The 55923-nt window shown below is 59.9% G+C and carries 58 protein-coding genes and 2 tRNA genes (2 of these 60 cut by a window edge); 26 read left to right on the top strand and 34 right to left on the bottom strand.

Going from position 1 to position 55923, the window contains the following annotated elements; all coding sequences use genetic code 11:
* From ASG19_RS12120 to ASG19_RS12085, 8 genes are all read right to left on the bottom strand, one after another.
* Positions 1-3: the start of a DUF1345 domain-containing protein gene (locus tag ASG19_RS12120; protein ID WP_062457039.1), read on the bottom strand. The gene continues 669 nt to the left of window position 1, outside the view; only the first 3 of its 672 coding nucleotides appear in the window; the start codon lies at positions 1-3; its stop codon lies beyond the left edge, outside the window.
* A 31-nt stretch (positions 4-34) separates the two neighbouring features.
* Positions 35-481 carry a YaiI/YqxD family protein gene (locus tag ASG19_RS12115; protein WP_062457036.1) on the bottom strand — a complete coding sequence of 149 codons (447 nt, stop codon included), beginning with the start codon at positions 479-481 and terminating at the stop codon, positions 35-37.
* The gene (locus ASG19_RS12110; RefSeq protein ID WP_062457032.1) at positions 478-939 is read right to left on the bottom strand and encodes a GNAT family N-acetyltransferase; all 462 of its coding nucleotides are present in this window, start codon (positions 937-939) and stop codon (positions 478-480) included. Before ASG19_RS12110 ends, ASG19_RS12115 begins: the two co-directional genes overlap by 4 nt.
* Positions 936-2063 (bottom strand): S-(hydroxymethyl)glutathione dehydrogenase/class III alcohol dehydrogenase, encoded by a 1128-nt coding sequence (locus ASG19_RS12105; protein ID WP_062457029.1) that lies wholly within the window; start codon positions 2061-2063, stop codon positions 936-938. The genes ASG19_RS12110 and ASG19_RS12105 overlap by 4 nt, the downstream gene beginning before the upstream one ends.
* Before the next feature lie 105 nt (positions 2064-2168).
* The gene (locus ASG19_RS12100; RefSeq protein ID WP_244476149.1) at positions 2169-2798 is read right to left on the bottom strand and encodes a GNAT family N-acetyltransferase; all 630 of its coding nucleotides are present in this window, start codon (positions 2796-2798) and stop codon (positions 2169-2171) included.
* Positions 2799-2839: 41 nt separating this feature from the next.
* Positions 2840-3760, bottom strand: coding sequence for a DMT family transporter (locus ASG19_RS12095; RefSeq protein WP_062457023.1), 921 nt, complete (start codon positions 3758-3760; stop codon positions 2840-2842).
* A 141-nt stretch (positions 3761-3901) separates the two neighbouring features.
* Positions 3902-4138: a hypothetical protein gene (locus tag ASG19_RS12090; protein ID WP_062457020.1), complete on the bottom strand. Its 237-nt coding sequence runs from the start codon at positions 4136-4138 to the stop codon at positions 3902-3904.
* A gap of 146 nt (positions 4139-4284) precedes the next feature.
* Positions 4285-4369: transfer RNA gene (locus tag ASG19_RS12085), tRNA-Leu, on the bottom strand.
* 176 nt (positions 4370-4545) lie between these two features.
* Between ASG19_RS12085 and lipB the strand changes: the two genes are divergently transcribed.
* Positions 4546-5283 carry a lipoyl(octanoyl) transferase LipB gene (gene lipB, locus ASG19_RS12080; protein ID WP_062458060.1) on the top strand — a complete coding sequence of 246 codons (738 nt, stop codon included), beginning with the start codon at positions 4546-4548 and terminating at the stop codon, positions 5281-5283.
* Between the two features lie 56 nt (positions 5284-5339).
* Here lipB and ASG19_RS12075 read toward each other — a convergent pair whose 3' ends face one another.
* On the bottom strand, positions 5340-5837 hold the full coding sequence (locus ASG19_RS12075) for a BON domain-containing protein (RefSeq protein ID WP_062457017.1): 498 nt from the start codon (positions 5835-5837) through the stop codon (positions 5340-5342).
* Positions 5838-5911: 74 nt separating this feature from the next.
* Positions 5912-6403 carry a peptide deformylase gene (locus ASG19_RS12070; RefSeq protein ID WP_062457013.1) on the bottom strand — a complete coding sequence of 164 codons (492 nt, stop codon included), beginning with the start codon at positions 6401-6403 and terminating at the stop codon, positions 5912-5914.
* 214 nt (positions 6404-6617) lie between these two features.
* Here ASG19_RS12070 and mgtE point away from each other — a divergent pair, with 214 nt between their 5' ends.
* Together mgtE and ASG19_RS12060 are read left to right on the top strand one after the other, a co-directional pair.
* Positions 6618-8036: a magnesium transporter gene (mgtE, locus tag ASG19_RS12065; RefSeq protein WP_062457009.1), complete on the top strand. Its 1419-nt coding sequence runs from the start codon at positions 6618-6620 to the stop codon at positions 8034-8036.
* A gap of 77 nt (positions 8037-8113) precedes the next feature.
* Positions 8114-8500, top strand: coding sequence for a MerR family DNA-binding transcriptional regulator (locus ASG19_RS12060; protein ID WP_092662576.1), 387 nt, complete (start codon positions 8114-8116; stop codon positions 8498-8500).
* A 4-nt stretch (positions 8501-8504) separates the two neighbouring features.
* On the opposite strand, the gene ASG19_RS12055 is transcribed toward ASG19_RS12060, so the two are convergent.
* Both ASG19_RS12055 and ASG19_RS12050 read right to left on the bottom strand, forming a co-directional pair.
* Positions 8505-9494: a DUF1624 domain-containing protein gene (locus tag ASG19_RS12055; RefSeq protein ID WP_062457003.1), complete on the bottom strand. Its 990-nt coding sequence runs from the start codon at positions 9492-9494 to the stop codon at positions 8505-8507.
* The gene (locus ASG19_RS12050) at positions 9491-10222 is read right to left on the bottom strand and encodes a DUF599 family protein (RefSeq protein WP_062457000.1); all 732 of its coding nucleotides are present in this window, start codon (positions 10220-10222) and stop codon (positions 9491-9493) included. Before ASG19_RS12050 ends, ASG19_RS12055 begins: the two co-directional genes overlap by 4 nt.
* 218 nt (positions 10223-10440) lie before the next feature.
* Between ASG19_RS12050 and ASG19_RS12045 the strand changes: the two genes are divergently transcribed.
* Together ASG19_RS12045 and ASG19_RS12040 are read left to right on the top strand one after the other, a co-directional pair.
* A complete protein-coding gene (locus ASG19_RS12045) occupies positions 10441-11841 on the top strand; it encodes an L-serine ammonia-lyase (protein WP_062456997.1) in 1401 nt (466 codons plus the stop codon).
* Between the two features lie 75 nt (positions 11842-11916).
* Positions 11917-12354 (top strand): DUF1489 family protein, encoded by a 438-nt coding sequence (locus tag ASG19_RS12040; protein WP_062456994.1) that lies wholly within the window; start codon positions 11917-11919, stop codon positions 12352-12354.
* Between the two features lie 19 nt (positions 12355-12373).
* Here ASG19_RS12040 and ASG19_RS12035 read toward each other — a convergent pair whose 3' ends face one another.
* From ASG19_RS12035 to ASG19_RS12020, 4 genes are all read right to left on the bottom strand, one after another.
* On the bottom strand, positions 12374-12658 hold the full coding sequence (locus ASG19_RS12035; RefSeq protein ID WP_062456991.1) for a hypothetical protein: 285 nt from the start codon (positions 12656-12658) through the stop codon (positions 12374-12376).
* Positions 12659-12760: 102 nt separating this feature from the next.
* The gene (locus ASG19_RS12030) at positions 12761-14278 is read right to left on the bottom strand and encodes a D-alanyl-D-alanine carboxypeptidase (RefSeq protein WP_062456988.1); all 1518 of its coding nucleotides are present in this window, start codon (positions 14276-14278) and stop codon (positions 12761-12763) included.
* A 118-nt stretch (positions 14279-14396) separates the two neighbouring features.
* A complete protein-coding gene (locus ASG19_RS12025) occupies positions 14397-15152 on the bottom strand; it encodes a hypothetical protein (protein WP_062456985.1) in 756 nt (251 codons plus the stop codon).
* 226 nt (positions 15153-15378) lie between these two features.
* Positions 15379-15945 carry a transglutaminase-like cysteine peptidase gene (locus ASG19_RS12020; RefSeq protein WP_092662577.1) on the bottom strand — a complete coding sequence of 189 codons (567 nt, stop codon included), beginning with the start codon at positions 15943-15945 and terminating at the stop codon, positions 15379-15381.
* Between the two features lie 293 nt (positions 15946-16238).
* Between ASG19_RS12020 and ASG19_RS23895 the strand changes: the two genes are divergently transcribed.
* Entirely contained in the window at positions 16239-16430 is a 192-nt protein-coding gene (locus ASG19_RS23895; RefSeq protein WP_156461844.1) for a hypothetical protein, read from the top strand.
* A gap of 90 nt (positions 16431-16520) precedes the next feature.
* Here ASG19_RS23895 and ASG19_RS12015 read toward each other — a convergent pair whose 3' ends face one another.
* Positions 16521-17132, bottom strand: coding sequence for a PilZ domain-containing protein (locus ASG19_RS12015; protein ID WP_062456977.1), 612 nt, complete (start codon positions 17130-17132; stop codon positions 16521-16523).
* Positions 17133-17205: 73 nt separating this feature from the next.
* A complete protein-coding gene (locus tag ASG19_RS12010) occupies positions 17206-17793 on the bottom strand; it encodes a PAS domain-containing protein (RefSeq protein ID WP_062456974.1) in 588 nt (195 codons plus the stop codon).
* Between the two features lie 226 nt (positions 17794-18019).
* Here ASG19_RS12010 and ASG19_RS12005 point away from each other — a divergent pair, with 226 nt between their 5' ends.
* Both ASG19_RS12005 and ASG19_RS12000 read left to right on the top strand, forming a co-directional pair.
* Positions 18020-18793, top strand: a complete 774-nt coding sequence (locus tag ASG19_RS12005) for a rhomboid family intramembrane serine protease (RefSeq protein ID WP_082476294.1) — start codon at positions 18020-18022, stop codon at positions 18791-18793.
* Between the two features lie 100 nt (positions 18794-18893).
* Complete coding sequence (locus ASG19_RS12000; protein WP_062456971.1) at positions 18894-19328, top strand: CBS domain-containing protein; 435 nt, start codon at positions 18894-18896, stop codon at positions 19326-19328.
* 33 nt (positions 19329-19361) lie between these two features.
* On the opposite strand, the gene ASG19_RS11995 is transcribed toward ASG19_RS12000, so the two are convergent.
* The 3 genes from ASG19_RS11995 to folE form a co-directional block, all read right to left on the bottom strand.
* Positions 19362-20324 carry a patatin-like phospholipase family protein gene (locus ASG19_RS11995; RefSeq protein ID WP_062458055.1) on the bottom strand — a complete coding sequence of 321 codons (963 nt, stop codon included), beginning with the start codon at positions 20322-20324 and terminating at the stop codon, positions 19362-19364.
* A 104-nt stretch (positions 20325-20428) separates the two neighbouring features.
* Positions 20429-20899, bottom strand: a complete 471-nt coding sequence (gene hisI / locus ASG19_RS11990) for a phosphoribosyl-AMP cyclohydrolase (RefSeq protein WP_062456968.1) — start codon at positions 20897-20899, stop codon at positions 20429-20431.
* A gap of 8 nt (positions 20900-20907) precedes the next feature.
* On the bottom strand, positions 20908-21522 hold the full coding sequence (gene folE, locus ASG19_RS11985) for a GTP cyclohydrolase I FolE (RefSeq protein WP_062458053.1): 615 nt from the start codon (positions 21520-21522) through the stop codon (positions 20908-20910).
* A gap of 289 nt (positions 21523-21811) precedes the next feature.
* Here folE and ASG19_RS11980 point away from each other — a divergent pair, with 289 nt between their 5' ends.
* The 4 genes from ASG19_RS11980 to ASG19_RS11965 all read left to right on the top strand — a co-directional run bounded on the left by ASG19_RS11980 (position 21812) and on the right by ASG19_RS11965 (position 25777).
* A complete protein-coding gene (locus ASG19_RS11980) occupies positions 21812-22261 on the top strand; it encodes an iron-sulfur cluster assembly scaffold protein (RefSeq protein ID WP_062456964.1) in 450 nt (149 codons plus the stop codon).
* The gene (gene yidD, locus ASG19_RS11975; protein WP_062456961.1) at positions 22261-22617 is read left to right on the top strand and encodes a membrane protein insertion efficiency factor YidD; all 357 of its coding nucleotides are present in this window, start codon (positions 22261-22263) and stop codon (positions 22615-22617) included. The genes ASG19_RS11980 and yidD overlap by 1 nt, the downstream gene beginning before the upstream one ends.
* 210 nt (positions 22618-22827) lie before the next feature.
* Positions 22828-24828 carry a threonine--tRNA ligase gene (thrS, locus tag ASG19_RS11970; protein WP_062456958.1) on the top strand — a complete coding sequence of 667 codons (2001 nt, stop codon included), beginning with the start codon at positions 22828-22830 and terminating at the stop codon, positions 24826-24828.
* 106 nt (positions 24829-24934) lie between these two features.
* Positions 24935-25777, top strand: coding sequence for a lysophospholipid acyltransferase family protein (locus tag ASG19_RS11965; RefSeq protein ID WP_062456955.1), 843 nt, complete (start codon positions 24935-24937; stop codon positions 25775-25777).
* Positions 25778-25792: 15 nt separating this feature from the next.
* Here ASG19_RS11965 and ASG19_RS11960 read toward each other — a convergent pair whose 3' ends face one another.
* Positions 25793-26782, bottom strand: coding sequence for a hypothetical protein (locus ASG19_RS11960; RefSeq protein ID WP_062456952.1), 990 nt, complete (start codon positions 26780-26782; stop codon positions 25793-25795).
* Between the two features lie 108 nt (positions 26783-26890).
* Here ASG19_RS11960 and ASG19_RS11955 point away from each other — a divergent pair, with 108 nt between their 5' ends.
* From ASG19_RS11955 to ASG19_RS11945, 3 genes are all read left to right on the top strand, one after another.
* Positions 26891-27466, top strand: coding sequence for a nitroreductase (locus tag ASG19_RS11955; RefSeq protein WP_062458050.1), 576 nt, complete (start codon positions 26891-26893; stop codon positions 27464-27466).
* 4 nt (positions 27467-27470) lie between these two features.
* Positions 27471-28073, top strand: a complete 603-nt coding sequence (locus ASG19_RS11950; protein ID WP_062456946.1) for a flavin reductase family protein — start codon at positions 27471-27473, stop codon at positions 28071-28073.
* 149 nt (positions 28074-28222) lie between these two features.
* Entirely contained in the window at positions 28223-29350 is a 1128-nt protein-coding gene (locus tag ASG19_RS11945; protein ID WP_062458049.1) for a DUF2336 domain-containing protein, read from the top strand.
* Positions 29351-29352: 2 nt separating this feature from the next.
* Here the strand turns inward: ASG19_RS11945 and ASG19_RS11940 are convergent, their stop codons facing one another.
* Positions 29353-29790, bottom strand: a complete 438-nt coding sequence (locus ASG19_RS11940; protein ID WP_062456943.1) for a hypothetical protein — start codon at positions 29788-29790, stop codon at positions 29353-29355.
* Positions 29791-29873: 83 nt separating this feature from the next.
* A complete protein-coding gene (locus ASG19_RS11935; protein ID WP_244476160.1) occupies positions 29874-31037 on the bottom strand; it encodes an AI-2E family transporter in 1164 nt (387 codons plus the stop codon).
* A gap of 313 nt (positions 31038-31350) precedes the next feature.
* Between ASG19_RS11935 and ASG19_RS11930 the strand changes: the two genes are divergently transcribed.
* Entirely contained in the window at positions 31351-33894 is a 2544-nt protein-coding gene (locus ASG19_RS11930; RefSeq protein WP_062458046.1) for an HWE histidine kinase domain-containing protein, read from the top strand.
* Positions 33895-33931: 37 nt separating this feature from the next.
* Here the strand turns inward: ASG19_RS11930 and parE are convergent, their stop codons facing one another.
* Positions 33932-35983 carry a DNA topoisomerase IV subunit B gene (parE, locus tag ASG19_RS11925; protein WP_082471923.1) on the bottom strand — a complete coding sequence of 684 codons (2052 nt, stop codon included), beginning with the start codon at positions 35981-35983 and terminating at the stop codon, positions 33932-33934.
* Positions 35984-36178: 195 nt separating this feature from the next.
* On the opposite strand from parE, the gene ASG19_RS11920 reads away from it, so the two are divergent.
* From ASG19_RS11920 to ASG19_RS11905, 4 genes are all read left to right on the top strand, one after another.
* Positions 36179-37066: an alpha/beta fold hydrolase gene (locus tag ASG19_RS11920; protein WP_062458044.1), complete on the top strand. Its 888-nt coding sequence runs from the start codon at positions 36179-36181 to the stop codon at positions 37064-37066.
* 244 nt (positions 37067-37310) lie between these two features.
* Positions 37311-38081, top strand: coding sequence for a triose-phosphate isomerase (gene tpiA, locus ASG19_RS11915; protein WP_062456933.1), 771 nt, complete (start codon positions 37311-37313; stop codon positions 38079-38081).
* 94 nt (positions 38082-38175) lie between these two features.
* Positions 38176-38628, top strand: coding sequence for a preprotein translocase subunit SecG (secG, locus tag ASG19_RS11910; protein WP_062456931.1), 453 nt, complete (start codon positions 38176-38178; stop codon positions 38626-38628).
* A gap of 135 nt (positions 38629-38763) precedes the next feature.
* Positions 38764-40392, top strand: coding sequence for a CTP synthase (locus ASG19_RS11905; protein WP_062456928.1), 1629 nt, complete (start codon positions 38764-38766; stop codon positions 40390-40392).
* A 46-nt stretch (positions 40393-40438) separates the two neighbouring features.
* Here the strand turns inward: ASG19_RS11905 and ASG19_RS11900 are convergent, their stop codons facing one another.
* The 7 genes from ASG19_RS11900 to ASG19_RS24215 all read right to left on the bottom strand — a co-directional run bounded on the left by ASG19_RS11900 (position 40439) and on the right by ASG19_RS24215 (position 47861).
* On the bottom strand, positions 40439-41884 hold the full coding sequence (locus ASG19_RS11900; protein ID WP_244476148.1) for a deoxyribodipyrimidine photo-lyase: 1446 nt from the start codon (positions 41882-41884) through the stop codon (positions 40439-40441).
* A 45-nt stretch (positions 41885-41929) separates the two neighbouring features.
* Complete coding sequence (glp, locus tag ASG19_RS11895; RefSeq protein WP_062456923.1) at positions 41930-43147, bottom strand: gephyrin-like molybdotransferase Glp; 1218 nt, start codon at positions 43145-43147, stop codon at positions 41930-41932.
* Positions 43147-43626 carry a cyclic pyranopterin monophosphate synthase MoaC gene (gene moaC, locus ASG19_RS11890; protein WP_062456920.1) on the bottom strand — a complete coding sequence of 160 codons (480 nt, stop codon included), beginning with the start codon at positions 43624-43626 and terminating at the stop codon, positions 43147-43149. Before moaC ends, glp begins: the two co-directional genes overlap by 1 nt.
* Positions 43626-44441: an indole-3-glycerol phosphate synthase TrpC gene (trpC, locus tag ASG19_RS11885; protein WP_062456917.1), complete on the bottom strand. Its 816-nt coding sequence runs from the start codon at positions 44439-44441 to the stop codon at positions 43626-43628. Before trpC ends, moaC begins: the two co-directional genes overlap by 1 nt.
* Positions 44442-44445: 4 nt before the next feature.
* Entirely contained in the window at positions 44446-45462 is a 1017-nt protein-coding gene (gene trpD, locus ASG19_RS11880) for an anthranilate phosphoribosyltransferase (protein WP_062456914.1), read from the bottom strand.
* 19 nt (positions 45463-45481) lie between these two features.
* Complete coding sequence (locus ASG19_RS11875; RefSeq protein ID WP_062456911.1) at positions 45482-47374, bottom strand: peptidylprolyl isomerase; 1893 nt, start codon at positions 47372-47374, stop codon at positions 45482-45484.
* Between the two features lie 325 nt (positions 47375-47699).
* Positions 47700-47861, bottom strand: coding sequence for a hypothetical protein (locus ASG19_RS24215; RefSeq protein WP_092662350.1), 162 nt, complete (start codon positions 47859-47861; stop codon positions 47700-47702).
* Positions 47862-48212: 351 nt separating this feature from the next.
* Here ASG19_RS24215 and ASG19_RS11870 point away from each other — a divergent pair, with 351 nt between their 5' ends.
* The 3 genes from ASG19_RS11870 to ASG19_RS11860 are packed head-to-tail and all read left to right on the top strand — an operon-like array spanning position 48213 to position 51871.
* On the top strand, positions 48213-50408 hold the full coding sequence (locus tag ASG19_RS11870) for an ATP-binding protein (RefSeq protein ID WP_062456908.1): 2196 nt from the start codon (positions 48213-48215) through the stop codon (positions 50406-50408).
* Positions 50401-50859 carry a response regulator gene (locus ASG19_RS11865; RefSeq protein ID WP_062456905.1) on the top strand — a complete coding sequence of 153 codons (459 nt, stop codon included), beginning with the start codon at positions 50401-50403 and terminating at the stop codon, positions 50857-50859. The genes ASG19_RS11870 and ASG19_RS11865 overlap by 8 nt, the downstream gene beginning before the upstream one ends.
* Positions 50860-50863: 4 nt before the next feature.
* Complete coding sequence (locus ASG19_RS11860; RefSeq protein ID WP_244476147.1) at positions 50864-51871, top strand: HWE histidine kinase domain-containing protein; 1008 nt, start codon at positions 50864-50866, stop codon at positions 51869-51871.
* Positions 51872-51953: 82 nt separating this feature from the next.
* Here ASG19_RS11860 and ASG19_RS11855 read toward each other — a convergent pair whose 3' ends face one another.
* Positions 51954-52373: a response regulator gene (locus ASG19_RS11855; protein WP_082476293.1), complete on the bottom strand. Its 420-nt coding sequence runs from the start codon at positions 52371-52373 to the stop codon at positions 51954-51956.
* A gap of 133 nt (positions 52374-52506) precedes the next feature.
* Positions 52507-52596 (bottom strand) — tRNA-Ser (locus ASG19_RS11850).
* 372 nt (positions 52597-52968) lie between these two features.
* On the opposite strand from ASG19_RS11850, the gene ASG19_RS11845 reads away from it, so the two are divergent.
* The 3 genes from ASG19_RS11845 to tmk form a co-directional block, all read left to right on the top strand.
* Positions 52969-54057 carry a septal ring lytic transglycosylase RlpA family protein gene (locus ASG19_RS11845; RefSeq protein WP_062456898.1) on the top strand — a complete coding sequence of 363 codons (1089 nt, stop codon included), beginning with the start codon at positions 52969-52971 and terminating at the stop codon, positions 54055-54057.
* 158 nt (positions 54058-54215) lie between these two features.
* Positions 54216-55382, top strand: coding sequence for a D-alanyl-D-alanine carboxypeptidase family protein (locus ASG19_RS11840; RefSeq protein WP_113165254.1), 1167 nt, complete (start codon positions 54216-54218; stop codon positions 55380-55382).
* Between the two features lie 63 nt (positions 55383-55445).
* On the top strand, positions 55446-55923 hold the 5' portion of the coding sequence (gene tmk, locus ASG19_RS11835; RefSeq protein ID WP_092662587.1) for a dTMP kinase. 203 nt of this gene lie beyond the right edge of the window; only the first 478 of its 681 coding nucleotides appear in the window; it begins with the start codon at positions 55446-55448; its stop codon lies beyond the right edge, outside the window.

The following is a 55923-nucleotide window of genomic DNA, read 5'->3' as shown; positions in this document are numbered from 1 at the left end:
CATCCGCCCTCCCGTACCGCTTTGATAGCGCGGTCTAGCCGTTTGATTTGGCGCGCCGGCAGAGCCTGTCCAGCGTCTCCAGGAATTTGGATCGGTCGCGTGGCGAGAAGGCTGCGTTATAGCCCTTGCTTTCGCCCGTCTCGCGCAGATGCTGGCCAAGATCGCGCATGGCGCTCGCCATGCCGATATTGGTCTCGTCGAACACGCGCCCGGTCGGTCCCGTGACAAAGGCACCGGCGGCCACACAACGCACGGCAAGCGGCACGTCGGCCGTAATGACGATGTCGGCAGGGCCGGCGCGCTCGGCAATCCAGTCGTCGGCGGCGTCGAAACCGGCCGAGACGATGACGTTCTTCACCATCGGATCGCGGGACGGACGCAAGCCGGAATTGGCAACAAACGTCACCTCAAACGCGTGACGCTCAGCGACTTTAAGGATTTCCGCCTTCACGGGGCAGGCATCAGCATCGACATAGATCAAGGCTTTGCCCTCAGCATGTCCACATGCGGAATACCGTCCTCCAGATATTCCTCTGATATCGGCGAGAAGCCGAACGAGGCGTAGAATTTCTGAAGATGCGCCTGCGCGGAAATCTCGATCGTTTCTCCGGGATAGGCCTGTTCGCAGACGGTGATCGCTTCGCGCATCAGCGCTTCGCCGAGCCGCTTGCCCCGATGATCCGGCGAGACGGCAACGCGGCCGATGCGCGGATTGTCCGAAGGCTCCGGCCGCCAGATGCGGGCGCAGGCCAGCAGATCGCGGCCGTCAAGAAGACGCAGATGCAGACAGGCCGGATCGTTGCCGTCAAGTTCCGGATAGGGGCATTCCTGCTCGACGACGAACACGTCCACGCGCATCTTCAGCATGGCATAGAGGTCGAGTGCGGAGAACTCTTCCAGTCTCCGCACATCGGTCGTGTAGGACGGCAGGGTGGTCAATAGACCACCACGCCACGGATGCTGTCGCCCGAATGCATCAGCTCGAAACCCTTGTTGATGTCTTCGAGCGGCATCGTGTGGGTGATCATTGGATCGATCTGGATCTTGCCTTCCATGTACCAGTCGACGATCTTCGGCACGTCGGTGCGTCCACGGGCGCCGCCGAAGGCCGTGCCCATCCAGTTGCGGCCGGTGACCAGCTGGAACGGACGGGTCGAGATCTCCTGACCGGCGCCGGCAACGCCGATGATGACCGACTTGCCCCAGCCGCGATGCGACGATTCGAGCGCCTGGCGCATGACCTTGGTATTGCCGGTGCAATCGAACGTGTAGTCGGCGCCGCCGATCAGGTCGCCGTTGCGCTTGGTCATGTTGACGAGATAGGGCACGATGTCTTCGCCGACCTCTTTCGGGTTGACGAAATGTGTCATGCCGAACTTCTCGCCCCATTCCTTGCGGTCGGGATTGATGTCGACGCCGATGATCATGTCGGCGCCGGCAAGCCTCAGACCCTGCAGAACGTTAAGGCCGATACCGCCGAGACCGAAGACGATCGCTGTCGAACCGATCTCCACCTTGGCCGTATTGATGACGGCGCCGATGCCCGTCGTGACGCCACAGCCGATGTAGCAGATCTTGTCGAAGGGCGCGTCGGGATTGACCTTGGCAACGGCAATCTCGGGCAGAACGGTGAAGTTCGAGAATGTCGAACAACCCATATAGTGGTAGATCTTGTCCTTGCCGATCGAAAACCGGCTGGTGCCGTCAGGCATCACGCCCTGGCCCTGCGTGGTGCGGATCGAGGTGCAAAGGTTGGTCTTGCGCGAGGTGCAGGAATAGCACTCGCGGCATTCCGGCGTGTAGAGCGGAATGACGTGGTCGCCCTTCTTGACCGAGGTGACACCCGGTCCGACATCAACGACGATGCCGGCGCCCTCATGGCCGAGGATGGCGGGGAAGAGGCCTTCCGGATCCGCACCCGACAGGGTGAAATCGTCGGTGTGGCAGATGCCGGTCGCCTTTATCTCGATCAGCACTTCGCCGGCGCGAGGGCCTTCCAGCTGTACGGTCATCACTTCGAGCGGTTTGCCAGCCTGAACGGCAACGGCGGCGCGGACATCCATGGTGTCACTCCATTTTATCTAAAAGATTCTGCCGGGACTTTTGCACGGCAAGTGGTCCGGGCTCAAGCCGGAAGACGGTATGAATAGTCGCAATCGGGTGATCGGTCAGGGCTCGATGATCGGCGCCTGCGGAGATGCGCTGCGCGGCACCAACCCCGTCAGCCGCACATCATCGACGACTTCGACCATCATCTTGAAGGGTTTGAAGCCGGAGCGCTGGTAAAATGGCAGAGCCTGAGACGAATCAAGGTGGCAGGTGTGAACCCACAAGCGCGAGATCGGGCGCGACCACGCCTTTTCGATAGCAGCATTCATCAGGAACCGGCCGGCCCCCTTGCCGATCGTACCGGCGGCAAGACCGAAATAGCCGATCTCACATTCGCCTTCCTTGCGAAAATCGAGTTCCAGCAGCCCCACCGCGCGATCGCCGTCCATCAGGGCGTGAACTTCGACCAATGGGTCTTGAAGGATAGCGGCAAGCTCGCTGTCATCCATGATGAGGCGCGAGGTCCACATCCAGTGTTCGCCGACCGACCTGTAGAGCGCGCGATAATCCTCGATCGACGGCGACGGCCAGTGCTCGACGGTAAGCGATCCTACAGGCGGCATCGAACCCGGTTCCGGTCGTTCCTGCATCTCCAGACAGGTTACCACGGTCGCGATCATTCCCGGCGGAACATTGGAATATCCGCTCAGAAGCATGGGATTGTCAGGGGACATCGGGTCTTGGCTCATGAGGTCTTTTCACGATGTTTGATGGTTGTTGTCAACGAAGGTCACGCAGGCACCAGCTGTTTCGACTGCGCATGTTCGCGCCAGATGATGAACAGGCCCGAGGCCACGATGATGAGGATGCCAAACCATTTCGATGCCGTCGGAAAGTCACCAAACAGCGCATAGCCAAGGACGGTCGCCGAAATGATCTCGAAATACTGAAAGGGTGCGAGCAGCGACAGGGGTGCCATCCTGAACGCCTTGACGACGAGGAGGTGCATGTATCCCGAGATCGACCCCAATACGACCAGCAGCAGCAACCCGAGCGCGGAGGCGGGCAAGGACGGCTCGAAGTCGGTCACGCCGAAACCGCTTCCGGCCGTCATCGCGAGGCCCATGAAGACGGTGCCGCCGAGGCCGGCGATAGTTTGCATCACCAGCGGCGAATCACTCTCACCAATGGCGCGATTGAGAAACAGATAGAGCGTGAAGAGAAAGGCGCAGGCGACCGGCAGAAGCGCCGTCCAGCCGAATATCGAATAGCTCGGCTGGATCACGATCATCGCACCACCGAATCCGACGACGATGGCAAGCCAGCGCCGCCAGCCGACCCTCTCTCCGAGAAAAATGGCCGACATCATCGTCAGCATGAAGGGTTCAACGAAGTAGATCGCGAACACATCGGCAAGCGGCATATATTTGACGGCGGCAAAAAACATCAGGCTTGCCGACGCATGCAACGTGCCGCGCAACAGGTTCATCCACGGGCGGTTCGCATGGATGAGCGACCGGGCGGTAAGCAGTGCCAGCGGCAGCAGGCTCAGGAACTGGAACAGGAACCGATAGAAGGTGACCTGTCCGGGCGACATGTGCTCGAAATTCGCCATGTATTTGGCGATGGCATCCATGACAGGCAGAATGGCCATACACGAGGCCATGATCGCCATGCCCTTGAGCGGGTTTTCGGAAGTCTTTGGGGGCATTGGCCTGCGCTTTCAATTGAACCTGAGTTCAAACACAGGCTGACCTTGTCGGCAAGCCGCAGGTGCGGGCACATCAGCAACGCTTGGCGCTGCAAGCACCGTAAAACATATCCGATGCTCAGATACAGAGGTCGCGGTATCTTAGGCCGCGAGTTCCGTGGTCTCGCCGTGTTCGATGAGAAGGCGCGGGGAGGTCATGTCGCCGGTCTCTTCATCCACCATTACCGAATAGGCAGCGACTCCGATGACGCGCACCGACATGGCCGTCGCGATCTTCTCGGCCGAAGCTGCGTTCGAGGCCTGGCGCATTTCACCGGGGACGATATGGCCGCGGTTCTTCTTGAATTGGAGAACGATGAATTTTTCTGCGGTTGCCATGTTACGCTCCTGTGTTGTTCTGTTTATGTTCCGGAAGCAGCAAGAAGTCAATTCGTTTCTGAAGATGTGAATTTGGTGATCATGACGAGGCTTGAAACGTCGCTTGGCGCCAGAAACGAAAAAACCCGGCCGAAGCCGGGTTCTTTTGGTGCGGTCGAGAAGACTCGAACTTCCACGGGTTGCCCCACAGCGACCTCAACGCTGCGCGTCTACCAATTCCGCCACGACCGCATCCGTGGTAGAGCCGAATTGCTCCGGCGAGCGAGCATGTAGCAAAAGGATTTGGGGTGCACAAGTGCGTCGTGACAGATTTTTGAAGGATTTAAACGGGTTGGGGATAACCTTATATAAAGTCCCGGAAAACAGGCCTCTTGCCGCCCTTGTTCGCTTTTGACAGAAGACTGGCCATGCTGACACGCACCGATCTCAATCTCTCCATGCTGCCGCAAGCTGACTCTCCGCCCGTAAGATGGCGGGTTTCGGACGAACTCGTGCCTTACGACGTGGCGATCGCCACGATGGAGGCGGAGGTTGCAGCCATTGCCGACGGCCATGCCGACGAACTCGTCTGGCTGCTGGAGCATCCGCCGCTTTATACTGCAGGAACCAGCGCCCAGACCGCCGACCTCATCGAGCCGGATCGGTTTCCCGTATTTGCGACGGGTCGCGGCGGAGAATACACCTATCATGGCCCGGGCCAGCGCGTTGCCTACGTCATGCTGGACCTGAAGCGCCGGCGTCAGGACGTTCGAGCCTATGTGGCGGGCCTTGAGGAGCTGGTGATCCAGACGCTCGACATGATGAACGTTCGCGGCGAGCGGCGCGAGGATCGAGTTGGTGTCTGGGTAAAGCGGCCGGACAAGCCCGCCATGCTCGACGGGTCGGTCACCGAGGACAAAATCGCCGCACTGGGTATTCGCCTGCGCCGCTGGGTGAGCTTCCACGGCCTGTCGCTCAACGTCGAGCCCGACCTGTCGCATTTCTCCGGCATCGTGCCCTGCGGGATATCAGGCTACGGCGTCACAAGCCTCGTCGATCTCGGCCTGCCGGTCATGATGACGGATGTCGATATCCGGCTTCGTGAGGCTTTCGAGCAGATCTTCGGCCCGACTGTGAACGAACGAGAACAGGTCACCTCACGGTGACCTGTTCAATCGTCTGATGGTTAGAGGCGACGGTCATAACGACCGGCGTGCGAGCCTCAGTCCTCGTCGGGCATACGTCCATCGACGCCGCCAGCGCGCAGGTTGTTGACGACGGATTTCACGCCGGAAATGCTTTTTACCTTGGCAGCGATGATGCGCACGGCAGATGCCTCGTCGACCAGGCCTTCGAGCGTGACCTCTCCGTCATCGACATGCACGTCGATGGCATCCATCATGGCGATATCGAGCGATTCGATCGCGTCCGTGATGCGCTCTTCAAGATCGTCTGATTCTTCGACCCCGATCGTTGCGGGCGTATCGCTGTCGACAAGCCGTTCCTGCTGCCCGTCGGCCTCGATGCCTTCGACCTGGTAGCCTTCGTTACGATCGCTTTCGAAGTTCGCAGCAGGCTCGCCATAGGCGGCGTTGCCGACCGGACGCGCACCGGCACCGGCTGCATCGTCATAAGGCCAGCCTTCGTCGATGTTGCGGTCGTCGTAATCGCGGAAATCTTCTTCGCGGGAAACATCGTCGGGCTTGCGGGTGGCGGGCATTGTGGTTCCTTCCGTAAGGTTCGTCAGTCGGTAGAGGGTTGCCTCGATAACCGTCAGGAACAGCCTTGGTTCCTCTACCGACCTTTTTCCCACTTGCGGACCAACCGGTCGCGTTTCAACCTCGATAGACGCTTCAGCCAGAAGACGCCGTCCAGCTGGTCGATCTCATGTTGCATGCAGACGGAGTAAAAGCCCGTGGCGTCCTCTTCTGCGTGCGTCCCGTCCAGGCGCTGATAGCGGAACCGGATCATGGCGGGACGCTCGACCTCTTCGGTCGCACCTGGCATGGATACGCTTCCCTCGGTGTAGCGCATGGGCTGTTCACCGAACGAAAGGATTACCGGGTTGGTATAAAAGCGCGGACCGTCTTTCGCCGACAGTTCGAGCACGACAAGCCGGATGTGAACCCCGACATGCGCGGCGGTGATTCCGACGCCCGGTGCAGCCCGCATGGTGGCGAGCAGATCCTGCGCGAACGTCTCGAGTGCTGCGTCGAACACGGTAATCGGCTGACACGGCTTTGACAGGCCGGGATCCGGATATCGCAATATCGTCAGGGGTGCCATTCGTTATCCTTCCTCGTCTCTCAAGCGTTCCCATTGGCATGGCGAGAACCGTTTCGCCACAGATGTTTGACCATTGCGCACTGGACCATCCCGACCATTTGCTCTAGCTGGAATGAAGCGGCAAACGCGTTCGATCTAAGACGGTTATCTGGTTGTTGAAAATCAGTTTCTGCCGTTATCTTCAACCTGCGAGATGCGGATAGCGAGGGCGGCAATGAGCGATATCGGCGAAGAGACCCGCGGTCGCAGCAAGGCCAACGAACCGGCCCACGACATCTATACCGAAGAAGGCGCGGTTCGTCCCGATTTCCTCGCGAGGGTCGGGGCAGCAATCGCCGATCGCGATGTTCTCTACCTGCGCCAGCATGTAGCGCGCCTGCACGAATCCGAACTCGGCGACCTTCTCGAATCGATCATGCCCGACCAGCGCCGGGCGATGGTTCGGCTGCTGGGCACCGACTTCGACCTGACGGCTCTGACCGAGGTGGACGAGGCGATCCGTATGGAGATCGTCGAGCATATGTCAAACGCGCAGATCGCTGCGGGTATTGGCGGTCTCGATTCCGACGACGCGGTCTACATTCTCGAAGATCTCGACAAGGAGGATCGCGAAGAGATCCTCGCGCAGCTGCCGTTTACGGAACGGGTTCGCCTAAGGCGGGCACTCGACTATCCGGAAAGCTCGGCCGGACGCCGCATGCAGACCGAATTCGTGGCCGTGCCGCCGTTCTGGACGGTGGGCCAGACGATCGATTACATGCGCGAAGATGAAGGCCTGCCGGAAAGCTTTACGCAGGTCTTCGTCATCGACCCGACCTTCAAGCTGCTCGGCGTCATCTATCTCGACCGCATCCTGCGCACCAACCGGCAGGTGAAGATCGAGACGATCATGCGGGAGACCAACTATCCGATCCCCGCCGATATGGATCAGGAAGAGGCAGCACAGCTCTTCGAGCAATACGACCTTCTCTCGGCCGCCGTCGTCGATGAAAACGGCAGGCTGGTCGGGGTGCTGACGATCGACGACATCGTCGACGTGATGCAGGAGGAAGCGGAAGAAGACATCATGCGCCTCGGCGGCGTCGGTGATGAAGAACTGTCCGACACCGTCGTCGATATCTCTCGATCGCGCGTGCCCTGGCTGCTCGTCAACCTCCTGACCGCTTTCCTGGCGGCGTCGGTGATCTCGCTGTTCGAGGCTACGATCGAAGAAGTGGTCGCACTCGCGATCCTGATGCCGATCGTCGCCGGCATGGGCGGCAATGCGGGGTCGCAGACGATGACGGTCACGGTGCGCGCCATCGCGACCCGCGATCTCGATATCCACAATGCCTGGCGCGTCGCGCGGCGTGAAATCTGCGTCGGCCTGATCAATGGGTGTCTGATCGGCACACTCGTCGGGCTGGTGGCGGGCTTCTGGTTTCAGGATCCGAATATCGGCGGACTGATTGCGACGGCGATGCTCATCAACATGGTCGCGGCAGCCAGCGCCGGTCTGATGGTTCCGATTCTCCTCAACCGGGCAGGGGCGGATCCCGCCGTTTCCTCCGCGGTCTTTGTGACCGCGATCACCGACACGACCGGGTTCTTCTCGTTTCTGGGCCTCGCCACTTGGTGGTTTGCGATCGGGTAACGAGAGCAGCAAACATCCGAAAAATTGACTGTTACGTAAAAGTCAATTATTTGAGGCAGAAATGTCAGGATGTGGCCGTGAACAAATATTACAGCATCACCGAGTTGACCCGCGAGTTCGGCGTTTCCACGCGCACCTTGCGCTTCTATGAAGATGAGGGCCTGATCCATCCGGAGCGCCGCGGACGTACGCGTCTTTTCAGGGCTGCAGACCGCCGTCTGATCATGGAAATTCTCCGTGGACGTCGCATCGGCTTTTCCATCGCGGAGATCCGCGAGATCGTCCAGATCTACAAGGAGCCTCCAGGCGAAATGGGCCAGCTCAAGCTTCTGATGAAGAAGGTCGACGAGAAGCGCGATGACCTGCGCCAGAAGCGCAAGGACATCGAGGAAACGCTGCTCGAACTCGACAATGTCGAGGAGGCCTGCCTGACCCGTCTCGCCGAAATCGGCGTCGGCACCTGAACTCTCAGGGAGGCGGCGAAGCGATGGCGCATTCCTGTGCGATCATCTGGATACGGTCGTCTTGTGGTGTGATCACGCCTGACTGCATGGGCGTCATGAGGTGCTGGGCAATCAGCCGATCGGCCGTGCAGGTGCAGAACGCGCGGCAGATGTTGGCGTCGGCACTCTCTACGCAGCCCCTCTCGCAGCTCAAGATGTAACCTTTGCGGACATCCGGCGGCGGAGCGGGGTGGACCAGCGAGAAGAGATAGACGAGAGCGATCAGGATCGGCTGATGCACGAGATAGATCAGCAGGCTGTGCTGACCGGCCTTTGAGAGTAGGTTCTGTCTTGTCTGGACCTTCGCAATGCGCGGCAGCACGTTTCGTGTCATCAGGAACTTGGTTGCGGCGACGCCTGCAAGAAGAGCGGCAACCCAGGGAAACAACGGCACGTAATCGTTCGAACGGGGCGGAGCCTCGGCGAAGCCCATCCAGGCAAGCCAGCGCGTGTCGAACAGAGCCGAATCGAGAGTTCCCGGCATAGCGACGTAATCGACCAGAATCAGAACAGCGATCATCGCGGCGACCGCAGCCGTGAGCGCCGGAGGAAGCCGCAGGAACGCCAGGCCGATAAGGCTCGACAGGGCGATGTTATGCAGAATCCCGAAATAGATCCATTCGCCCGGAAAGGCGACGAATGTTGCGACGCTGATGGCAAGGGCTGCGCCGGCAACGATGCCGAGGCGTTTCGCAAAGGAATGCCAGCGGATCTGCGGCGTATGCGCAAGGACCAGACTGACGCCCGCGAGAAACAGAAACGAACTGGCGATCAGTCGCGCATAGATCTTGAAGAAACCCTGCGTCGCTGTTCCCGGATCGAGATAGCCGAAGAATTCGAGATCCCAGGTGAAATGATAGGTCGCCATGGCGATCAGTGCCACGCCGCGCAGCGTATCGATCAAGACAATGCGCGGCACGCGGGAGGCATTGGGTTGGATCTCTGATGATGTCACGTTCGCATGTCCCGCTCTTGTTTGTCTTTGGTGTCGCTCACCGGGTCCATCAGCGCGAGACGGGCGTCGGAGAAATACTGGCGGCGTGTCAGAACGAAGACCACGATCGCGGTCATCGCCATGAACATATAGGGCCCGGCGAACCAGCCCAGGTAGCCGATGGAAAGAAACAGCGCCCGAAGGCCGGCATTGAAGTGGCCGGCGGCGATCGTGTTCATCTGGATGACTTGGTCTGCGGCGATCTCAGCTTTGGCACGATCAGCATTCGTGTCGTGCATCATCGGCAAGGCGCCGAACAGGATGGTGCAGTAGTTGAACAGACGGTAGGCCCAGCCGAATTTGAAGAAGGAATAGCCGAACAGCACCGTCAGACCGGCAACCTTGAGCTCGAACGCGGTGCGCCCGCCGTAATAGACGAAGGGCAGGTTGCTGAACACGTCCTCCACCTTGTCGGTCGAGCCAAGCAGCGCAAAGCAGCCACCAATCGCGAAGATCGAGGTCGAGGCGAAAAAGGCCGTCCCGTTCTGCAGGCCGGCCAGGATTTGCGTGTCGATCATCTTGAGATCGCGCCGAAGCGAGTTGTAGATCCAGTTCCGACGCCGCTCCGCCATGGCCCGGTTAAGGCTCAAGCGGGGGAAAAAGCGACTGCCAGACCCCGCTGTGAGCCAGGAATAAAGGGCCCAGAGGGCGAGAAACAGTGCCAGCGCGATATAGTCCGCAGTCGTCATGGGTCTCGCCACAAATCGTGTATGCCTCGTTTCGTCTTGCTTTGTTTCGGGTGTCCGGGCAAGAGGCGTGTGCCTGGTATAGGTTTTTGCAACACCTATCTGTAGAGCGTGTCTCTGTGATGCATGTCGCTCGTGTCCAAGCGGATGTCGGGTGATCGCCTGAGCCGAACTCAGGTTTGGCGTAGCCTCTGCCCAAACAAACGGTCCCGTGAACAATCATGTTTCTTTCAGTTTTCGACGTTTTCAAAATCGGTATCGGTCCTTCCAGCTCGCACACGATGGGGCCGATGTCGGCAGCCAATCGTTTCCTGGAGCTCCTCCTTTCCAATGACTGGCCACGCCCGACGGGTGCTGCCGTCGCGGCGCTGAAGGTCAGCCTCCACGGGTCGCTTGCCTTTACCGGCATTGGGCACGGAACGGGCAGGGCAGTTATCCTCGGTCTTGTCGGCGAAGAGCCGCACAGCGTGGATCCCGATCGGATGGACGCGATCATTGCAGACGTCGAACGCACCGGTCGCGTCACCCCGCCGGGCCACCCCAGCTACGAGTTCAAGCCGGCAACGGACCTGATCTTCGACAAGAAGCAGCCGCTGCCCGGCCATGCCAACGGCATGAGCTTTTCGGCGCTGGATCGGGACGGACGACTGCTCTTGAAGCGCATCTACTATTCGATCGGCGGCGGGTTTGTCGTGACCGACACCGAACTGGAGGCAATGCGGGCGTCCAAGAAGACGGCAAGCGATGCGCGCGTGCCCTATCCATTTTCGTCCGCCAAACAGATGCTCGAAATGTCGCACGGTTCAGGCCTGACGATCGCTCAGATGAAACGCGCCAACGAGCTGACCAAGGTGACCGAGGCCGAACTCGACGAAGGTGTCGACCGGATCTGGGACGCGATGAAGAATTGCATCGATCGCGGTCTGAAGGTGGACGGCATCATGCCGGGTGGCCTCAAGGTGAAGCGCCGTGCGCGGGCGATCCACGACCGGCTGAACGAGGAATGGCGTAGCAACCGGCTCAACCCGCTTCTCGCCAATGACTGGCTGTCTGTTTACGCGATGGCGGTCAACGAAGAGAATGCCGGTGGCGGCCGTGTCGTGACCGCGCCGACCAACGGTGCCGCTGGGGTCATTCCAGCCACGGTTCGCTATTATCTGCATTTTCACGACGACGCGACGCAGGAAGACATCCGTACCTTTCTTCTGACCGCGGCAGCGATCGGCGGCATCATCAAACACAATGCCTCGATCTCCGGTGCCGAAGTCGGTTGCCAGGGTGAAGTCGGGTCGGCTGCGGCGATGGCTGCTGCAGGTCTCGCCGCCGTTATGGGCGGTTCGCCGGAGCAGATCGAAAATGCTGCGGAGATTGCCCTCGAGCATCACCTCGGCATGACCTGCGATCCCATTGCAGGCCTCGTCCAGGTGCCGTGTATAGAGCGCAATGCGCTTGGCGCCGTAAAGGCCGTGACGGCGGCATCTCTGGCGCTGAAGGGTGACGGAAGCCATTTCGTGCCGCTCGACGCCTGTATTGAAACCATGCGCCAGACTGGCATGGACATGAGCGAGAAGTACAAGGAGACCTCGACGGGCGGGCTTGCCGTGAACGTGGTCGAGTGCTGAGAGCTTCCTGTGGGACGTTTTCCGTTTTGAAAGATCCGACTTGACCCGACGCAGTCCTTGCGGCTTTGAACGGACATGGCTCTACATCTGATCAAGCTCTGCGTCGGCGCCGACTCCATCCAGGACCTGAGGGACTGGGTGGCCGAGCGGTCTCTGACCGCCATGTCCGCCGGCCTTGAACCCCACAGCATCCACACGACGCGAATGATGCCGAAGCGCGTGGAAGAGCTCGTCGATGGCGGGTCGCTCTACTGGGTGATCAAGGGGCAGGTCTCTGCGCGCCAGAAGCTTCTGGAGGTTCGCACAGTTAAGGGCGAGGATGGTATCGGCCGTTGCCAGCTGGTGCTCGGTCCCGAAGTCATCGAAACCGCGCCGATGCCGAAGCGGCCATTTCAGGGCTGGCGTTATCTCCTCGATAACGAGATCCCGAAGGACCTCGGCGGACTGGGAGATGATGTCACCCAGCTGCCGGAAGAGTTGCGGCGACACCTCGCCGAACTCGGTCTTCTCTAGCTATTCAGCCCAGTCTCAGTCAGCGAAGTCTCAAACGGACCGACGCGCGTCCGGCACGCAGCCCGACATGCAGATGGATCTGAGCCGGTGGCTGCGACTGGCGCCACGCACGGGCTCCATGGCTGAGCAGCAGGGTGACGAGATCCTTGGTCTTTTCCCGGGAACGCGAAGAGAGGTTCATTCCCGCCATTCCCATTCCCGCAAGCCGCATGGCCGCTTCGTGGAGCGGATTGAGCGCAATGCCGCGGGCCTTGGACTTCGTCGCGTTGGCGACGAAGCCGATACTGTTTTCATTCATTCCCATAGGAAACCCCGTTTACGCATTACTATCGAGATTTCACTGCGCCGGCGGATACAAAACACGGTGGCTGGCGCAGCTTTTTTCAGTGGTCGTCTGATGGGCCGATTACTGTATCGACGCCCAGCAGTTCACGCCTTTCTTCTTCAGGATATTGCAGGCATCGATCGCGGACTTCTGGTCGCCGAAGCCCCCAAAACGAGCGCGATAGACCTGGCCGCCATTGGTGCTGAAGGCGACTGTGAAGGGTTTGGCGGAACGCAATACCTTGCCGCCTTTATCCTGCGCATCCTGCAGGAGTTCGTTTGCCATCGAAGGATTGGGCGAGACGCCAATCTGGATGACCCAACCGGACACATCACCCTTGAGAGACACTTTAGGCGTATCGCGGGTGGATGCCGTGGTGACGGAATCGATTGCCGCCATTTCGGTCCGCTCGCCGGCGCCACTGCGCTTCGGAACATATTCCGGGGCAGGGGTCGGGACAGCGCCAGAACCGAGCATTGCGGAGTTCATCGCTGCCGAAGCCGTCCGCTTCTGCGACGGTTCGCCGAGATAGGCAGTCGCAGCAGGTGCTGCCGTCTCGTCATAGCGAGCGCCGGGCATGGGGCCACTGTTAGGAAGGTCGAGAGCCGAAACCTGACGGGCATCGGATACTGCAGCAGCGACACGCGGCTGGCTTGCGACGGGAAGCGATGGTGTCGGAACCGGAGCGGACGGAGCCTGCGAGATCAGGTTGCTCTGACCGCCGCGGGAGGCTTTCGGTAGATATTCCGCAACGAGCTTGCGCATCGTCGCATCACGAGCGGCGCTGGAGCGGCCACCGAGCACGACTGCAACGATCGAGCGACCGTCGAGCTGTGCCGACGTTGCCAGATTGCTGCCGGCTGCGCGGGTATAACCGGTCTTGATACCGTCGACGCCGCGGACAGTCCCGACCAGGCGATTGTGGTTGCCGATCGTCTGCTTGCCGAAATTGAAAGTGCGGATGGAGAAGTAACCGTAATACTGCGGAAAATGCTGGCGAAGAGCGATGCCGAGGCGCGCCTGATCACGTGCCGTCGTCATCTGCGCCGTGTTGGGCAGGCCGTGTGCGTTCCGATACGTCGTACGCGTCATGCCGAGGGCACGTGCCTTGTTCGTCATCATCTGCGCAAAGCGGTCTTCGGATCCACCGACGAACTCGCCGAGTGCTGTCGCCATATCATTGGCCGACCGCGTAACGAGTGCACGGATCGCCTGATCGACATTGATGGCGCCGCCGGGGCGCACACCCAGTTTCGAAGGCGGCTCGGACGCAGCATGCGCAGAAACCGGAACCTTGGTGTCAAGCGTGATACGACCAGCCTCGAGCGCTTCGAAGGTCAGGTAAAGGGTCATCATCTTCGTGAGCGAAGCTGGATAGCGAAGACCATCCGGATCCTCGCCGTAAAGAACCTTTCCAGACTTGGCGTCGACGACGATCCCTGCATATTTCGGATCGGCATGCGCCGGACTGGCGAGGCTCGAAAAGGCCAAGATCACCGTAAAAAGACAACCGAGAAATTTTCCCGGCACTGCCACGCGTCCCTTGGGGAGGATTGTGGAAAACATGCTCTTCGACACTGCCGCACTCATCGCTTGCATGGTGGTTGTATTACGTCCGGGCTCAGCGCCCCCGATGGGCCCGTTGTCAGGCAATCTAGGGGAACAGCGTTACCAAGAGGTTTATGATGAACGTTTGGTTGCTTCGCAGAGGACCATTTTACCGATTGACCTGCGTTACCGGGCGCTCGGTCAAAAGGCGGGTTTGGACAAATGTCCGAACTCCGGCGTCAATCTTCTGCCAGTCGCGCAAAAGCACGCTCGAGAATCGATAAAGCACGGTCAGATCCTGCCCGACTCGGATATCGCGCTGGCAGTCGCCGCTGGTAGGGCGCTCTCCCGCCGATGGAAATAGGCAACGCACGGCGTAGGGAGAGGCGGCACCAGGCTGTGCGCCCGTCAGAATCACTTCGTTCCCGTAACCGCTGTCCGCCCGGAGGCGATGCAGTGTCAGCCCATGCTCAGCCGGTTCTGCCGGGCCTTCGAAAAGTCCCTCGTAGATCGGCTGAAGCCGCCCCGACATGTCGCGCGACATGGTGCTCTGCGACATTTGTACGAAGATAAGAGATGCCGGCTGGGAGACGGTGTCGAATCTCCCCCGATTGGTTGCGCTGTAGCCCGTCATTTCCGGCCAGGTCAGATAAAGATCCGCCCGTTCAGTTGCACCGCTCCGTCTCTGCTCTTTGAAACGGAGCGTGTTGGCTGAAAGCTGGATCGTATCCTGCCCGATCACCAAGTCGAATGTCTCGGTGCTCTCGGAATGGCCACCCAGCATCATCCGCTCGCCGAGCCATCGGCCGCCAACGCTGATGGCGCTGGTCACTATGCCAAGCGCAACCACGATGCCGGTGATCTTGTACAGGGTTCGCCTGGATAGAAGCGGGCTGTCCGTTTCACTAAGGCTGTCGGGTTGCATGCGGCCGGGCTCTCGTCACTGGAGTGGCCGGCGGACCGAACGAGGGGTGCGACCGCGCCGGCAGCGATACCGCCATTGTTGCGGATTTGTGGTTAATGGATCGTTAGTCATAGTCGCGCGACAGCGGTGAGCGCCATAAACGGAAACGCCGGCAGGATACCTCCTCGGAGGCCCTGCCGGCGTTCTGAATGATGACATGGTCGATCGGCGTCGGGGTAATCTTGTCTTACTGGCTGACGCTGCCGACTGCGGTCGCCCGGCCGTCCTGGAGTTTGACCCAACGCGCCGGATCATCGGTCGCCTGGCGCTTCAGGTATGTGTATTCCGTATCGGTCCAGATCATGACCTTGTTGCGCATGTTGTCGAGGACAAAGTCGCCGCGATCGGTGCGGACGGTCAGGACTGCATGACCTTCGCCATTCGGCTGCAGCACGACCGTGATCAGCAGGTTGGAAGGCGAAATGCCCTGCTGCGTCAGCATCTTCCGCTTCAGGAGCACGAAGTCCTCGCAGTCGCCGACGGTCCGCGGGTATGCCCAGCGCTCTTCGACGCCGTAGATTTCCTGGTCGGTCATCGGTGTGATCGAGGTGTTGACCGTGTAGTTGACGTCGAGGATCGTGCGCCAGGTGTCTTCGGTGAGTGCCACGGGGCCGGCGTCCTTGTAGGATGCCACGCATTCGCTCGTGTAGGTCTTGCAGAATTCGTAATGACCGATCGGCGGGTTTGCCTTGCCGATAACGCGCATGGCGCCGGATGGCATCGCAAAGGACTGGACGGTCATGGAGCCGATCATTGCAGCGGCGGCGATTGCGAGAGCGAGAGCTTTACGGCAGTTCATTTTTCTTGTCTCCCCGTTGTGGGGAAACAATGCCTCAGACCCTTTGATCGACCGCAAAATACCGCAGTAAAATCAGATGCTTATTCTAATCAACTTTGGCGAAAATACGCGTCGAATTCGACGTGCTTTTTCATAAAATACGCACTGCTTTTTCGGCGTATTTGCATAAAATGCGAGGTAAATTTGACCTATCCGCTCCTATCTCCCTGATACGGCATCGCTTTGATGAAACGTGACATCATCGAAAGGTGAGCGAAGTCTTCGATCTGCCTGTGCCTGTTGCTTTGCTTCGCCGCGTTCCGGGACGAAATCGCGACCAAAACAGCCCGTTTCGCCGCCTAAAACTGCGCGAAAAAAATCCCGAAAAGGCACAAAATAATTCTGGCCACGTGTTTTTTCGGGATTTTGGTGTGTCGGACCAGCAAGTCCAGCGCCGCTGACGATGGCGGTGATCGTAATAATTCACGCCGGAGCAGACACAGCACAACTCAGCTGCGGGCAGGCCGGTTAGAAAATGGATATGATGAGGCTTAGAGGAACTCGGTCAGCGCTTCGCGGGACTGGACCGAGTGAAACTCGATCGCGACGCCTTCCATGAAATGACGCACCACGCGTCCGCGCATGTTTCCGAGGCGTAGCGGGGTCCCGATTGACGGACGGGTCTCGATGTCGACAGCCGCACCGGAAAGCGAAAGGTCAAGCAGCCGGCACGGATAGCGGCGCCCGTCGTCGAGAGTAATCTCCGAACGGGTGTTGCGCGGGGTGAGACGATCGTGGCGACGGTCCTCCGGCAGCCCGAGTTCATGCTTGTTGGCGATCCAGGTCAACTGTGCGGCAAGTTTTTCGCGCTTGCGGTCGGTCGCGTTGATCATCATCAGGAAGCCGCCGCCGGCAACACTGAGAACTGTCCCTTCAAGGCGGCCGACGTGATCGAGATAGGCGATGACCCGCTCGTTGGTCCGTGGACGACCGGCACACTGGAAGCTGACGTCCCCGGGGGACATCTCGATCGCGGTGCAAGCATATTCCTCATGGTCGGCTAGCATCAAGCGGCCGCCGATGTTCACGGAGACGCGTTGGAATGAGCGCTGCGCTGCAGTTGCTTGCGAAACGGATGCCTGAGACGAGGTGCCGGAAAACATGGATGAGCGCTTTTTCAGCTAGAGTCCTAGCCTACATTAGCGACAGGGCGTTAATATATGGTTCCCGAAGCCGTCATTGTGGGAAGAAGCTCGCCGGCAGGAAGCGGCGCAGAAGTCCTGACTGGACCAACTGCGGCTGGTCATGCCCGCAGACGGACAACCCGCCGGTTTCATCGCTTTCGACAAAGCCCCAATCTTGAAGATGCAGCCCACTTGCCGGTCTGGCCGCCACCGGGAACGGGCCGTCGGCAGGCAGAAGTGCTCCGAGTACCCGGTCGCTTCCGGTTTCGGAAGAGCGAAGCGGCATCATCAGCATTTCGCATTCGATTGACGTGCCGGCTACGTTCAGGACTACGTCGGCAATCGCGGGTTTCTCATGGACGAGGATCTGCATGACGACCTCCTGGGCGCGATCGTTTTCTTCGAGATCCCAGATCGTGCGGAACGGCATCCCGCGAAACTCGCCACCGAACAACTCGCATAACCGCGTTCCCGCAAGCCGAAACGTCAATTGGTCGTCTGCCTCGTTTGCGACGATGAAGAGATGAGGCAGAAATCTGCGCAGGGCGACCGGATCGATCTCGTTGCGCATGGGAGGCAACCGCCCGTCGCACAGACCTGTCCAGTATTCGAAGATTTCCGTCGTAGCCGGATTTCGCATTCGCTTTCCCGTGATCCATTTCGAGACGCTTCATCCCGTGCTGAACCGCTTTCTAAGGCACAACACGAGGGTCAGCCTTAACGCTGCGAAAACCATGCCAGAGCGGTGAGCCTAGACGAAAGAATGTCGAACCCGGCGACTAAGTGCTTGTATCTGGTGCTATCTGCAGCTTTTCTTCAGGCGGGTCGTCCTGTAAGCCTGACGCTTCAACAGGGAAGGAATTGTGATGAGCGACAGGCAAGACCTGCCGGGTGCCGCGAACGATACGGACAGGGATGCGGACGCCATCGACGACCAGTCGTCGCAGCCAGTTTTCAATCTTCCCCGAAGTCTGGTGATCTCGGTCCTGTTCCTGGCCGTCGTCTATCTAGTCGATGCTTACTTGCTCGACGAGGAGGCGCAGATCTCGGTGCTGATGTGGTTCGCCTTCACGCCCGTACGCTACGTCGTTCCGTTTGCGGAGCAGAATTTCGAATGGCTGTGGACGCCTGTCACCTATTCCTTCCTGCATGGCGGTATCGAGCATATTGGCTTTAACGCACTCTGGCTGGTCGCCTTTGGAGCGCCGGTCGTGCGCCGCATCGGAACTCTCCGCTACATGCTGTTCTGGATTTTCTCGGCAGCGGCGGCAGCTTTCTTCCATGCCGGCCTGCATTGGGGCGACCAGACGCTACTCGTCGGCGCTTCAGGCGTCGTCTCAGGCTTGATGGGCGCCGCGTGCCGGTTCGCGTTCCCGGACGGCCGCGGATACGACCGCAGTTTCGGCCATCTCCATCCACGTCAGTCCATACTCGGCTCTTTCCGGAACCGGACAGTGGTGATTTTCACGGCGATGTGGTTCTTCGGAAACGTGCTTGTCGCCATCGGCCTGCCGCTGATCGGATCCGATGTCGGAGAGATCGCCTGGGATGCTCATATCGGTGGCTTTCTCTTCGGCTTTTTGTTTTTCGGCCTGTTCGACAGAATTGCCGCCGATGACCAACCATTGGCGCCCGCTTGATCTCCAGTTGCTGTCGTCTTAAACTTCGCGTCGAGGGACTGTGCCGCAAATGTCTTTGAGGGGAGACGTTTCGGTTCGAATGGTTTTGGAGGAGCGAGCCATGTCGACGACCGTAAAGAGCATGCTGGATTCGAAGGGCCGTAACGTCGTGACCGTCAGCCCGGACGAGACGTTGCGGCAGATCGCGGGCATCTTGAACGACCGAAACATCGGTGCCGTGATCATTGCCGGGATGGAGGGGCGTATTGCCGGCATTTTCACCGAGAGAGATCTCGTCCACTGCATCGCCACCAAAGGCGTCGATGCGCTGGAGCAGCCGGTCAAGGCTGTCATGACAACCTCCGTGCAACGCTGTCGGGAGGATCAGACGGCAGACGAGGTGATGGGCATGATGACGGCGGGACGGTTCCGCCATGTCCCGGTAGAAGCCGACGGCAAGCTCTCCGGCATCATTTCGATCGGCGACGTCGTGAAATCGCGGCTGCGCGAAGTGGAGATCGAGGCCGAACAGATGAAGGCCTATATCGCCGGGTAAGGCGGCTGGGAGAGCGGCACCATCGCCCGCATCTCAGCGGGCGAAAACTTCCTGCATGCGCTGAAGCGCCACGATCTGCGACATGGTGGCCTCATAGCCCCGGTCGATCGCCTCGCCGGCGCGGTGGAATTCGGACAGACCGATATCGTTGAGGCGCGGATGCAGCGCCAGATCAGGCGGATCGCCGGCCAGTCTCGCCCGCGATATGCGCTCCTGGATGATGTTGAACGCCTGCACCATGGTGCCGGTGACACCGACGCGGGGGTCGTCCTGATGGCGCGAACGCTCGTGATCGTCCGGCGCATCGGCTGCAGTGTGTTTGACAACCGCGGACCGGCCGAAGACATCGTAGTTGAGGTTCACGGCCACGACCAGCGGCTGCTCGTAGGCGCGACAGACGGAGGTCGGGACCGGATTGACCAGCGCGCCATCGACCAGCGTGCGGCCGCTGCATTTCACAGGTTCAAAAATCCCCGGCAGCGCGTAGGACGCCCGAAGGGCGCGGATCAGAGAGCCGGCCGAAATCCACACTTCGTGCCCGGTATGAAGTTCCGTCGCGACTGCGACGAAGGGACGGTCGAGATCCTCGATGGAGATGCCCTGCAGGTGTTCCTGCATTCGCTTCGTCAACCGCATGCCGCCGATCAGGCCGCCGCCACCGATGGTGAGGTCGAGAAGCGCCGCGATCCGCCGCATGGTCAGAGATCGGGCAAAGCTTTCGAGTTCGTCGAGCTTGCCGGCGAGATAGCAGCCTCCGACCAGCGCGCCGATTGATGTGCCGGCAATCATCCCGACTTCGATGCCGGCTTCGTCAAGCGCGCGCAGCACGCCGATATGCGCCCATCCGCGGGCCGCGCCGCCACCAAGTGCTAGAGACAGCTTTGCCTTGCGTGGCTGCTCAATGACAATGGGAGGAGGGGACGTCTGGAGCCGATTTGTGACAGCGTCTGCTGGCGCGGCCTGCCGCTCGTTGCGACTCCAACTCCAATTCATCATCGCCATCACCTCTCAGCTGCACACAGCCACGTACACCAATTAACGCATCGTTTGGTTGCCAATTCGTTATTCAGGTGGGGATGGTATGAAAGCGGTGCAGACGCCTACCGCTTTCCCGTCTCATCATGACCAGAATACACATGCTCTGGATCAAAGTGACGCTGCTGATCCTGTATTTCAAGGACAGCGCCACCGTCACTTTTCTTTACCGCACGATAGAAACAGGAGCGTCGCCCGGTGTGGCAAGCGGCGTCATGGCCGGACATCGAGACCTTGAGCCAGACGGCGTCCTGATCGCAATCGGTCCTGACCTCATGCACAGTCTGCAGATTGCCGGAGGTCTCGCCCTTCTTCCAGAGTTTCGCTCTCGACCGGCTGTAGTAGTGAGCGACGCCGGTCTCGATCGTCAGCGCGAGCGCCTCTGCGTTCATATGCGCCACCATGAGCAATTCGCCATCGCGAATGTCGGTCACGACAGCGGTCACAAGACCGTCGGAATCGAAACGCGGCGTAAAGGCGCCGTCACCCTCGAGCTCGGCCTTATCCGACGACGGCGCTTCAAAAGTCATTGTCATTTCGGCGCTCAGCGGTTGCGGGCCATGGTAAAGAAGCGCGCCTGCTCGGCCGCGTCGGTCTTGAACGCACCGGTAAACCGGGTCGTCAGCGTTTGAGAGCCCTGCTTCTCCACACCGCGCATCTCCATGCACATGTGTTCCGCCTCGATCAGGACAGCCACGCCGCGCGGCTTCAATGTCGTGTCGATCGCGCTGGCGATCTGCGCCGTCAGATTTTCCTGTGTCTGGAGGCGACGACCGTAGATCTCGATCACACGGGCAATCTTGGACAATCCAAGGACCCGGCCCTGCGGAAGATAGGCAACGGTCGCCTTGCCTTTGATCGGCAGCATATGGTGCTCGCAATGGGAGAAGAATGGAATATCGCGAACGAGAACCATATCGTCATAACCCGAGACCTCCTCGAAGGTCCGGCCGAGAACCTCTTCGGCCGACAGATCATAGCCCGAAAAGAGCTCGCGATAGGCTTTTGCAACGCGCTTCGGCGTATCGAGCAAACCTTCGCGCTCCGGATCGTCACCGGACCACTGGAGCAAGACGCGCACGGCGTCCTCAGCTTCCTGCTGGGTCGGACGAGGCTGTTTCTGGCTGGAGGCCGGAAAATTCTTCAAAATAGCATCCATCTTGTGTCCCTCGATGCGGGCCAGGGCCACATCCGATCTCACTATGGTAAAAAAGCTGATCGCCATGGATCACGCCGGAATACCAGTTCCCTGACTTTTCGTCTGCGCGTTCCGAATTTTCAAGGCATACCATCGCCGTTTTCGCGTGTTTCTCGAAAACGTGTTTCCTTGATAATTCCCGTCGCGGACAACATATAGGGGCCTAATCCAGATTGTGGTAGGTCATCCCGGTAGACGGTGCGTTCGATCGGTCGAGCGGATGTCGAGGACGATGACGTGAGCGAGCGACATGGACGAGATCTATAACCAGAAAATTCTTGAATTTGCGGGGAACATTGGCCGCGCGGGTGCAATGGACGATGCGGATGCGACGTCCGAAAAGCACTCCAAGCTCTGTGGTTCAAAAGTTCGTGTATACCTGAAAGTCAGTGACGGCGTGGTGAGCGACTTCTCTCACGAGGTGAGGGCCTGCGCCCTCGGTCAGGCGTCGTCGTCGATCATGGCACGGCATATCGTCGGCGCGCCTGTCGACGAACTGCGCCAGGCGAGGGTCGACATGCTGTCGATGCTGAAAGAGGGCGGCGAAGGCCCGGTCGGCCGCTTCGAAGACATGCGCTACCTGAAGCCTGTGAAGGATTACAAGGCCCGGCATCCGTCTACCATGCTGACATTCGACGCAGTCGTTGACGCGCTCGATCAGATCGACGTCCGCGACCGGGCCGACAAAGCGACCGCCTGATGTGCGGCTCGCCGGATTGTGACCACGACACGAAACGCGGCGGGCCCTTTCGATCTCGCAACTATCACGGCCCGTTCAAAAAGACGCCCGGACGCCTCGCCGGTATGGGACTGATCCGGTTCTATCAGCTCACTCTTTCCGGCTTTGTCGGAAACGGCTGCAGGCATATTCCGACCTGTTCCGAGTATGGCTACGAGGCGATCGCCCGACACGGGCTCTGGCCCGGTCTCTGGATGACACTGTACCGAGTCGCGCGCTGCGGTCCTGGTGGCTCCGGCGGACTGGACCCGGTTCCGGACCTGCAGAGGCAACGCCAGGTCTGGTGGATGCCCTGGCGCTACTGGCGTCATGGATAAGCGTGACACCAGCCCAGCTATCTCAAAAGGCGTCAGTCCTTGCAGCTCGCCAGAGCTCGGAAGCTAAAGGCTTTCCGACCATCCGTTCGCGGGTTCCAAACCTTTACTAACGGCCCGAAACACACTATCACCGCGCCCGTTGCCGGCCGGTCGATCTGGCCATTTTACCACCACCCGCATTCGTTGGCGGGACTGGACAGGAGATAGAACATGTCCCAGGTTTCCCTTACATTTCCCGATGGCTCCGTCCGCACGTATGATGCCGGCACGACCGGCCGTGAAGTTGCCGAATCCATTTCCAAGTCGCTTGCCAAAAAGTCTGTCGCGATCGCGATCGACGGGACCGTGCGCGATCTCTCCGACCCCGTCGTCGACGGTCAGATCGAGATCGTTACCCGTACGGACCCCAGGGCACTCGAACTGATCCGCCACGATGCAGCGCACGTGATGGCAGAAGCCGTCCAGGAGCTCTGGCCCGGCACGCAGGTGACCATCGGTCCCGTCATCGAGAACGGCTTCTATTACGACTTTGCCAAGGCCGAGCCCTTCACCCCGGACGACCTGCCGAAGATCGAAAAGCGGATGAAGGAAATCATCCAGCGCAACAAGCCCTTCACCAAGGAAGTCTGGCCGCGCAACAAGGCGCGCGAGGTTTTTGCAGCCAAGGGCGAGGCCTACAAGGTCGAGCTGGTCGATGCCATTCCCGAAGACCAGGATCTGAAGATCTATTATCAGGGCGACTGGTTCGACCTGTGCCGCGGGCCGCATATGGCGTCCACGGGCCAGATCGGCACGGCTTTCAAGCTGATGAAGGTGGCTGGCGCCTATTGGCGCGGCGACAGCAACAACGTCATGCTGACGCGCATCTACGGCACGGCCTTTGCAGAGCAGGAGCAGCTCGACAACTACCTGCATATCCTGGCCGAAGCCGAAAAGCGTGACCATCGCAAGCTCGGTCGCGAAATGGACCTGTTCCATTTCCAGGAAGAGGGCCCCGGCGTCGTCTTCTGGCACGGCAAGGGCTGGCGCATGTTCCAGACCCTGACTTCCTACATGCGCCGCCGCCTGGCCGGCACCTACGAAGAGGTCAACGCACCGCAGGTTCTCGACGCGTCGCTCTGGGAAACGTCAGGTCACTGGGGCTGGTACCAGGAAAACATGTTCGCGGTGAAATCCGCTTATGCCTTCACCCATCCGAAGGATGAGGGAGCGGACAATCGCGTCTTCGCACTGAAGCCGATGAACTGCCCGGGCCACGTCCAGATCTTCAAGCACGGCCTCAAGTCCTATCGCGAATTGCCGATCAGGCTTGCCGAGTTCGGCCTCGTCCACCGTTACGAAGCATCCGGTGCTCTCCACGGCCTGATGCGCGTGCGCGGCTTTACCCAGGACGACGCACACGTGTTCTGCACGGACGAGCAGATGGCAGCCGAGTGCCTGCGCATCAACGATCTCATCCTCTCCGTCTACGAGGATTTCGGGTTCGAGGAAGTGGTCGTGAAGCTCTCCACGCGTCCGGAAAAGCGCGTCGGCACCGATGATCTCTGGGATCGCGCCGAAAGCGTCATGACGGACGTTCTGAAAACCATTGAAGAACAGTCCGGTGGTCGAATCAAGACCGGCATTCTTCCGGGCGAGGGCGCCTTCTATGGCCCCAAGTTCGAATATACGCTGAAGGATGCGATCGGTCGCGAATGGCAGTGCGGCACGACTCAGGTCGACTTCAACCTGCCGGAGCGTTTCGGCGCCTTCTACATCGATGCCAACTCGGAAAAGCAGCAGCCGGTGATGATCCACCGTGCCATCTGCGGCTCGATGGAACGGTTCCTCGGCATTCTGATCGAGAACTTCGCAGGCCACATGCCGCTGTGGTTTGCACCGACCCAGGTCGTTGTCGCGACCATCACGTCCGATGCAGACGACTACGGTCGGGAAGTTGCCGAACAGTTGCGCGATGCCGGTCTGCAGGTCGAGACCGACTTCCGTAACGAGAAGATCAACTACAAGGTCCGCGAGCATTCGGTGACCAAGGTTCCGGTCATCATCGTCTGCGGCAAGAAGGAAGCCGAGGAGAACTCGGTCAACATCCGTCGTCTCGGCTCGCAGGCGCAAACGTCGATGACGCTAGAAGAGGCGATTCGGTCGCTTGCGGAAGAAGCGACGCCGCCGGACCTTCGCCGCCGCGCAGCACTGAGAAAGCGCCCGGCCTGATCAATACCAGCGCCCGCGGGCCATGTCCGCGGGTGCTGTCAAAAAACTGCAATCGTTTTGTAATATTGCCTTCTCATCGGATGCGCCTTTCCGTTGGGAGACTGATTTGCGGTTCAGAGAACTTTCCTACGCCAATGACAGGGATCCGCGCTTCAAGCGCTGGTTCATCCGGTCTATCGAGGGGCTCTCGGGACGCGATCGTTTCGCCCGGCTGTATGATATCTGGCGCACCGACATCGTCGGCAAGAGCGACCGCGTCTTCGGCAAGATGCTCGATATCATCGACGTGGGTCTCGAGATAGAAGGCGCGTGGCCTCCCGAAGAACAGCTGCAGTCTCCACTGGTCATCGTTGCAAATCATCCGTTCGGCATCGGAGACGGAATTGCCGTGCTGGCACTTGCCGAACAGCTCGGCCGACCTTTCCGCGTGCTGATCCACAACGATCTCCTGAAGGTTCCTGAAATGGAACCCTATTCGCTGCCCGTATCCTTCGAGGAAACGAAGGAGGCGCTGGTGCTGAACATGCACACGCGGAACGAAGCGATACGGCTGCTGAAAGACGGCACGACCATCATTATCTTTCCAGCCGGCGGTGTCGCAACCGCGAAGAAGGGCTTCGGCATTGCCGACGACCTGCCGTGGAAGATCTTTGCCGCAAAACTCATTCAGGCTACCAGGGCCAACGTGGTTCCGGTCTATTTCGAGGGCCAGAATGGTCGGCTCTTTCACCTGGCCAGCCGGATCTCGATGACATTCAGGCTGTCGCTTCTCATCCGCGAGTTTAAACGCCTGTCTGGAACGTCGATCACGGCACGGGTGGGCAGGGCGATGAGCTGGGACGATATGGCTGGGACCACAGATCGCAAGGAGTTGCTCGGTCTGCTCCACAGTGCCGTCTTCTCCATGCGACCCGTCAGACGTCAGCGGTTTCTCAAGAAGGCCAGTTGACCCAGGAAGCCGATGTCAGTCGGGCACGACGGCAGCGGTCGTGGCATCTGACGGGTTGGCGTTGCGCATCAACACCTCGACATCCACGTTGTTACCAGCCGTCACCTTGAATTCGCGCTGATAGATCTTGTCCTTGTTGCGGGCAACGGCGAGATAGTCGCCCTCGGCCAGCACCATGGAGGGCAGGGCGCTGACGCTTTCGTTGACCACGTCGCCCGCTGCCGTCAGCACCGACCAGGCCGTGTCGGCGATGGCTTCGCCACCCGGCTGAGACACGAGCTTCAGCGACACCTCCGCGGCCTTGTGCTGCAAGACAGCCTGCGTCAGCTTGCCCGCTTCCACCTGGATGTCGGCACGCACGACGGCGTTGATGTCACCGTACTCAGAAACCACGTGATAGGTCCCTGTCGCAAGCCGCACGATGGTGTTGGGCTTTACCTCCGACATCACGAGGGCCCGATCGCCGTTTTCGCGGACTTCGGCCGCATAGACGGAGAAGCTCAGCTGTGCCGCTGGGATAGTCTGGTCCGCTCCGGCAACCGCGTTCAGGATGAACCCGCCGGCATCAAGGACGAGCGTCTGTTTCTGGAAGTCGCCTTCAGAAGGTACAGTTACTTTTTTCGTGACGCCGGCGCGGCCGAACGCGACATTCACGAAATAATCACCCGGCGCCAGCTGGAACGCGGCGGATCCGCCGTCGGAGCTTGCAACAAGCGGAAGCTTGCCGTCCACACCGGCAATCGGGCTGAACACGCGCCAGGCAAGACCTTCCTGCATCACGTCGCTGTCAGCCGTCAGCCTGGCATCAAACCGCACATCCTTCGCGATCGAGCCGGCGCTTTCGCCAGGTGTGGCCGAGAAGGCGTTAAGCTTGGGCATCTTCCCCGTGCTGTCGAGCTGGCGGAAGCTTCCGAACGCATCGCTTTGCGCGAACCCCAGGTCGGCAGCGGTCAACAGCAGCAGGCCTGCAGCAGCGATACGGGTAACAAACGATAGGCCTGGCATCAGGATATGACCCGTTGACTCTTGTTTTGCGAGAAGCCACTTGAAGACGAACGTCCGGGCATTTTCAAGGCCTACCTCTATATCACGTATCGATCGGAAGCTTTCGACATGGAAAACAACCTGAAGCTCAGCGATTACCTGCAAGAGCGCCACTCGACGCCCGTTGCCCAGATCACAGGCCCGGGCCCATCGCAAGAAGAGCTCGGATCGATCTTGAGCATGTCGGTCCGCGTTCCCGATCATGGCAAAATCGCGCCTTGGCGCCTTGTCGTCTATCGGGGTGACGTTTGCACGAAGCTCGGCGAAACCTTCCTTGAACTCGCGCTCGCCGGTAACCCGGAGATGAATGAACCGGCCAAACAGGCTGAACTGACGCGTTTCACACGTGCACCGCTTGTCGTTGCCGTTGTCAGCACCGCGCAGCCCCACGTCAAAATCCCTGAATGGGAGCAGGTCCTGTCGGCTGGCGCTGTCTGCCTCAACATGCTGATGGCTGCAAATGCACATGGCTATGTTGCCAACTGGCGCACCGAGTGGGTGTGCTACGACGAGCGAGCCCTCGACGCTCTTGGCATAAGCCCGGGCGAAAAGGTCGCGGGTTTCATTCATATCGGCTCGAGCGATTTCGCGACGCCGGACCGGCCGCGGCCGGCTCTTGCCGACATTGTCACCTACGCAGGTTGAACGCATGTTTTATCGCACCGACACGAACGCCCACGGCATGCGCCATGATCCCTTCAAGGCCATCGTGGCGCCGCGGCCGATCGGCTGGATCGGTACCAAAGGCCGCGACGGTTCGCTGAACCTGTCGCCCTATTCTTTCTTCAACATCGTGTCCGATAACCCCAAGATCGTGATGTTCTCCTCGTCGGGACGCAAGCACAGTCTGAAGAATGCGTCGGACACGGGTTTTTTCACGGCAAGCATGGCCAGCCGCCATGTTTCCGAACAGGTCAACGCTTCCTCGGCTCCGGTAGATTACGGGGTGAATGAGTTCGACCTGGCTGGCCTCACCGCCAGAATGGGAGAGGTCGTCGACGCGCCCTACGTTGCGGAGGCCTATACCGCGCTGGAGTGCCGTCTTACCGAAGTGATCCAGCCGAAGGATCTCAAGGGCGAGCTCACCGACGCCTACATGGTGTTTGGCGAGGTGGTCGGAATCCATATCTCCGAAGACATCATCCGGGATGGCCGAATCGACATGCAGCTTGCCCGACCGGTCGGCCGCATGGGTTACCGTGACTATTCCGATGCCGGCGAGGGCGTGTTCGAACTGATCCGTCCGACGTGAGATTTCATACTCTCGGCCTGGTTCAGGCTACGCGTGAGGTGCGCCGCGCCGGGTGTGGAACATGGTGAACCAATCTTAAACTTTTTGTCTCTACCGTGGCACCAGGCTGCTCCAGACGGAGCAGCAGCGTTGTGTTTCCGGGGCAGGTCGTGATCGTACAGGCATTTCTTCGTTGGGCTGAGACGGCAAGAGCTGGGGACCGTTCCCGCGCAGCGGATGCCCTTGGTCGAGCATATCTCCACGCGGCGATGGGGGCGGAAGAGCGCAAGGCTGCCGGATTGGCGATCACTTACCTTCTCGATGACCCTTCGCCGCGCGTACGTCTCGCATTGGCAGAATCGATCGCCGATTCGCCTCAGGCTCCTCGTGCGATCATCCTCGCGCTTGCGGAAGATCAGGTCGAGATCGCCTGTACGGTGATTGCCCGCTCGCCCGTGATCAGCGACTCGGATCTTGTCGACCTGATCGGCCGAGGCGATGGAATGACCCGGCGTCTGATCGCTTCGCGGCCAAATCTTTCCCGCGGCGCCTGTGCAGCACTTGCAGAAATCGGCGACGAGCCGGAAATTCTAATTCTGCTCGAAAGTGGCACTGCGTTGATCACAGGCATATCCCTGCGCCGGATCGCCGAGCGGCATGGACAGCGCCACGACATTCGCAACCTTCTGCTCGAGCGCGAAGACCTTCCTTCAGAAGCGCGCCACATGCTCGTTAGCCATATCGCGGACACGCTTCTCAACTGCGGTCTGGTCCGCTCGACGCTTGCTCGCGGCCGTATCGAATATGTGGGCCGCGAGGCCGACGAAGCGGCAACCGTCGCAATTGCAGGAACGACGTCCCAGCAGGAAGTGCCGGCACTTGTCGAGCATCTTCGGGCATCGGGACGCCTCACACCGTCTTTCCTGATCCACGCCCTCTGCCTTGGCAAGGCGGATCTCGTTGCAGAGGCGGTATCGACCCTTTCCGGGCTCGGAGAGCGTCGCGTGAGGCCTATCCTGGCGACAGGCCGCCTTCATGCCGTTCGCGCCCTTTTTGAAGCCTGTGGTCTGACAAGGGAGATTGCCGCCGTCTTCGTCGAGGCTGTCCTGCTCTGGCGCGACGCGTCGGCGGGTCGTTCCACCGCTGATGTCTGCGGTCGTTTAATCGAGAGGTTTTCAGGGGCTGCAGGGCAGCATCCGGCAGTCTCGGATATGATCCAGATGATCGAGAGACGGCATCGTCTGGAGATGCGGTTCGCCGCACGGGCCTATGCGAGCGAGTTAGCGCTTGCTGCCTGAGATTAGCGGTCGAAACGCTTGGCAACCCACGAATAACCGCCTTCGACAAGCCTTACGGGCGTCGTCACGAGCGTCTTGACGCCTTCGGTCGTTGGCAAAACGTTGCGAACCCGCTGGATCGCACGGCTGGCCAGACCTTCCTTCTGCTTCTCGCTTACGTCGCTGTTTGGCTCGGGAGCCGCCGCTATCGGCTCGGACGCTTGATCCCGCACGGGAGGGGTTTGCGACTGCGTTGCTGTCTCGATCGCATCGTCCGGATTCTGGCAGACGGCGATGATCACCGGGTAAGGCTGATTGGCATAGGACGGTAGCCTGTCTTCGGAAACGGCATCGCACATGGCGACCGTTGGCCATCTCTGGTCGACCGTCGAGATGTAGCGGCAGTCCGTAGCCGAATCGTTGCAGCCCAAAATAGTCATGACGATGAGCGCGGAATTCATGCTGTTTTCCCCAATGGCGGTTGTTGGGGTTAGATTGCTCAATGATGGCGCCAGCGAGGCGTCACCGCAGCGGGGCTGAACGCTTAAGGCGTTTGCGCCTTTCGCTTATAGGCCCGCTCCGCCGCTTCGGTGGGCGACACCGCAAGGTCGGCCGATTGCACTTCGGTCGTCTCTGCCATCCGGACCTCGCGAATCCATTCCCGCCATATCGACACAATCAGCGCCATCAGAACCGGACCGATAAACAGTCCGAGAAAGCCCATGGTTTTCACACCACCGACAAGGCCGAAGAATGTGGGAAGGAATGGCAGTTTGATCGGGCCGCCAACCAGGCGCGGACGAACCGTCTTGTCGACGATAAACAATTCCACCGCACCCCACGTGAACAGCCCGATCCCTGCGACGAACGAGCCGTTGGCAACGAGATAGGCAGATACCAGCGTAAACGAAAGCGGCGCGCCGCCCGGAATAAGCGCCATTACACCAGTGATGACCCCAAGTGTCACAGGCGAGGGGACGCCAGCAATCCAGTAGGCCACGCCAAGCACGATGCCTTCGCCGATCGCAATCAACGTCATCCCGGTCACCGTCGAACTAATTGTCGCCGGTACGACACGCGAAATCCGCTCCCACCGCGACGGCAGGATGCGCTCACCAACGAGATCAATCTGGCGTGAAAACGATGCGCCGTCACGATAAACGAAAAACAGCGCGATCATCATGAACAGCATGGTCAGAACAAGATGGAAGACGCCATCTCCGGCAGCAATCACGGCGCGGTAGATATTGCCGATATTGGCTCCGCTAACGATCTGTACAAGCTCGCCGATAGCGCCAGGTGACCCAACATGCTTTGTCCACTGCAACCCGAGCCAATCACCGGCCCAGGGAAGGCCGATGATCCAGGCTGGAGGCGGCGCCCCGAACCTGTTCACTTCGACCGCCCAGCTGAACCACTGGCGCAGTTCACCCGTGGTGTAGCTGATCGCGACGCCGATCGGCACAATCAGAAAGGCGAGGATGAACAGAATGGCAAGCGTCGCGGCGATTGTCGTGTTTCCGCCAACGCGGGCCAAAAGCTTGCGATAGAGAGGCCAGCTGGCAAATCCGATGACAAGGGCGGCCAGAACCGGGACAAGGAAGCCGTAGAAGAAGTAGATCGACGCAGCAACAATCAGAACCAGAAGCCATCGAGCTGCCGATATGGCCGGTATCAGAGCAATGCGATTGGGAGAGACCGGTCCCAGCCAACGCGGTTCTCTTGGGGTGTTCCGATCATTTTGCGCGCTCACGATAAACTGCCACTCCCGATTGCTGTCGCCGATATGGTGTCTCGGCCATTTTGCTGCAAGCCTACAATGGACCTCTTAACCTAGCCCTTCATCGTCTGCCTATCCTTTAGATACGATACAAATGTGAAAACACCGAACCATAACTTCGTCTAGGGCATTGCGATGGCTAAACCGTCTTTGTCAGCGCCCCTTGTTTCGGTAGAGCAGAACAATAGATAACCGTAACGTACGCGTGTTTTATAAGAGACGAGATCCAAGGACTTTAATGATGCTCAATGCGGAGGCGGTCGACCTTACAAATTGCGACCGCGAGCCAATTCACATCCCAGGGAGCATTCAACCGCATGGTTGCCTTCTTGCCTGCGACTTAACTGGCGCTGAGATTCTTCACCACTCTGCGAATGTCGGAGAAATGCTCGGTGTTGAAGGTGACATCAACGGCCGGCGTCTTGAAGACGTCGTCGGTGGCGAAGCGGCCCATTCGCTTCGCAACGCGCTCGCGACCTCTGATGATCCAGCACGCCCGGCGCTACGCCATGCCTTGCGACTCCCGTCAGGCAAAGCTTTCGACATCTCGTTGCATCGTTTCGATTCCAAGGTGATCATCGAGTTCGAGCCGGCTTCCAACGATGCCGACCAGCCGCTCGAAGTTGCGCGCATGTTGATCAGCCGCATTCGCAACATGAAGAGCATCGACAGGCTTATCGAGAACGCTGCAAGGCTGATGTTCGCCATGCTCGGATATGACCGCGTGATGGTCTATCGTTTCGAGGAGGAAGGGTCCGGCAAGGTCGTCAGCGAATACAAACGCCGCGACCTCGAGAGCTTCAAGGGCCAGTATTTTCCTGCAGCGGATATCCCGAAACAGGCACGCATTCTCTACATCAAGAACACCATCCGCGTCATCTCCAACGCTGACAACGAGCGTGTGGCCATCGTCCCTGAGTTGGGCGAAGACGGCCTGCCGCTCGATATGTCCTTCGCGCATCTGAGGAGTGTTTCGCCGATCCACTGCGAGTATCTTCGCAACATGGGCGTCTCTGCCTCGATGTCGGTGTCCATCATCGTTGATGGGGAGTTGTGGGGGCTGATGGCCTGCCACCACTATTCGCCAAAGACCTTGTCGATGCCCCAGCGCGTTGCGGCAGAAACGTTCGGCGAGTTCTTCTCCCTGCATTTGAGCGCGCTGAAACAGAAGCAACTTGTCGAAACGGCAAATCTTGCCAGACGTTCGCTCGACCGATTCCTTCAGATCGCTTCCAACCACAACGATATCAGCGGGTTGTTGAGAAGTTCACTGGATGATTTCGGCGGCATGCTACCCTGCGATGGGGTCGGGCTGTGGCTTGACGGGATCTGGACAGGGCAGGGGCTCGTGCCACAGGAGCATCTGGTTGCCGAACTGGCGGAACTGGTCGGCGGCGTCGCAGGCGGACGGATTTGGTCGACGGCCGAATTGTCTCGGTCGCTACCGTTGTCGATGATCTCGCCGGACGACGTGAGCGGCGTTCTTGCCATTTCGTTGTCCCAGCGCCCTCGCGACTATCTGTTTTTCTTCCGCAAGGAAGTCGTGCAGACCCTCGATTGGGCAGGCAATCCCGACAAGCAGTATACCAGCGGACCGCATGGGGAGCGACTGACGCCGAGGTCGAGCTTCGCCATTTGGAAAGAACAGGTGCGCCTCAAGGCTCAACCTTGGACCGATACGGATCTCGAGATTGCCGACGCCATCAGGGCAGTTCTTGTCGAAACCGTACTGCATCATAACGAACTGCTTGCGGACGAGCGCGGTAAGGCGGACGTGCGCCAGCGCATGCTCAACGAGGAGCTCAACCACCGCGTCAAGAACATCCTGTCTGTGATCAAGGCGCTCGTGGGGCATCCTGTGGATGACTCAAGACCGCTGTCCGATTACGTCGGCTCGCTGAAGGGACGCATTCAGGCATTGGCCTATGCGCACGATCAGGTCGTCCGCAGCGGCGATGGCGGACATCTGGCCGACCTTCTCGAAGCCGAACTGCAGCCCTATAAGGGAAGCGGCCGCATCGTGACGATGAGCGGACCGCGATTCTGGCTTGATAGCCGTGCGTTTTCCGTCATGGCCCTCGTCCTGCACGAAATGTCTACCAATGCTGCGAAATACGGTTCGCTCTCGGTATCTGACGGTCGGCTCGACATCGAGTGGGGCCGAAGTGCCGATGGCGATTGCGAGCTGACCTGGAAAGAAACCGGTGGTCCGGTCACAAAGGCGCCCAGTCGCAGTGGGTTCGGCAGTGTGCTTATCAGCCGCAGCATGCCTTTCGAGCTGGATGGTAGGGCATCGGTCGACTACCCGCCCGAGGGCGTCAACGCGGTCTTTGTCATCCCCTCCAAGCACGTTCACGCCGATGACGACGCGGCATCCGAGGACGATCTCCACCTTGATGGGCTCGGCGGACGGACGGCGAGCGAGCGATCACTCGGCAATCTGGAGTTCCTTCTTGTGGAAGATCAGATGCTGATCGCAGCAGATGTCGAGGCGATGCTGGCGGACAATGGTATCGACAAGGTAACGACATCGCCTTCGGTCTCGGACGCGCTTCGCCGCCTCAAGGATTTCACCCCGGACGTCGCGATCCTCGATGTCAATCTGGGATCCGGTACGTCGCTTCCAATCGCGGAAGAACTTCTGCGTCGTCACGTGCCCTTCGTGTTTGCGACGGGATACAGCGATCGCTCGATCATTCCGGCGACGTTTTCAGCGCCGGTTGTGCGCAAGCCTTATGAAGCGACGGCGTTGATCGCCGCCGTCAGCAAGGTTCTGGAACGATAGCTTCAAAATGCGACCGGAAGTCTCCCGGTCGCAGCAATCAGATATCGAGGTTATCGGCAAAGGCGGCGCGTTCCTGGATAAACCGGAATCGCGCCTCGGGCCTCGTGCCCATGAGATTGTCGACCGCCTCGCGCGTGCCTTCGAAATCCACCTCGTCGATCCCGACGCGCAGCAACGTGCGCTTGGCGGGGTCCATGGTCGTTTCCTTCAACTGCGCAGCCATCATCTCGCCAAGGCCTTTGAAGCGACCGATTTCGACTTTCTTGCCCTTGAACACCGTTTCCATCAATTCGGCCCGATGCGCGTCGTTGCGGGCATAGACGGTCTTTCCACCCTGCCGGATGACGTAAAGCGGTGGCACGGCCAGATAAAGGTGGCTGCCGCGGATGAGTTCGGGCATTTCCTGATAGAAGAACGTGATCAGGAGCGATGCGATATGGGCGCCGTCGACGTCGGCGTCGGTCATGATGATGACCCGCTCGTAGCGAAGATCCTCCTCGCGGTATTTCGTCCGCGTGCCACAGCCAAGCGCCTGCACGAGATCTGCGATCTGCTGGTTGGCCGAGAGTTTCTCGCGGCTTGCCGAGCCGACGTTGAGGATTTTTCCCCGCAGCGGAAGAATGGCCTGGTTCAACCGGTTACGGCCCTGCTTCGCCGAGCCGCCAGCCGAGTCACCCTCGACGATGAACAGTTCGGCGCCCTCGGCCGTGTTCTGTGAGCAATCGGCAAGCTTGCCGGGAAGGCGCAGCTTGCGCACGGCCGTCTTGCGATTGACCTCTTTTTCCTTGCGGCGACGAAGCCGCTCTTCGGAGCGCTCAATCACCCAGTCGAGCAGTTTCGCGGCCTCGTTGGGATTTCCGGTCAGGTAATGATCGAAGGGGTCGCGCAGAACGTTCTCGACGAGCCGCTGCGCCTCCACGGTCGCAAGCTTGTCCTTGGTCTGGCCGACAAATTCCGGCTCGCGGATAAAGACAGACAGCATGCCCACGGCCGAGATCATCACGTCATCAGTGGTAATTTCGCGGGCACGTTTGTTCTGGGTCAGTTCGGCGTAATTCTTCAGGCCTTTGGTCAGCGCGATGCGCAACCCGGCTTCATGGGTGCCGCCTTCGGTCGTCGGGATGGTGTTGCAGTAGGAGTGAACCTGCGGGTCGCCACCATACCACGTGATGGCCCATTCCATGGCGCCGTGACCACCGGTCTTTTCGGTACGGCCGGCGAAGATTTCCCGAGTGACGGTGAAATCCTTGCCGAGCGTGGCCGAAAGATAGTCTTTCAGACCGCCGGGAAAATGGAAGACCGCCTTGTCCGGCACGTCGCCACCGGCCTGAACCAGTGACGGATCGCAGCTCCAACGGATTTCGACGCCGCCGAACAGATAAGCCTTCGAGCGCGCCATGCGGAAAATGCGACCGGCATCGAACTTCGCGTGATCGCCGAAGATCTGCGGATCCGGATGGAAGCGGACGCGGGTGCCGCGACGATTGTGTACGTCACCGAGTTCTTCGAGCCCACCTTGCGGAACGCCGCGGGAAAAACGTTGGCGATAGAGCTTCTTGTTGCGCGCAACCTCGACTTCCAGCATGTCGGACAACGCATTGACGACGGAGACGCCAACCCCATGCAGACCGCCCGAGGTCTCGTAAGCCTTTCCGTCAAACTTACCGCCGGCATGAAGCTTGGTCATGATAACTTCGAGTGTCGACTTGCCGGGCACCTGCGGATGATTTTCCACAGGAATGCCACGACCGTTGTCGGTCACAGTCAGGCAACCTTCGGTATCCAGATACACCTCGATGAAATTGGCATGGCCGGCCACGGCTTCGTCCATCGAGTTGTCGATGACTTCGGCAAACAGATGGTGGAGAGCCTTTTCGTCCGTGCCGCCGATATACATGCCCGGGCGCATACGCACCGGTTCAAGACCCTCCAGCACGCGGATCGACGATGCGCCGTAGTCGTCGCCGTCGGCGGCGATTGTAGCCGGACGTCGCGGCGAAGGCGCTGCCTTGACAGCGGGTACAGGTTCCGCTGGCGCTGATCTGGGGAGAGCGGGCGTATCGGCAAAAAGGTCGTTATTGTCATCCATTGGCGGTGTCGGTACTACCTGTCGGGGTGCGGAGGAGATAGCCATACCCATCTCGTGCTGTTTCGAATCACATGCGATTTTGCCAGAAAACCGGCTTTCTCGCGATGCCGTACGCGCACGGCGGCTCTGCCAGCAATGCTGCCTCGGCTTTAGCATGGCAAGTTGGAAGACAGAAGGTTCCGAATGAAAGCCCGCATGTCCACAGTTCATTTCTTTTTCGGCACGCTTCTTGCTGGCATGGTCGCGCTTACCGCTTCAGCAAGCCTCGCGCAGGAAGGCCCCATCAAGCCGTTCAAGGACGAGCTTTTCTCCAGGTTCGAGGTGCTGGAGACTAAGGACGGCGGCGCTTACGAGATGATAGACTACCAGGAACTGCGCGACATCAACGGACGTGACAGCGAGCCTGAGCGGCGGGTCAAGAATGCCTATGTGGCGCTTGGACCGCGCCGTGTCCAGGAAAATGAAACCCTGGCCCTCTCCGGCCGGACCCTCGATGTCACCAGGGTGGGACCTTCGCAAGGTGGCGCCTTCACGGTGATCTTCATCCACGGCAGGGGCGGCGACAGGCGGCTCGGCGTCAACGACTTCACGTTCGGCGGCAATTTCAACCGGCTGAAGAACCTCGTCACCGCGTCGGGCGGGACCTACTATTCGCCAAGCGTCAGATCCTTCGACGACAAAGGTGCTGCCGATATCTCTGCCCTTATTCGCTATGCGTCGGAGAAATCGGCAGGACGTCCTGTCATCCTCGCCTGCGCCTCCATGGGTGGCTTGATCTGTCAGGCCGTGAGCCGAGATGCGGCGACGATCCGGTCTCTGAAGGGTATGGTTCTGCTTGGCGGTCCACCCGATCCGGGTCTGCTGTCGACGCCGTTCGCCAAGGCAAAACTGCCGATCTATATCGCTCACGGCAGCGCCGACAGCGTCTACGCAGCAAGCGGACAGACCGAGATCTACCGTAAATTGCAGAGTTCCGGATACCCGGTCCGTATGTCCGTTTTCAATACAGGCGGGCACGGAACACCCATTCGGATGATCGACTGGCGCAAAGCCCTCAATTTCGTGCTTATTGCCCACAAATAACCGGTTTGGCTGCAATCGCGCGTTTAAATGGTTCTCAACCGATTGAATCGCGGCGCAGATCGCTTCCCACCTGGAATGCGTTGACCTCTGGCTCATGACGCGCCATCTGGGATCCATCCAAGCACTTGAAATGCGTTCATTATTCAGCGTACGAAGTGTGAAAGGACATGTCGGGAGGCCTGTCCTGCACGTTTAGGTGGCGGCGCTCAACGGCGTCGGCTGGAGGAGAGGAACAGGGATCGACATGACACCAGAAATTCGCCCGCTTATTGCCGGAAACTGGAAGATGAACGGCACGAGGGACAGCCTTCCCGAGATCAAGGCGATTGCTCAGGGCGTGATGGGACCTCTCTCGGAAAAGGTCGAAACCCTGATATGCCCGCCGGCCACGCTTCTCTATGTGGCGACGGCGCTTTCGACGGACAGCCCGCTGATGATCGGCGCCCAGGATTGTCATCGGAAGCATTGCGGCGCGCATACCGGTGATATTTCCGCCGACATGATCGCCGACTGCTTCGGCACGCATGTGATCGTCGGCCATTCCGAAAGGCGCGTCGATCATCGTGAAACTGATCGGATCGTTCGCGCGAAGGCCGAGGCTGCGCATACGGCCGGATTGATCGTGATCGTCTGCGTCGGTGAAACGGCGGACGAACGCGACACCGGCCAGACACTCGATATCCTGAAGCGTCAGCTCGCTGGCTCCCTGCCAGATGATGCGACGGCCGCAAACACGGTCATTGCCTACGAGCCCGTATGGGCGATCGGATCCGGCGTGACGCCGACCGCAAGCGATGTGGAAGCCGCGCATGCTTTCATGCGCGCAGAACTTGTGAAGCGGTTCGGCGACGACGGCAAGGGGATGCGTCTCCTCTACGGCGGCTCGGTCAAGCCGGGCAATGCGGCGGAGCTGATGGCGATCGAAAATGTCGATGGCGCATTGATCGGTGGCGCCAGCTTGAAAGCCGACGATTTTCTCGCCATCTACGGCGTCTATGAGGCCTTGACCGCCTGAGCCATTCAATAGGGGCTTGGAAAGCGGGCGGGCCTCATGTAAAGAGCCGCCAAACTTCTTCTATTGCCTCGCCAACGGGGCAGGGATCTTATTCATGCAGACTGTTCTGATCGTCATTCATCTCATGATCGTGCTGGCGCTTGTCGGCGTCGTGCTGATCCAGCGCTCCGAAGGCGGAGGGCTTGGCATCGGCGGCGGTTCCGGCTTCATGTCGGCGCGCGGCACGGCAAACGCCCTGACCCGCACGACGGCGATCCTGGCGACGCTGTTTTTCGTCACGTCATTGGCGCTCGGTATTCTGGCACGCTACGAATCGCGTCCAACGGATATTCTCGACCGCATTCCGCAGAGCCAGCAGGGTTCAGGCAATGGTATCTTGAACCAGCTCGGCCCGGCACCGACCGCTCCGCCGGCAAGCAACGGCGTCCCATCGGATGGCGCGAGTTCAGCGCCTGCTCCGACAGCACCGGCAACGGGAGCACCGGCTCCGGCGACACCGGCCCCGGCAACGCCCGCTCCGACGAACAGCGTTCCAACCGGCCAGTAAGGCACGGTTGAAGGCAACAAACTCCGGCGGGCCAAAAGCCTGCCGGTTTTCGTTTGTGGAGATTCCACAGACTTTTTTCGGAAAAAGAAAATTCCGCTGGCGGAATCAGAAATCAGAAGGTATTCGGTGGCTCCCATGGCGCGATATGTATTCATCACAGGCGGCGTGGTTTCTTCCCTCGGAAAAGGAATTGCGGCCGCGGCCCTCGGAGCACTGCTCCAGGCGAGGGGTTACCGGGTTCGGCTGAGGAAGCTCGATCCTTATCTCAACGTTGATCCGGGAACTATGAGCCCGACGCAGCACGGCGAGGTCTTTGTGACCGACGACGGCGCTGAGACCGATCTGGATCTCGGTCACTACGAGCGGTTCACCAGCCGTTCGGCGACCAAGACCGACAACATCACCACCGGCCGCATCTACAAGAACATCATCGACAAGGAACGCCGCGGCGACTACCTCGGCGCGACCGTTCAGGTCATTCCGCATGTCACCAACGAGATCAAGGATTTCGTTACCGAGGGCAATGAGGACTACGATTTCGTCCTCTGCGAAGTTGGCGGTACGGTCGGCGATATCGAAGCGATGCCGTTCATGGAGGCGATCCGCCAAGTCAAGAACGACTTGCCCCGCGGAACAACGATCTATCTGCATCTGACACTGATGCCGTTCATTGCGGCAGCCGGCGAGTTGAAGACCAAGCCGACCCAGCATTCCGTCAAGGAACTGCAGGCGCTGGGTATCGCGCCAGACATCCTGCTGGTGCGCGCAGACCGGGAAATCCCGGAGGCCGAGCGCCGCAAGCTTTCGCTGTTCTGCAACGTTCGCCCATCCGCGGTCATCCAGGCGCTCGACGTTGCCAATATCTACGACGTCCCTATGGCCTACCACAAGGAAGGCCTCGATTCGGAAGTGCTGGCTGCGTTCGGCATCGAACCCGCTCCCAAGCCCCGTCTGGACGCCTGGGAAGAGGTCTGCAACCGCATCCACACGCCGGAAGGCGAAGTGACGATCGCGATCGTCGGCAAGTACACGGGCCTCAAGGACGCCTACAAGTCGTTGATCGAGGCCCTGCATCACGGCGGCATCGCCAACCACGTCAAGGTCAATCTTGAGTGGATCGAATCGGAGGTCTTCGAAAAGGAAGACCCGGCCCCGTGGCTTGAGAAGGTTCACGGCATTCTGGTCCCCGGCGGGTTCGGCGAACGCGGTTCCGAAGGCAAGATCCTCGCGGCGCAGTTTGCCCGCGAGCGTAAGGTTCCGTATTTCGGGATCTGCTTCGGCATGCAGATGGCAGTGGTGGAAGCCGCCCGTCATCTCGCCGGAATCGAAGACGCATCCTCGACGGAGTTTGGTCCTGCGAAGGAACCGGTCGTCGGATTGATGACGGAATGGCTGAAGGGCAACGAGCTGGAGAAGCGGTCTACCGCCGGCAACCTCGGTGGCACGATGCGTCTCGGCGCCTATCAGGCGGCTCTGAAGAAGGGCACGAAGATCGCGGAGATCTACGGGTCCACGGATATCTCCGAGCGCCATCGTCACCGTTACGAAGTGAACGTCCAATACAAGGACCGCCTTGAAAACTGCGGCCTCGTCTTCTCGGGCATGTCACCGGACGGCCTTCTGCCGGAAACGGTCGAATATCCTGATCATCCGTGGTTCATTGGCGTTCAGTACCATCCGGAACTGAAGAGCCGCCCGCTCGATCCGCACCCGCTGTTTGCGAGTTTCGTCGAGGCAGCGCTCGAACAGAGCCGTCTCGTCTAAGACAAGATAAACCCGGCTTCGACCGGGTTTTTCTTTGCCCGCTTTTCTATTTCAGCGCCTTGTATGCGGCAAGCGCCCGGTCGCGGGCGAAACCGTGATCGACGATGGGCTTGGGATAAGTCTTCCCCAGCTCGATCCCGGCCTTCTCCAGCACCGCCGCCGGCGCCTCGAACGGCTTGTGGATGTATTTGCGGTCGAGCTTTGCCAGTTCGGGCACATGCTCGCGAACGTAATCGCCGTCTGGATCGAATTTCTCGCTCTGCAGGATAGGGTTGAAGATCCGGAAGAAGGGCGAGGCATCGGCGCCACTGCCGGCCACCCACTGCCAGTTGGCGGAATTGTTGGCAGGATCCGCATCGACAAGCGTATCGCGGAACCACTGCTCGCCCTTGCGCCAGTCGATCATCAGATCCTTGATCATGAACGACGCCGTGATCATCCGCACCCGGTTGTGCATATAGCCGTGTTTCCACAACTGCCGCATACCGGCATCGACGATCGGATAACCCGTCATCCCCTTGGTCCAAGCCGTAAATTGCTTGGCATCGTATTGCCATTCGAATGCGTCGAACTTGTCGTCCCAGTTTTCGCGATCGAGGCCGGGAAATTCGATCAGCAGACCGTAGCAGAAATCGCGCCAGGCAAGCTCGCGGCGGAAGTGCGACACGTCTTCCGATGTCTTCGCCGGAAGACCTCTCGTCTCGTACCAGATGCGGGCAGGGGAAATCTCGCCATGGGTGAGGTGGGCAGACAGCGAAGACGTGGCGTCGATCGCCGGAAAGTCCCGACCGCGCTTGTAGTCGTGCAGGTCCCTGTCGATGATGTCCTTTAACTTCTCCCGCGCGCCCTGTTCTCCCGGTGTCCACATTTCGGAAAAACCCGAAGCCCAGTCCGGCTTTGCCGGCAGCAGGTCCCAGCCGTCCAGGCTTTCCGAACGGGGAAATTGCTTCGGGGCAGGGATGGACTTTGGGGTATCCATCGGCTCGTGCGGTTCGCCGAGCTTCTGCATCGCGTTCCAGAACGGTGTAAAAACCTTGAATGGCTTGCCCGCCCCCGTGCGGATCCGGTCCGGCTCGTGGAGAAGCTGGCCATGAAAGGCGCTGATGGCGATGCCCTTGTCTTTGAGGGCGACCGCGATTTCACGGTCGTAGTCCGTGCGTTCATAGGCGCGGTTGACGAAGACGGAGCGGGCGCCGGTCTTGTGGGCGATGTCGGACAGAACATCCTCGGCCTTTCCCCTAACGAGAATGAGGTCACTGCCGAGCGCTTTCAGCGCGCCCTTGAGTGCCGTCAGCGAATGATGCAGCCACCATTCCTGCGCGCCACCGAGAGGCCCGATGTTCAGTTCGTCGGGTTCGCGGATATAGACGGGGATGACCGGGCCGCCGGCATCGATCGCGGCATTCAGCGCCGCATTGTCATCGAGACGGAGATCCTTGCGAAACCACAGGATGGTCGGAATGTCTTTGTCAGTTGAATGATCGGCAGGCACGCGCTTCTCCGTTCGAGGCATCGCAAAGGACGCCTGGAAAGCGCCTTAGGAACGAATGAGCAATATAGGGCAGGGTGCACCGGCAGCCAGCTCCGGAGCGTGCGGCGGACGCACGATAAGGCCGTCGGATCGCGAAAATATCTTCATCATCGACGAATCCTGCTTTCCGAAAGCCTTGGCAACAAGATTTCCCGCCGCGTCACGCGTCACGCTCGCGCGAACATAGTCCTGCCGCTGGTCGTTCGCCTTCATATGCTCCGCTGTGACACCCATGACCTCGCGGTTCCTCTCGCTGAGACGCGCGAGCTTTCGCAGCAGAGGCTCGAGGAACAGGAGACTGGTCACAAGGCTTGCGACCGGGTTGCCGGGCAGGCCCAGCACATGCATGCCGTCGAGCGAACCGACCATCAGCGGTTTGCCGGGACGCATCGCGATCCGCCAGAAATCGAGTTCCATACCGGCGGCCTTCAGCGTCGACTGGACGAGGTCGTGATCGCCGACAGAAGCTCCACCGAGCGTGACCAGCACGTCGGCCTTTTCGAGCTGCGCCCGTGCGACAGCTGCAGCGATATCCGCCTGGTTGTCCTTGACGATGCCAAGGTCGAGAACCTCGCCGCCGTTGGACCGCACCAGTGCGGCGACGCCGAACGTATTGGAGGCAATGATCTGCGCGGTCGCCGGCACACCGCCAGGAACTACAAGCTCGTCACCGGTCGCAAGGATCGCGACCCTTGGTCGCCGATAGATCCCAAGCGTCGGATGGTTCATCGCGGCGGCGACCGTCAAATGCGCGAAGTCGAGCACTGTGCCGCGCTTGAGGACGATCTCGCCCTCCGCGAAATCCTGGCCGCGGGGCCGCACATGCCGTCCTTCGACGACGGCAAATGCAGTGCGGATCCGGTCGCCCGCGATTCGCTCGGCATCTTCCTGGATGAGGACGGAATCAGCGCCCTGCGGCAGAGGTGCACCCGTGAAGATCCGCACCGTCTCGCCCGGACCGACAATGCCCTCGAAGGCATGGCCCGCAGACGCCGTCCCGATGACCGACAGTTCTGTGCCGACCGTGGACGCATCCGCTGCCCGTACTGCGTAGCCATCCATGGCGGACGCGTCGAACGGTGGCTGCGTCAGCCTCGCGGCCAGATCGGCAGCCAGCACGCGACCGTCGGCCTCGCCAAGCGGAACATTCACGATATCGTCGATCGGACGCGCTGCAGAGAGCAGCCGGCTCCTGGCATCCGCCACGGGGAGTAGTGCTTTCATCAGCCCTCCAGGCGGTATGTTCCGGACTTGCCGCCGGTCTTCTCGAGAAGCTGGATGCCGCCGATCTGCATGCCCTTGTCTGCGGCTTTCGCCATATCGTAGATCGTCAGGCAGGCAACGGACACCGCCGTCAGCGCTTCCATCTCGACGCCGGTCTTGCCGGTCAGCTTGGCGGTCGCCGTGACACGCAGACCGGGCAGGGCGGCGTCTTCGGTAATCTCGACCGAGACCTTGGTCAGCATCAGCGGATGGCAAAGAGGAATGAGATCGCTGGTCTTCTTCGCCGCCATGATCCCGGCGAGCCGCGCTGTTCCAATGACGTCACCCTTCTTGGCATTGCCATCCAGAATCAGCGCCAGCGTCTCGGGAAGCATCCTGACATGACCCTCGGCCGTCGCCGAGCGTACGGTTTCAGTCTTGTCGCCGACATCGACCATATGCGCTTCGCCGGCCGCATCGATATGAGTGAGTGTTGCCATTATTCGGCCGCCTGTGCGGAGAGCTCGCCGGACAGCAGCAGCCGCGTCGCCGCAGCAACGTCGTCCTGACGCATCAGGCTCTCACCGACGAGGAAGGTCTCGATATCAGCCTTCTGAAGCCGCTGGCAGTCGGCGTAGGTGAAGATGCCGCTTTCGCCGACGAGGAGTCGATCGGCTGGCACCATTGGCGCAAGTGTCTCACTGATGGCGAGATCGAGCTCGAACGTGCGCAGATTGCGGTTGTTGATCCCCACCAGCGGTGCCTCGAGCTTCAGCGCCCGCTCCATTTCAGGGGCGTCGTGCACTTCGATCAGCGCATCCATGCCAAGCTCGCCGGCGACCTCGTAGATCGCAAGCGCGTCGTCATCCGACAGCGCCGCCATGATGATCAGGATGCAGTCGGCTCCCCAGGCGCGCGCTTCGTGCACCTGGTAGGTCTCGAACATGAAATCCTTGCGCAGAACGGGCAGGGCGCAGGCAGCCTTTGCCGCGACCATGAATTCCGGTGCGCCCTGAAAGCTCGGCGTATCTGTCAGAACCGACAGGCAGGCTGCACCGCCGGCCTCATAGGCTGCGGCGAGCGACGGCGGATCGAAATCTGCACGGATCAATCCTTTCGAAGGGCTCGCCTTCTTGATTTCGGCAATGAGACCAAAAACGCCGGCATCCTTCTTGGCCTGCAACGCACGCAGAAAACCGCGCGGAGCAGGCTGGTCGGCGGAACGAGCCTTCAGCTCAGTGAGCGGTACACTCGCCTTGGCCGCTGCGATTTCCTCGCGCTTGTAGGCTTCGATCTTCTTGAGAATATCCGCCATTCGCTCAATCCTTCTCGTTCGATACGGCCACAAGCCGGTCAAGCGCTGCAGCGGCATTGCCGCTTTCGAGCGCGTTCGTGGCGATCGTCATGCCATCCTTCAGCGTTTCGGCCTTTCCGGCGACGACAAGCGCTGCCGCCGCGTTGCAGAGTGAAATGTCACGGTATGCATTCTTCGCCCCGCCTAGAACCGCACGCAACGCCTTCGCATTGTGGATGCCGTCACCACCCTTGAGGTCGGCAAGCGTTGCCTGCGGCACGCCAAAATCGGCTGGGGTCAGTTCAAAGGAGCGGATACTGCCGCCCTCCAGAGCGCAGACCTGCGTCACGCCTGTCGTGGTGATCTCGTCCAGACCCTGGCCATGTACGACCCAGACAGTCTCGGAGCCGAGACCGCGCAGCACCTCCGCGATCGGCTGCAGCCATTTCGGATCGAAAACGCCGAGCAACTGACGCTTGGCGCCTGCAGGGTTCGAGAGAGGACCCAGAATGTTGAAGATCGTCCGCGTGCCCAGTTCGACGCGGCTAGGCCCCACATGGCGCATCGCGGCGTGGTGCATCGAGGCGAACATGAAACCGATCCCGGCCTCGCGGATACAACGGGCAATGCGGTCCGGACCGATTTCCAGGTTGACGCCGAGAGCCGACAGAGCGTCCGCCGTCCCCGATTTGGAACTCAACGCCCGGTTGCCATGCTTGGCGACGGGAACGCCCGTACCAGCCACGATGATCGATGCCAGTGTCGAGATGTTGTAGGTGCCGGCACCATCGCCACCGGTACCGACGATATCAACGGCATCGGCTGGTGCGTCGACCCGCAGCATTTTCTCGCGCATGGTCGTTACGGCGCCGGAAATTTCCGCCACCGTTTCTCCTCGTACGCGCAGCGCAATCAGAAACCCGCCGATCTGCGAGGGCGTCGCCTCGCCGGACATCAGAATGTCGAACGCCTGACGCGCCTCATCCAGCGTGAGGCTCTCCCCGGCAGCAACTTTGGCAATGAAGGGTTTCAGCTCAGGCATTCTTTGGCTCTCAAGTCGCTTAGTATTGCGCGGGCGCAGCCGACTGATTGACGGCGGCCTGGTTGATCGAAACACCGTAGGTGTTCTTGAGGCTGTTGACCATCTGATCGAGCATGTCATCGCCGGCAGAATCGGCCATGCGCTGGAGTTGCTCGTCGCCGGCAAGCGCATCGCTCGTGGCCTGATCGACCGCCGTCACCTTCAGAAGAAGGCGGCTCTCGCCGTCCGATCCGAGCGCTGTTCCAGTCACACCGACCGGACCTGCAAAGGCTGCCGCAATCGCCTCGTTGCCGAAGATGGCGTCCTCGCCGTTGCGGCGCAGGCCGGACTTCGTTTCGATGGCGACGCCGAGATCCTCAGCGATCACTGCCAGCGTCTCGCCCTTGTCGAGGCGACCCTTGAGGTCGGCCGTGCGTGCCGAAAGCGCCTGACGCTGCTGATCAGCCGTCCAGTCGGCAACGGCCCGGTCGCGGACTTCGCTAAGCGGACGTTCCCGTTCCGGCGTGACGTTGCGGACCTCGAACCAGACGAAGCCGTCCGTGCCAACCGTCAGCGGCAGCGTATCGGCGCCGGGATCTGTGCGGAAGACGTCGGTCAAAAGCGTGGTGCCACTCGGGAGATCCGCAATGCGCTTGTCCTGCGGATCAAGACCGGATGCATTGGCCGTTACCGTGACGAGCTTGAGGTTCAGATCCTTTGCCGCGTCTTCAAGTGTCGTCCCGTTGCTGCGCAACTCCTCGAAGCGGTCATGTGCCGTGTTGAGTTCCTGCGAGGCGGCCGCGACCGCCATCTGCTGGCGCAGCTCGCCCTTGACTTCGTCGAAGGCGCGGGTGGTTTCCGGGCGAACGTTGGAGACCCGCAAAATGACGGGACCGAATGTACCTTGAACGGCTGGCGTGATGCCGCCATTCGCGCCAAGCTTGAAGGCCGCTTCTGCAATTGCCTCGTCCGGAACAGCGTCGCGGGTAAAGTCGCCGAGGCGAACGTCGGCTGCGGTTTTGCCCTGGTCCGCCATCACCTGGTCGAACGTCGTCGTTCCGGCGCGCAACTGCGTCGCCGCAGCTTCTGCCATTTCCATGTTGGGGAAGGGCAGCTGCTCGATGGTGCGCGTCTCGCTCGTCTTGAAGCTGGCGATCCGCTTGTCGTATTCGGCCCGCGCCTGCTCGTCGGTGATCGAAGACGCATCCGCGATGTCGGATGGCTGCAGCTTCACATAGGCAAACGTGCGGTATTCCGGGGCACGATAGCGGCTCTTCGCACCTTCGAACCACTGCGCCAGAATATCATCCGTCGGTGCTTTTACGGGATCGATATTGGCGTTCGACAAAAGCAGATATTCGACCGTGCGGCTTTCGTCCCGATACTGCTTCAATGCATCGATCAGAACCTGCGGCGGCTTGAACCCGTCGGACACCGATTCGACGATCTGGCTGCGGACAGCAACCTTGCTGCGCTCCTTGATGTAATCGTCCTCGCGAAGGCCGGCATTGCGCAGGCGGGATGTGAACAAGGCACGGTCGAACTGACCGTTGACGCCCTGGAATGCAGGGTCTTCGCTGATCAGGATACCGAGCTTGTCTTCTGAAAGACCGAGATTCATGTCGTCGGAAAGCTGATCGAGTGCAGCGCCTGCGGCGAGCTGTGCGAACACCTCGTTCTCGACGCCGAATGCACGTGCCTGTTCCGCGGTCAGCGGTGCGCCGAACTGACGACCGATATTGGCGACCTGTCGCTGATAGGCCAGCCTGAACTCTTCAGACGAGATCTGCTGATCGCCCACCGTCAGGACGGTATTGCTGTTCGATCCGATCAGGGAGTGCGAAATGCCCCAGATGCCGAAGGATGCGGCAAGAACCAGGAGCAGGAGTTTTGCGACCCAGGAGCGGGCTGCGTTTCTGAGCGAATTGAGCATCGGCGATATTACCTATCAGTCGTAGTGCCGCCTTTCCGGCGGTTTGAGCGAATGTCTCTAGAACAATCTGCAACGGAAATGAAGGCGTTGACGCGCAAAAGCGCGCAGGCACCACCAATGTCCGCGCCACTGACTATTTCGTGAAGGTAATGGCAGGGATTATACGACCACGACAGTCATGACATCCGGGCCCGGTGGGCACTCTTTCCCCGCTAGTGATCGAAACGACCCGGTTCGGCGAACGCTGCTCGGCGTCTCCACGGGCGAGCAGTATCAGGCCCAGCGTCGCGTCCGCTCATTCGCCGCCAGTGTACGTTTTAGCGCGTTAGTGGTAGGTTTCGGTAGAGACGTCGTCGTCCATGATGCGAAATGCTTCGTAAAGCGCTTCGACGAGCACGTCGGTAAGGCTGTCGCCATCGCCGTCCTGCAGGAAAAGGCCAATGGCCTGTTCGGATGGCTGGCTCGTGTGTTCGGTTTCTTTAGACATTCATTGTCCCCTAACTGTCGCGATTGATTCCGACAAGGGCAGGCTAGATAATCGCGCTTGCGTGGAACTGGAGTTCTTCTGGCGCGAAGAGACGCGGCGCCGGCAATCGTAAAGGTGAGCAATCACTGTTTGAGGACCATTGGCATTCATCCGAATCTTGCTCGTGTTTGTCAGCGAATAATGAAGTTGGGACGGCGAAGTTCCCTCGATTCCGAGCCGATGGGTAGCGGCTCGGTTTACATGAATCGTCCAGTTTGTATTTTGGCTTGTGAAACGACAGGACTAATTTAGAAGCCTGTTTGGCTCTGAACCGCCATGGAATGCGGGCGGAGATGAGGGAGAAAAAGCATTTTGGATCGATCGGAAATCAACCTGGAATCCTGCGCGCAGGAGCCGATCCATATACCGGGTGCGATCCAGCCGCATGGTGCGCTGATCGTTCTGCGGCCGGCTGATCTCACGGTCCTGCAGGCAAGCCGCAATGCCGGCGCGTTTTTTGGTGCCGATCTGCGCCTCGGCGGTCCGGCGCCGGCGATCCTTGATTCACTGAATGACGACATTAGAAATTGGCATGAGTCGAGCGAAGCCGTTTTCCAGAAAGATATCTCCGATGCAACACTGACGGCGCATCGATCTGGTGGACTTGTCATCCTGGAAGTCGAACGTTCGGGAACGCAGACACTCGGCAGCCTGTTTGCGCGCTTGCGCGGTTTTGCGCAGGTTCTGTCGACGCAGGCGGATGTGGCGGGTTCGCTTGCGGCGGCCGCTCGCTTTGTTCACGACCTGACAGGGTTCGATCGCGTCCTCGTCTACAAGTTCGACGACGACTGGAACGGACACGTTGTCGCGGAAGCAGGCAATGGCAGGTTGCCATCGTATCTCGACCTGCGTTTCCCGGCGGGCGACATACCGGCACAGGCACGTGCGCTCTACGCCGCCAATCGCTTGCGGGTCATTCCCGACGCATCCTATGAACCTGTGCCGATAGACGCTGGTCGCGAGATCGGGACCGCAGGCAGTCCGCTTGATCTGAGCTTCTCGCAGCTGCGCAGCGTTTCGCCGGTGCATCTCGAATACATGCACAACATGGGCACGGCCGCATCCATGTCCATGTCGATCATAATCGACGGACGCCTTTGGGGGCTTGTCGCTTGCCATAGCGCCGAGCCTCACATGGTTCCGGTCAGGGTGCGCGATGCCTGCGACTTTATCGTCCAGTCGCTCGCCATGCGGATCGCAGCGCAAGTTCACTCCCAGGACGCCACCCGCCGCGTCGAGCTGGCGCGCATCTCCGGTGATCTTCTGCGGGCAATGACATCTGCTTCGTCCTGGAGCGAGGGATTGGAGACCTTGCCGAAAGATCTGGTCGCGCAGGTTGGGGCCTCGGGAGCCGCCATTATTGCACAGGGAGAGTGCCACAAGGTGGGGATCACCCCGACGGACGACGAAGTTCGCTCCATCGTCGGCTGGCTTTCCGGCAGAGCGGACGACGACATCTTCGCCACCACATCGCTTGCTGCGGACTTTCCATCGGCTGAAGCGTTTGCCGGCGAGGCAAGCGGCATCATCGCCATTCGTTTGTCCGAGCTTTACGAAAACTGGCTGATCTGGTTCCGGCCCGAGGTGATCCGCACGGTCCAGTGGGCTGGAGACCCGCATAAGATTGTCCAGGAAAAAGGACGTATCCATCCGCGGAAATCCTTTCAGGCCTGGAGCGAAAATGTCCGGCTCCATTCTCAGGCCTGGAGCGAAGCAGAACTTTCTGCTGCACGCGACCTTCGCAACGCGATCGTCGGGATCGTCTTGCGAAAGGCTGAAGAGCTGGGTGAACTCACCAGCGAACTGCAGCGCTCCAACAAGGAGCTTGAAGCTTTCTCCTATTCGGTGTCGCACGATCTGAGGGCGCCGTTCCGGCACATCGTCGGCTTCGCTCAGTTGCTGACAGACAGGGAAAACAGTCTCGACGAAAAATCGCGCCACTACCTTCGGACCATCTCCGATTCGGCGCTGGCAGCGGGCAGGCTCGTGGATGGCCTGCTCAATTTTTCGCAGCTGGGGCGTGCCTCGATCACCCATAAGCATGTCGACATGAACAAGCTTGTCGCCGAGGTTGTGAAGAGCGTGATTCTGAACCAGGACGACCGAGCCATCTCGTGGTCGATCGAGCCGTTGCCGACCGCCTGGGGTGATGCCACGCTGTTGCGGCAGGTCTGGTTCAACATTATCGAAAACGCGGTAAAGTACAGCAGGCACCGCAACCCCTCAGAAATCCGCGTCCGGGGCTCCGTCAAAGGCGATGTGACCACCTACAGCGTCAGCGACAACGGCGTCGGGTTCGACATGGCTTATGTCGGCAAACTGTTCGGGGTCTTCCAGCGGCTCCAGCGCGCCGAAGACTTCGAGGGGACCGGTATCGGCCTTGCTCTTGTGCGCAGGATCGTCGAACGCCATAACGGAAGCATTACCGCCCATGGGGAAGTGGACAAGGGCGCAACCTTTGTCTTTGCCCTGCCAGGCCCTGAGAAGAAAGGCCGCGCCCATGCCTGAACTACGCCCGATACTGCTTGTCGAAGACAGCCCACGCGACCTGGAACTCACGCTCGCCGCGTTGGAAAAGTGCCAGCTTGCCAACGAGATTGTCGTTGCTCGCGATGGCGCCGAGGCGATCGATTATCTCTTCGGAACCGGGATTCATGAAGGTCGCCCGTCCGGCGATCCGACCGTCGTGCTGCTTGATCTGAAACTGCCCAAGATCGATGGTCTCGAAGTCCTCGAGCGTGTCAAGAAAGACGAGAGACTGCACCACATTCCGATCGTCATGCTGACGTCGTCGAGGGAAGAGCAGGATCTGGTGCGAAGCTACGAGCTCGGCGTCAACGCCTTCGTCGTGAAGCCTGTCGAGTTCAAGCAGTTCTTCAAGGCCATTCAGGATCTCGGGGTATTTTGGGCTCTCTTGAATGAACCACCTCCTGGATACCGCGCCAAAGACGGAGGCTAACAGAGTGCAGCACAATCCACGCCTACTCATGCTGGAGGACAGCCCGCTCGATGCCGAATTGATCCGCGAGCAGCTTGAACTGTTGACGAAAAAGCCGGAGATCCGTCTCGTCAGCAACCGCGGTGAATTTGTGAAAGCGCTGGAAGCGCGCGATTTCGACCTCATCCTTTCGGATTTTTCGCTGCCCGATTTCGACGGTATGGCGGCGCTGGACATGGCAAGCAGCGAGGTGCCGGAGATACCATTCATCTTTGTCTCCGGTATCCTCGGGGAGGAGGCCGCAATCGAATCGTTTCGGCGTGGCGCGACGGACTACGTTCTGAAGCAACGGTTGATACGCTTGCCCGCTGCCGTCGAGCGGGCACTGGCGGAGGCTCACGAGAAAGCCGAGCACCGGCGTGCGCAGAACCAGAAGGAACTGCTCGTCCGCGAACTGAGCCATCGGGTGAAAAATACCATGGCCATGGTCATGTCGCTCGTACGCCGGACTGCAAAGAGCAGTCACACGGTCGATGACTACGCGTCGAACCTGCTTGGCAGGCTTCGGGCGATGGCTGACGCACATGCGCTCCTGTTCGAAACGAACTGGAGCAAGGCGGAGCTTGCCGACGTCGTACGTCGAACCCTGGCACCGTATATGGAGGGCCGCGGCAACCGGTTCGTGATCGATCCCGGTCCGACCGTTCATCTCGACCCGAAGTCCGCGCTGGCGCTCAGCCTGGTCTTCAACGAACTGACGACCAATGCGGTGAAATACGGCGGACTGTCACAGGATGGCGGTCATATCGCGATCAGCTGGGTGCGCGACGCCGTGAAGGAGGGAAAGGCAACCATTACGCTCACCTGGCAGGAGATTGGCGGCCCGACCGTCACGCCACCCGAGCAACAGGGTTTTGGTACGACGCTCGTGGAGCGAAGCATCCAGTATGAACTCCGAGGGAACGTCGAAATAGACTATGCCGAGACAGGCCTCGTTTGCCGGATCACCTTCCCGATACCGTCATTCGACTGAAGTTCGGAACTCCGGCGCGGCTGCCCCTTTAGGCGCCGCTTCGAAACTGTGTCAGAACGAACTTTGATGAGCGCCCGAGCGCCTAGTTCCGGATCTTCGACGAAGGCGCGTCACGTGGTTCCTGAGTGGCCCCGAATGTCTCTTCCATCAGCGAGGAAAGCTTGTGGGCCGTCCAGGGCTTGGGAAGCAGCGGCAATCCCTTCAGCCTCGTCTTGACTTCCGGCAGCTCGGCGTAACCGGTGCAGACGATGATGGGGACAGAACGTGCCTGCAGTTCCTCGATCACCGGAAAGGACAACTCGCCGTGCAGGTTGAGATCGACCACCGCGCCGGCAAGCTCGTTGCGAGGGATGGCATCGAGCGCATCGACCAGACGTCCAAACGGTCCGACGACTTCGTGTCCACGGTCGAGGAGGTAATCCTCCATGTCCATGGCAAGAAGGAGGTCATCCTCCAACAGGAGAATTTTCGCGGATTCGGTATAGGCTGTGCTATCGGACATCATTTCACGCATGGTTAAAACAGGAAGTTGCGAAATGGCGAGCGGTACGCTTTTTTCAAGGGCAAAAAGCCCGCAGGCATTACAGACATGACGTGTATGGAACGCTGCCACTCTTTTCGATGCGATCGGCTGATGGCGGAAGAGGTGGGATTCGAACCCACGGTACGGTCTCCCGCACGCCGGTTTTCAAGACCGGTTCCTTAAACCACTCGGACACTCTTCCTCGCTGTCAGGCTTTATAATCGCAGAACTGCCGTCGTCAACTGGAGATGCGCTTCGATTGCTGCACTGGTACCCTAGTCTTTGCGGGGGAAGGCGGCAATCAAAGTATTAATAGAATATTACTTTAAGTATCCGTTAACCATACTGGATACAATTTTAATTACTCAACAGTTTTCGTTCGCATTTTAGCCACGAAAAAAGCAAATCTAGGCATCCATCAAAGACGGGGCCGAACGGGTCTCGCTTGGTTCATTGATCGGAACGACGAATCGATCTTCGAGGCTCAAGCGCTCGTTGTGGCAAGAAATTATGGGGCGGACAGGTTTTGCGTTTGAGTGGCGGTATTGTTTCGCTAAGTGCGAAGTGGCTTGGCATGACGGTGGTTTTCGCGGCGATGGCATCCTGTGCCACGACAAAGCCGACGCCTGAACCTGCGCAGAAGCAGGTGCGCAGCAAGGAATACTTCTCCGAGAAGGAGTATGGCGTCAAAGCCAGTCCTCGCGTCGTCAAGGACGGACAGCCGGTACCGAAAGGCGGCGGTCGCTTTATGGTCGGCCAGCCTTACCAGGTGAGGGGCAAGACCTACGTTCCCAAGGAAGATCCGCAGTATAACAAGAGTGGTCTCGCATCGTGGTATGGTTCGGCCTTCCATGGCCGTTATACCGCCAATGGCGAGGTCTATGATTCTGCCAGCCTCACGGCAGCCCATCCGACGTTTCCGCTGCCGAGCTATGCCCGCGTCACCAATGTCGAAAATGGCTCGTCGGTCATCGTGCGCGTCAACGACCGCGGCCCGTATCACGCCGGCCGCATCCTCGACGTGTCCAGCAAGACAGCCGAGCTCCTCGATATGAAGCGTTCGGGCACTGCCAAGGTCAATGTCCAGTATGTCGGCCGCGCTCGTATGGATGGTGAGGATACACCGTTCCTGATGGCGTCCTACATCCGCAAGGGCGATCGACTGCCGTCCTTCAATCCGGGTGGCGGTCAGAGTTCAAGCGGCGTGATGGTCGCGTCGAACCAACCATTGCGTGACCAGATGCAGAGCTTCGGTTCGTCCGTACCGACGCCTGCCGCCTATCCGAGCCGTGCGCAGAGCAACGCATCCTCGAAGAGGGGCTTCCAACAGGCCGAGCAGTATGCGGCGTCGCCGCGCCCGGTCGAGCGTTCGACGGCTGAGACTGTTCGTGCTCAAGCACCGCAGCGACAGGTCGCGGCAGTTGCGCCAAAGCCGGCACCAGTTCAGGCTCCGACCCAGAAGGCGATCGCAGCCCCGGCTCAGCAGCAGGTTGCAAGCCAGCAGCGTTACGTTCAGCCAGTCGCTCCGGCGCGGGCAGAACAGCAGATCCGCCCGGTCGCAAACCGGGCACAGCAGGCCTGGACCTCCGAAACTGCCTATGTCGAGCCGCCTAAGGGCCACAAGCAGCAGGTCATGTTCGGCAACGTCCTGCTGCAGGACTAAGCGGCCCGGCACGGCCCGACCCTGAGGCGACGCGTCTGACGTCCCGATCGGCAGCGCGTTGTTCGCGCTGTCTTCCACAAAACATCCTATCTCCGAAAATTGATTCCTGTTCGCGGATCGATGCTGTAGGCATAGGTCGAAACGTTTCTGGGGGCATGATGCGACGCTTTCTGTTTTCGGCCTGCCTGTGCGTCACGGCAGCCTTTTCCGCGACACAGACCGTGTCTGCGCAGGACGCCGCACCAGCCTTCGCGACCAAGGCCAGACAGGTCTATATGGTCGAGGAAAAGACCGGCACGGTGCTGCTTTCGGCAAACGAAAACCAGTCTCTTCCTGCTGCCTCGCTCGCCAAGCTCATGACCATGGAAGTGGTGTTCAGCGCGCTCCAGCGCGGCGAGATCACGCCCGAAACCAGCTATCCCGTAACCGAGTTCGCCTGGCGCACCGGTGGCGCGCCTTCCGGCACTACGACCATGTTTGCGGCTCTAAAATCGCAGATGAAGGTCGACGACCTGATCCGGGGCGTGATCATCCAGAATGCCAACGACGCCTGCATCATTCTGGCAGAAGGACTGTCCCGCTCCGAGGCCGAATTCGCGACGCGCATGAACGCGCGCGCCAAGGATCTGGGGCTTACGCGCTCTGCATTCGGCAATTCGACGGGCCTACCGTCTGCCGAAAGCCGGACCACCACCCGTGACATGGTGGAACTCGCGCGGCACCTTCAAAAGACATATCCGCAATACTACCCGCTCTATGCCCAGCCGGACTTCACCTGGAACAAGATCTTTCAGCGCAACAAAAACCCGCTGCTTGCTCTAAATCTCGGCATAGACGGGCTTGGAGCCGGCTATGCGGAAGGCGCAGGTTTCTCGTTCGTCGCTTCGGCACAGCGCGAAGGAACGCGGCTTTTCCTCGCCATGGGGGGGCTTGCCAGTGACAAGGAACGGGTGGAAGAGGCGCGCCGGGTGATGGAGTGGGGGCTCTCCTCGTTTCAGACCAAGGTGATCTTCGCGCAAGGCGAGGTGATCGGCCAGGCAAGCGTCTATGGCGGCACCAGCCGCCACGTCGATCTCGTCGCGCAGGAGCCGGTCGATCTCTACCTGCCGACCAATAGCCCCGATCGCCTTTCGGGCCAGATCGTCTACCGCTGGCCGCTCCGTGCACCTGTCACGAAAGGACAGGAAATCGGCGTTCTCAGGATCTCGTCCGGAGATCGGCTGGTCCGGGAAGTGCCGCTGATGACGGCGGATGCCATCGAAGACGGGACACTCTTCAACAAGGCGACGGACGCGGTTCTGGAACTGATGTTGTTCTGGCTTTGACATGTTCCGTGACGCGCCAATATGGGCTATGAACCGATCGACAGGCGCAATACGGGACTAGGTGTGACACAACAATCCGGGCTATTCGTGACATTCGAAGGCGGGGAAGGGGCGGGGAAATCCACCCAGATCCGCAGGCTTGCCGATCTTCTGCGCAGGCGTGGTTACGACGTTCTGATGACGCGCGAGCCTGGCGGTTCGCCGGGCGCCGAAGCGGTTCGCCACGTCCTGCTTTCGGGTGCAGCGCAGGAGTTCGGGACTAGGCTCGAAGCGATCCTGTTTGCGGCTGCCCGCAACGACCACGTCGAGGAGGTCATCCGGCCGGCGCTCGCAAGCGGCGCAATCGTTCTCTGCGACCGCTTCATCGATTCCTCCCGCGTCTACCAGGGCGCCACCGGCAATCTGGAGTCCGATCTTATCGAGGCCTTGCAGCGTGTCGCGATCGACGGCGTCAAACCGGATTGTACCGTGATCCTCGATCTGCCCGCAGAAATCGGCCTTGGCCGTGCCCGCAAACGTGCGCCGGACGAAGCCCCCGACC

The organism is Rhizobium sp. Leaf306, assembly GCF_001423425.1.
Lineage (GTDB): Bacteria > Pseudomonadota > Alphaproteobacteria > Rhizobiales > Rhizobiaceae > Neorhizobium > Neorhizobium soli.
Note: the sequence above shows the minus strand (reverse complement) of the source record. Positions and strands in the feature narration are given on the sequence as shown.

Bases quoted from the DNA above. Each gene is read 5' to 3' on its own strand.
- ASG19_RS12105 (WP_062457029.1), bottom strand. From the start codon at position 2,063: ATGGATGTCCGCGCCGCCGTTGCCGTTCAGGCTGGCAAACCGCTCGAA.
- ASG19_RS12100 (WP_244476149.1), bottom strand. From the start codon at position 2,798: ATGAGCCAAGACCCGATGTCCCCTGACAATCCCATGCTTCTGAGCGGA.
- ASG19_RS12095 (WP_062457023.1), bottom strand. From the start codon at position 3,760: ATGCCCCCAAAGACTTCCGAAAACCCGCTCAAGGGCATGGCGATCATG.
- ASG19_RS12090 (WP_062457020.1), bottom strand. From the start codon at position 4,138: ATGGCAACCGCAGAAAAATTCATCGTTCTCCAATTCAAGAAGAACCGC.
- lipB (WP_062458060.1), top strand. From the start codon at position 4,546: ATGCTGACACGCACCGATCTCAATCTCTCCATGCTGCCGCAAGCTGAC.
- ASG19_RS12075 (WP_062457017.1), bottom strand. From the start codon at position 5,837: ATGCCCGCCACCCGCAAGCCCGACGATGTTTCCCGCGAAGAAGATTTC.
- ASG19_RS12070 (WP_062457013.1), bottom strand. From the start codon at position 6,403: ATGGCACCCCTGACGATATTGCGATATCCGGATCCCGGCCTGTCAAAG.
- mgtE (WP_062457009.1), top strand. From the start codon at position 6,618: ATGAGCGATATCGGCGAAGAGACCCGCGGTCGCAGCAAGGCCAACGAA.
- ASG19_RS12050 (WP_062457000.1), bottom strand. From the start codon at position 10,222: ATGACGACTGCGGACTATATCGCGCTGGCACTGTTTCTCGCCCTCTGG.
- ASG19_RS12045 (WP_062456997.1), top strand. From the start codon at position 10,441: ATGTTTCTTTCAGTTTTCGACGTTTTCAAAATCGGTATCGGTCCTTCC.
- ASG19_RS12040 (WP_062456994.1), top strand. From the start codon at position 11,917: ATGGCTCTACATCTGATCAAGCTCTGCGTCGGCGCCGACTCCATCCAG.
- ASG19_RS12035 (WP_062456991.1), bottom strand. From the start codon at position 12,658: ATGGGAATGAATGAAAACAGTATCGGCTTCGTCGCCAACGCGACGAAG.
- ASG19_RS12030 (WP_062456988.1), bottom strand. From the start codon at position 14,278: ATGCAAGCGATGAGTGCGGCAGTGTCGAAGAGCATGTTTTCCACAATC.
- ASG19_RS12025 (WP_062456985.1), bottom strand. From the start codon at position 15,152: ATGCAACCCGACAGCCTTAGTGAAACGGACAGCCCGCTTCTATCCAGG.
- ASG19_RS12020 (WP_092662577.1), bottom strand. From the start codon at position 15,945: ATGATCGGCTCCATGACCGTCCAGTCCTTTGCGATGCCATCCGGCGCC.
- ASG19_RS12015 (WP_062456977.1), bottom strand. From the start codon at position 17,132: ATGTTTTCCGGCACCTCGTCTCAGGCATCCGTTTCGCAAGCAACTGCA.
- ASG19_RS12010 (WP_062456974.1), bottom strand. From the start codon at position 17,793: ATGCGAAATCCGGCTACGACGGAAATCTTCGAATACTGGACAGGTCTG.
- ASG19_RS12005 (WP_082476294.1), top strand. From the start codon at position 18,020: ATGAGCGACAGGCAAGACCTGCCGGGTGCCGCGAACGATACGGACAGG.
- ASG19_RS12000 (WP_062456971.1), top strand. From the start codon at position 18,894: ATGTCGACGACCGTAAAGAGCATGCTGGATTCGAAGGGCCGTAACGTC.
- ASG19_RS11995 (WP_062458055.1), bottom strand. From the start codon at position 20,324: ATGATGAATTGGAGTTGGAGTCGCAACGAGCGGCAGGCCGCGCCAGCA.
- hisI (WP_062456968.1), bottom strand. From the start codon at position 20,899: ATGACAATGACTTTTGAAGCGCCGTCGTCGGATAAGGCCGAGCTCGAG.
- folE (WP_062458053.1), bottom strand. From the start codon at position 21,522: ATGGATGCTATTTTGAAGAATTTTCCGGCCTCCAGCCAGAAACAGCCT.
- ASG19_RS11980 (WP_062456964.1), top strand. From the start codon at position 21,812: ATGGACGAGATCTATAACCAGAAAATTCTTGAATTTGCGGGGAACATT.
- yidD (WP_062456961.1), top strand. From the start codon at position 22,261: ATGTGCGGCTCGCCGGATTGTGACCACGACACGAAACGCGGCGGGCCC.
- thrS (WP_062456958.1), top strand. From the start codon at position 22,828: ATGTCCCAGGTTTCCCTTACATTTCCCGATGGCTCCGTCCGCACGTAT.
- ASG19_RS11960 (WP_062456952.1), bottom strand. From the start codon at position 26,782: ATGCCAGGCCTATCGTTTGTTACCCGTATCGCTGCTGCAGGCCTGCTG.
- ASG19_RS11955 (WP_062458050.1), top strand. From the start codon at position 26,891: ATGGAAAACAACCTGAAGCTCAGCGATTACCTGCAAGAGCGCCACTCG.
- ASG19_RS11950 (WP_062456946.1), top strand. From the start codon at position 27,471: ATGTTTTATCGCACCGACACGAACGCCCACGGCATGCGCCATGATCCC.
- ASG19_RS11940 (WP_062456943.1), bottom strand. From the start codon at position 29,790: ATGAATTCCGCGCTCATCGTCATGACTATTTTGGGCTGCAACGATTCG.
- ASG19_RS11930 (WP_062458046.1), top strand. From the start codon at position 31,351: ATGCTCAATGCGGAGGCGGTCGACCTTACAAATTGCGACCGCGAGCCA.
- parE (WP_082471923.1), bottom strand. From the start codon at position 35,983: ATGGATGACAATAACGACCTTTTTGCCGATACGCCCGCTCTCCCCAGA.
- ASG19_RS11920 (WP_062458044.1), top strand. From the start codon at position 36,179: ATGTCCACAGTTCATTTCTTTTTCGGCACGCTTCTTGCTGGCATGGTC.
- tpiA (WP_062456933.1), top strand. From the start codon at position 37,311: ATGACACCAGAAATTCGCCCGCTTATTGCCGGAAACTGGAAGATGAAC.
- secG (WP_062456931.1), top strand. From the start codon at position 38,176: ATGCAGACTGTTCTGATCGTCATTCATCTCATGATCGTGCTGGCGCTT.
- ASG19_RS11905 (WP_062456928.1), top strand. From the start codon at position 38,764: ATGGCGCGATATGTATTCATCACAGGCGGCGTGGTTTCTTCCCTCGGA.
- glp (WP_062456923.1), bottom strand. From the start codon at position 43,147: ATGAAAGCACTACTCCCCGTGGCGGATGCCAGGAGCCGGCTGCTCTCT.
- moaC (WP_062456920.1), bottom strand. From the start codon at position 43,626: ATGGCAACACTCACTCATATCGATGCGGCCGGCGAAGCGCATATGGTC.
- trpC (WP_062456917.1), bottom strand. From the start codon at position 44,441: ATGGCGGATATTCTCAAGAAGATCGAAGCCTACAAGCGCGAGGAAATC.
- trpD (WP_062456914.1), bottom strand. From the start codon at position 45,462: ATGCCTGAGCTGAAACCCTTCATTGCCAAAGTTGCTGCCGGGGAGAGC.
- ASG19_RS11875 (WP_062456911.1), bottom strand. From the start codon at position 47,374: ATGCTCAATTCGCTCAGAAACGCAGCCCGCTCCTGGGTCGCAAAACTC.
- ASG19_RS24215 (WP_092662350.1), bottom strand. From the start codon at position 47,861: ATGTCTAAAGAAACCGAACACACGAGCCAGCCATCCGAACAGGCCATT.
- ASG19_RS11865 (WP_062456905.1), top strand. From the start codon at position 50,401: ATGCCTGAACTACGCCCGATACTGCTTGTCGAAGACAGCCCACGCGAC.
- ASG19_RS11855 (WP_082476293.1), bottom strand. From the start codon at position 52,373: ATGTCCGATAGCACAGCCTATACCGAATCCGCGAAAATTCTCCTGTTG.
- ASG19_RS11845 (WP_062456898.1), top strand. From the start codon at position 52,969: ATGACGGTGGTTTTCGCGGCGATGGCATCCTGTGCCACGACAAAGCCG.
- ASG19_RS11840 (WP_113165254.1), top strand. From the start codon at position 54,216: ATGCGACGCTTTCTGTTTTCGGCCTGCCTGTGCGTCACGGCAGCCTTT.